The following is a 54605-nucleotide window of genomic DNA, read 5'->3' as shown; positions in this document are numbered from 1 at the left end:
TCGCCCACGCCCAGGAAGAGCACCTGGGGGTGGTCGATCCCCAGGGCGATCACGCGCTGGAGGAAGCCCGGGAGGTCGCGGGTCGCGAGCTTCTGGGGGATGGCGCCCATCGAGCCGGTGACGTCGAGGGCGAAGACGATGCCGAGGGACTCGGGGTGCTCGGGGGAGTCCCGGCTCTCTCGCAGGGTGATGCCCTGCGGATCCATCAGCGGGTGGCAGGCGCGCTGCTGGAAGACCTCCTGGGCGGGCTTCGCCTGGCGGGTGAGGGTGAGGGCCCGGTGGGCCTCGTAGCTGTAGGCGCCGTAGCCCATCGCCGCGCTACCGGCCCCGCTCGCTGCTCTCGGCCCAGGGCTTCAGGGCGCCGGCGATGGCGCCCGCGCGGGCCTTCGAGGTGCCGGCCGCCACGAGGCGCGCCTGGAGCTCGGAGAGATCGGAGACAGTGCCCTCGCCGAGGGCGACCAGGCCGGCGGCGGCCCCGCAGGTGTCGTCGGGGCTCTCGAGCACGATCGTGCGGTCGCCCAGGTAGCGCCGCCAGAAGTCGGCGATGCGCGAGCCCCGGCTCCGGTCGGGGATGAGGAAGAAGGGCTCGTAGGTCTTCTTCAGATCCTCCACCACCGCCTCGAGGGGCTGGTCCTGGATGCTGGTGCCGAGGAAGCGCTCGACCACCGCGGCGGAGAGGGTCTCGCTGGTGGGCTCGTCGCCGGTGATGAAGAAGTAGCCCTTCTTCTGACGCCGCTCCCAGCAGTCCATCGCCGTGTGGTGGGCGGCGAAGTGCATGGCGAGCTCGTAGAGCTCGTTGCCGCCTCCCTTGAGGGAGCAGCGGGTGAGCCACTGGTCCATCAGCTCGGCGGTCGTCTCGAACTGCCCCACCTGCAGCGGGCGGCCGTCCCCCTGCAGGTCGGTGAAAGCCATGAAGAGGACCTGGGGGTCGGCCACCCGGCAGTCCTCGAGGAGCTTCATGAAGCCCGGCAGCTGCTCGCAGGCGATGCTGACCGGGATCTGGGCCATCGAGCCGCTGATGTCGAGGGCGAAGACGATGCCCAGGGAGTCGGGGTGCGCCTCGCTGTCCCGCGACTCGCGGAAGCGGACGCCCTTGGGGTCCATCGCGGGGTGCATGACGGTCTGGGTGAAGACGGCGTCGGCCGAGAGCCCCTGGCGGGAGCGGGTGAGCGCCTGGTGCGCGTCATAGCTATAGGAGCCGTAGCCCATCGTGGTTCTCCTCTTCTAGGCTTCGAGGCCGGGCCAGCCCGGCATCGGGAAGGGTACGTAGCGGGGTGGGCCGAAGGCCTGGCGGGCGGCCGCGTCGATGGCCTCGAGGAGCGCCCAGCCCTCGCCTCGGCCCTCGCCGGTGGCCCAGCGCTCCAGCAGATCGTCGAGGGGGGGCGGCGCCGGCGTGTCGCCGAGGGTCCAGCGGATGCAGCGGGCGGCCATGGTGAGATCGGTCGCCGGGCGGGCCTCGCCGCCCGCCCAGGCAGCCTCCGGGTAGAGCTCGCGTCGCGCGGCGGTGAAGGCCGGCAGCGGCTCGCCCGCGCGGACCGAGCGCGACCAGCCGACGAGGCGCACGCCATGATCCCGGGCATGGATCAGCAGGTGCTCGGGCAGCACCCCGCCGTGGACCTGGTCGGACTGGTGCAGCCAGGCGAGCAGCTCGACGATCCGCTTCCAGAGCCAGACCGCCGCCTCGGGCGCGACGCCCCGGGGGTAGGCCTGCCGGACGTCCTCGAGGGTGTGGATGAAGCCGGGGGCGTGCCGGAAGACCGACACCGGGACGCTGCCCTCGGTGCCGTGGAGTCCCAGGCGAGCCTCTCCGTGCGCGACCGGCTGGGGCAGGAGGCGGGTGAAGTGGTCGCGGCCCTGGCGGGTGGAGCGCTGGAGGGCCTCGAGGATCGACCAGGCCTGCGCGAGCCGCTCGCGGTGCTCCGGATCCCGCAGCACCGCCACCACCACCTGCTCGGTGAGCCGGTGATCCCGGCGGCCGAGGTGGACGTCGGAGCACTCCCCCCTCGCCAGCCTCCCGAGGAGCACGTAGCGCCGGCCGCCGATCCAGAGCCGGGGGCGGTCCGGATCCGGCAGATCCTCGTCGCGGGTCTCGACCAGGCGCAGCCTGCCGTACTCCGGGATCAGCTCGGTCGCGCAGTACTCGCAGTGCACGATGCCGGTCGCGGCCCGGGCCGGCAGGGGCGCCCCGCAGCGGGGGCAGAGCTCTTCGACGAAGGTCGGCATGGTCCGCGCTCGTCCTCGCTCCTCTCTAGCTCGCCTCTTCGGCCGTGGCCTCGAGGCCGGCCTCGTGGGAGAGCCGATCGGCGCAGTCGGGGCAGCAGCCGTGGCTAAACTTCGCCTGACTGTGCCGGGCGAGGTAGCTCTCGACCTTCTGCCAGTAGCCGGCGTCGTCGCGGATCTTCTTGCAGTAGAGACAGATGGGGAGCAGCCCGGAGAGGGCCTCGAGGTCGGCGTGGGCCACCTTCAGCTCTCCGCGCAGCCGCTCCTGCTCGAGCTCCGCGCTCTTGCGGGGTGTGACGTCGAGCATCACGCCACGCCAGATCTCCTGGCCCTCGTGGGTCTCGTCGCTGGGCATCGAGGTCAGGTGGAGCCACTTCGTCTCGCCGGAGCGGGCGAGGATCCGGAACTCGGAGTCGAAGCGCGTCCGGCTCTCGTTGGCCTCCTTGTCCTCGGCGAGCAGCCGCTCGAGGTCCTCCGGGTGCACCGCGCCCCAGAGCTTCATCGCGTCCTCCATGGCCTCCGGGGCGCTCCAGCCGAAGAGGTCCTCGACCTGCGCGCTCACGTAGATGAACTTGCTGCTGCCGTCCGGCCAGCGCACGTACTCGTAGAGCGCGCAGGGCAGGGTCGCGATCAGACGGTCGAGGCTCTTCTCGTTCATCCTCTCCTCAGGCGTCAGGCTCGGGAGTCGACCTTCTCCAGCGCCGCGGGCAGGGCGTCGGCGAGGCGCTGGTACTGGGCCCGGTGGTTGTAGAGGTGCGCCGAGATGCGCACCAGCCGGCCGAGCGGCGCGGGGAAGGGGACGATGGGCACCTCGATCCGGTGGTCCGCGAGGAGGACCTCCTGGAGGGGGTCGAGGTCGAGGTGGGGGCGCGCCTCGGGCCGGGGCCGGTCCGGGAGGGGGAGGGCGGCCAGGGTGCCGATCATCGCGTCGGGGGCGGTCCGCTCGATCTCGAGGGCCTCGCAGAGGAGATCGCGCGCCTCGAGGCAGAGGGCGCGGTTCCGCGCCCGGATCGCCGGCCAGCCCCCCTCGACCGTGGCCTCGAGGAAGCGCAGGGCCTCGGCGGCGCTGAGCCAGGCGGTGGGATCGTCGGTGCCCACCCAGTCGAACTCGGGGTGGAAGCGGTCGAGGCCCGCCGCCTCGAGGCTGGCGCCGTGGGAGATCACCACCGGGCGCACCTCGCGCCGGCGATCCTCGCGGACCCAGAGGAAGGCCGCGCCCTTGGGGGCGCAGCACCACTTGTGCCAGTTGCCGGTGTAGTAGCTCGCCCCCAGGGCGGGCAGGTCGAGCTCGACCATCCCCGGGCCGTGCGCGCCGTCGACCAGCACGGCGATCCCGCGCCGCTCGAGCTCGGGGACGATCGCCTCGATGGGCAGCACCAGGCCGGTGGGGCTGGTGATGTGGTCGATCAGGAGCAGGCGGCTGCGATCGCTCACCGCGTCGAGGACGCGCTCGACGACCTCGGCCGGATCCTTCAGGGGGAAGGGCAGCTCGATCACCTTCACCGTCGCCCCCGCCCGCCCGGCGACGAAGCGCAGGGCGTTGGCGCAGGCGTTGTAGGCGTGGCTCGTGGTGAGCAGCTCGTCGCCGGCCTGGAGCTCGAGGCTGCGCAGCACGGCGTTCACCCCGGTGGTGGCGTTGTTCACGAAGACCAGGTCCGCGGGGCTCGCCCCGACGAAGGCGGCCAGCCGGGCGCGAGCCTCGTCCAGCCGGGGCTGCAGCCGGCGCACCATGAAGCTCATCGGCTGCCGCTCGAGCTCCTCGCGCAGGGCCTGCTGGTGGTCGAGCACGGCCCGGGGGCAGGCTCCGAAGGAGCCGTGGTTGAGGAAGTCGAGGCCCTCCTCGAGGACGAAGCGCTGACTCCAGGCGCTACTCACTGGCGCGCTCCAGGCGGCAGCCCTCGGTGGCGGAGATCCACCGGGCGCGGCCGCTCCAGAGGCCGAGGGCGGCCGCCGAGACGACCTTGTGCTTCTCGTCCACCCGGAAGGTGGCGACCGGCGGGCTGGCCTTGGTCCAGGCCTGGCAGTACTCGGCCGTCTGGTTCATCACGAAGCGGCAGGAGCAGACCTCCTTCGCGGTGTAGGCGGTGATCAGCTCGAGGTCGTTGTTGGCGTAGGGCCGCGGGTGGTCGTCACCGCAGGCGGCGGCGCCCGAGGTGAGGGCGGCGAGGCCGAGGAGGAGAAGCAGGCGCTTCATGGCGTCTCCCTCCCCACGGCGAGGGCCAGCTCGAAGAAGGTGTTGCGCTCGAAGCTGCCGTCCCGGTCGTCGGCCACCCGGACGATCACCATGTCCAGCGAGGGGATGATCACGATCTGCTGACCCCAGTGGCCGTTGGCCATGAAGGCGTCCTCGGGCAGGGCGGGGTAGGGCGTGCTCACCTCCTGCGCCGGCACCGGCTGGTTGAGCCACCACTGCCAGCCCTGCACGTCGGTCTCGCCGGTCTCCCGGGGATCGTTCTCGAAGGGACGGGAGACGGTGGTCGAGCTGTCCATCCAGCCGACGGGCAGCAGGCGGGCGCCCTCCCAGCAGCCGTCGTCGAGGGCGAAGAGGCCGAAGCGGGCCAGGTCGCGGGCGGTGGCGTAGAGGTAGCTGGAGCCGATGGGGACGCCCCGGGCGTCGCGCTCGAGCACCGCCGTCCGCATCCCGAGGCGCTCGTAGAGCAGGGCGTGGGGCCACTCGCGGCCGTGGAGGGGCTCGAAGGCCGAAGCGAGCACGCCCGCGAGGAGCGTCGTGTCCCCCGAGGAGTAGGTGTAGGTCTCGCCGGGGGGGTGCCGCAGCGGGTGGGAGGTGATGAAGCGCACCACGTCCTCCCGGCCCTCGCCGTAGAGCATGGCGAGGACCGAGGACTGCTGGTTCGACTCGTTCTCGTAGGTCTCCTTCCAGTCGATGCCGCTGGCGAACTCGAGGAGATCCTGCACGGTGACGTCGCAGAGCTCCTCGAGGGCCGGCTCGACGTGGATGCAGATCGAGTCGTTGAGGTTCAGGAGGCCGCTGCCCACGGCGATGCCCGTCAGCGCGCTCATGGTGGACTTGGTGACCGACCAGGCCAGGTGGGGCATCTGGTAGGTCCAGCCCCGGGCGTAGTGCTCGTAGACGATCTCGCCGCCCTGGACGATCAGCACCGCGTCGGTGCGGGGGCCGAGGCGCTCGGCGTCCTCGCCCTGGAGGGTGAAGGCGTAGTCCTCGAGCGCGGCGATCTCGGCGGCGCGCGAGCTCTCGACCAGGCCGGCCCGCGAGGACCAGACGTCGGTGGGGTAGAAGGCGCGGCTCGGGCAGCTCTGGGCGCGCGCCTCCCCGGCGCCGAGGAGCGCGAGCACCGAGAGGAGGAGGGCGACGCGAGGGGCGCGGCTCATGGCTTCCCCCAGGGGAGGGTGAGGGTGACGACCGCCCCCAGCGCCAGGGTGTGGACCGCGGTGATGGCCACCAGATCGTTCGCCCGCTGGGTGTTGAAGCCCGAGAGAGCGGTGAGGGCGAAGCCGAGCACCTGCACCCCCAGGGCCAGCCAGAAGGCGGGCGACCAGCCGATCTCCCGGTCGGAGAAGAAGAGGCCCACCCCGTAGGAGGCGAAGGTCACGGCCAGCGGCGGGAGCGCCAGGTAGAGGAGGGCGGCGGGGAGGGCCGCGGCCAGGAGGTTGCCGGGTCCCCGGCCGATGGCGCCGCTGATGATCGCGGTGGTCGGCAGGCTCAGGGAGCCGGCGATCAGGCCCGCCACCAGCTCGTGGGCCCAGGGTCGCTTCACGCGGGCGCTCGCGGCGGCGGGCGCCTCGGGGGCCGGCGCGGCCACGGCGGTGGCGGCCTCGGGCGCGGGCGGCTCCTCGGTCGCGGCCTCCGGCGCGGCGGCCGGGGGCGTCTCCTCCGGCGCCGCCTCGGGCGCCGGCGCGGGGCTGGCCTCCGGCTCGGCCGGCGCGCCGGCCTCCTCGCTCTGGTAGGTCGCCGGGCCGAGGCGGAGGGCCTCGCCGAGGAGGGTGGGGGTGGCGGCCCGTCCGGCGCGCGGCAGGAGCAGCGCCGCGAGCAGTCCGGTGGCCAGCAGCCAGCGGGGAGGAGAGGTCTTCCAGGGCATGGCCAAGAAAGTAGTACGAAAGAGAGGCTGCGGGAGAGGCCCGCGGAAGGGCCCTTACGTCTCCCCGGCCGCGGGTGCCCGCCGTCTCCCGGGGCGGCGCGCCGGGTGCTAGTTTGAAGGCGTTCGAAAAGGGGCGGCAACGCGAGAGGAGCGAGGGTGACGATGCGAGCCAGAACGTTGATCCTGTGGTGCCTGGTGGCGGCCCTGCCGGGCGCCACCGCCTGCGCGGGCTGCGAGCGCGACGCCGGGGTCGAGTGCACCCACAGCGGTGACTGCGCGGCCGACCAGACCTGCATGGACAACCTCTGCGTCTCCCTCGGCGGCGACGACGGCGGGAACTGGTGGGAGAACGACGGCGGCACCGACGGCGGCACCGACGGCGGCGCGACCGACGGCGGCGGCGGCGACGGGGGCGGCAACAACGGCGAGCTCTGCGGCAACGGCTTCGACGACAACGGCGACGGCGTGATCGACGAGGGCTGCCCCTGCACGGTCGGCGCGGCCCAGACCTGCTGGCCGGGGACGGCCGAGCGCCGGGGGAAGGGGGCCTGCCGCGACGGCGCTCAGGTCTGCCAGACCTTCGGCGATCTCGACGCCTGGGGCACCTGCGAGGGCGCGGTGCTCCCCGCCACCGAGGTCGCCGGCAACGGCATCGACGAGGACTGCGACGGCGCCGACGGCCTCGTGGTCTGCACCGGCGAGGTCGAGATCTGCGCCAACGGCGCGGACGACGAGTGCGATGGCCTCACCGACTGTCAGGACCCCGACTGCCGCACCTCCTGCTCCGTCTGCGACGCGACCGAGAGCGGCTGCAACGACGGGGACGACAGCGACTGCGATGGCCTGCGCGACTGCGACGATCCGGACTGCATCCTCGACCTGACCTGCCTCAACGGTGGCTGCACGCCGCAGTTCTTCGTGGAGATCGATCCCTTCACCTGCGGGGACGGGGTCGACAACGACTGCGACGGCAAGACCGACTGCGGCGACCAGGACTGCAAGAACCCCGGCAGCTGCGGCTGCACCCAGTACGAGGCGGCCTGCGGCGACAACGAGGACAACGACTGCGACGGGCACACCGACTGCGCCGACGCCGAGTGCGAGGCCTGCGCGCCCGGCGCCACCCGCTGGTGCGACGAGCCCTCCCAGTGTCACTGGGGCACCCAGGAGTGCGACGCCAACGGCCGCTGGGGGACCTGCTACGAGACCAACAGCGCGCCGAGCGGCTGTGATCCCGATGGGCTCTACAGCCTCGACTGCTGCCTCGCGGCGGGGCAGTGCTGCGAGAACTACCCCACCGACCAGCAGTCGCGGGGCAACTGTACGGGCGTCGTCACCCAGGCGTGCCAGTAGGTCTCTTCAGGTCGTCCCTCCTCGTCGTCCTCTTCGGGCTGGGGGCCTGCCGCGGCGCCGGCCCCTCTGCTCCGGGACCCCCGGGCTTCGGCCCGGGCCTCTCCCTGCCCGCCCCCTCCCTCGCCGACGGCGCGGACGACTGCCTGGACGTCGCCGGGCTGCGGGTCTGCTGGCCCGCGGAGGGAAGGCCGCCCCGCCTCCTGCCGCGAGCGGTGCCTCCCCTCGACGTCCCCGGAGGCTGGCGCTGCTGGGGAGCGGGTGAGGCCCGCCGCTGTCGGCCGCGCGCGGTGGGCGCCGGTCCCTGGAGATGCCAGGCAGGAGGGGGCTGTCGCCGCGTTCACCCTCGCCGCCCGGACGACGGGGAGTGGGAGTGCACCGAGACCGCGGGGGTGGTGATCTGCCGCCACCACGGCGAGAGCGCCGGGGTGATCGCCGGCCCCCCCGACCCCGCCTGGCGCTGCGGAGGAGACCCGCGGATCTGCGTGGACCTCTCGCCCGATCTCCCGCCCGGCCACGAGGCCGGCGACCTCGTCTGCCGCTTCACCCTCGCGCCGGGGGAGCCCCGGGCCTGCGTGTCCCCGGGTCCGGAGGGCGCGCCGCGCGTGGGCCAGGCCTGCGCCGCCCAGACCGAGTGCCCGGAGGCCACCGCCTGCCTCTCGGGCCACTGCCTGCCGCCCCGGGCGCCGGCGCCCACCTGCTGGACCTCCCGCGACTGCGGCGGCGGCGCCTGCCGCCTGGGCCAGTGCGAGGAGGGGGCCCCGTGAGCGTCGGGCGCGCGATCGCGATCGGCCTCGTCCTCCTGCTGGGCGCCTGCGCCGATCCGGCGAGCAAGAAGCCCTGCGCCCTGATCTGGGTGAAGGGAGAGCCGGGCGCGGGCCTCGAGCTCGGCGCGCTGCGCTGGGCGCCGGCCGGGGCGATGAGGGCGATCCCCGGCGCGCCTCCCGGTCAGCGCCTCCTCCAGGTGCTGCCCGAGGGGCAGGGGCGCCGGGTGCGCCTCGAGCTGCCCGGGGCCTGCCCGGTCGAGCTGGAGGCGCCCGGCTGCGGCAAGCTCCTGCCGGTCGAGCTCCAGGGTCGCCATGGCGCGGGGGGAGCGCGGCGCGTGCTCGGCGCGCTGCGGGGGGAGGTCCACCTCCCCGACCGCTGCCCCGAGGCCGGAGAGGGGCGCCTCGAGTGGCGCGTCGCCGCCGGGGAGGAGCGCGTCCATCCGACGCAGGAGGAGGGCCGGCGCGTCCCCGTCGCCCTCGTCGAGCCGCTGCCCCCGCCCGCCCCCGAGGGTGGCGTCGTGCCGCGCTCGCCCGCGCAGGCGGTCGGGCTGGAGCTGCGGGGGCGCTTCCTGGCCGGCAAGGCGAGCTACGAGCGCTCGCTGCGGATCGACGCCTGGCCCCGGGCGACGGGCTTCCCCGCGGTGGCCCTCGGGCAGTCGGTGGCGCTCGCGGAGGCCGACCTCGCGCCGGCGCGGATCCCGGCCGGAGGAGAGGAGGCCCTCTCGCCCGCCGCGCCCGCCACCGGGGGGCGCGCCACCTTCCGGCCCACGGTGCCGGGGCGCTACTTCCTGCGCCGCCCGGACGGGAGCGAGCTGCAGCTCTCGGCCCGCCGCCACGATCGCACCCGGATGGACTGCGGGCGCGCCGACTGCCACCCGGCCGAGGCGCGCGCGTTCGCCCGCGGGGCCATGAGCACCATCGGCCGGCGGGGCCTCGAGGGGGAGCTCGGCCCCGACTTCGATCCGCGCTGCGCGATCGCCTGCCACGGGACCTCCGAGCCCGGCCTCCCGGATGGCGGCGCGCTCCACGTCGCGCGCGAGCTCGGCTTCGCCCTGCCCGAGCGGGGCGCGCCCGGCACCTGGGAGAGCCTCCCCCGGGATCTGCGGCGGGTGGCGGGGATCGGCTGCACCCCCTGTCATGGGCCGGGCAGCCTGCCGGACCACCGCTCGAGCTGGGTGATCCTGCGCTCGTCGGTCTGCGCCACCTGCCACGACGCGCCGCCCCGCTACGGGCTGGTCGAGCGGTGGCGGCAGGGCGCCATGAGCCGCGCCGACCTTCGGCCCGAGACCCGGCGGGGGCCCTGCGCCCGCTGCCACACCACCGGCGGCTTCCTGGAGTCGATCGGCGATCTCTCCCGCCCGGTGGTCCCGGAGGGCGAGGCCCAGCCCGGCCCGGCGGGGATCGCCTGCGCGGCCTGTCACGCCCCCCACCGGGAGGACGCCGGCCCCTTCGGCCTGCGCCAGCCCCCGATCCCGCCCCACCTGCGGATCGAGGCGCCGCCGGAGGAGGTCCGGGTCTGCCTGCCCTGCCACGCCGCGCCCCCGGACGAGGGGGCTCCCCGGAGCAGCGTGGCCGACCTCTATTATGGAGGCAGCGAGGAGAACCCCCACCGGGAGGTCCCCGGAGCCTGCCTCGGCTGCCACCCCCTCAAGGATTTCAAAGTTAATTCAAAGGTTTGCGTCGAATGTCACGAGGAGGGGCTCCCGCCCGACCCGAGCGCCACCCTCCGGAGGGAGGCCCTGCGCCTCCTGGGACAGCCGGCGCCCCCGGGCGGGGAGCACCTCCCCTGGCGCCTCCCGGCCGATCCGGACCGGGCGCGGGCCCAGCACCTGGCCGGGCTGGTGGCGGCGGATCGGGCCGCGGGCGTCCACGGGCCGGCCCGGGCGCGGGCCCTCCTGGGAGAGGCGGCGACGATCCTCGATCCCGATCCTTGACAGGGAGGGGGGCATCCGCCTAATTTCCGCCTCCTTGCGCCGTCGGGGAATGAAGCCCTCGGGCTCATCCGGCGGGGTGAAACCACGTTTTCAGCAGTATCTTTCGTTAGGAGCATCGAGATGTACGCCGTGATTGCCACCGGTGGAAAGCAGTATCGCGTCCAGAAGGGCGACGTGGTGCGGGTCGAGAAGATCGACGCCGAGCCAGGCGCGACCCTCGACTTCGACGTGCTGATGATCGGCGGGAGCGAGCCCAAGGTGGGCACTCCGCTGGTCGACGGCGCCAAGGTCACGGCGAAGGTCGTGCGCGAGGCGAAGCACAAGAGGGTCATCTCCTTCAAGAAGTGGAAGAACGGTTGGTCCAAGATCCGGGGCCACCGTCAGCTCTTCACCGAACTCGAGATCACCGGAATCGAGGCCTGACCCATGGCTCACAAAAAAGGACAGGGTTCCTCCCGGAACGGTCGCGACTCCAAGCCCAAGTTCCTCGGCGTGAAGAAGTACGGCGGCGAGGAGGTCCGGGCGGGCAACATCATCGTGCGTCAGCGCGGCACCCGGATTCACCCCGGCAAGAACGTCGGGATGGGTCGGGATCACACGCTCTTCGCTCTCATCGACGGCCACGTGGCCTTCGAGCGCAAGGGTCGGGACCGGAAGCAGGTCTCGGTCCAGCCGCTCGCCGAGGCGTAAGCTGCGATCGGGCCGATCGGATCCTCCGGTCGGCCCTCACGCTAGCCACGAGCCTGCGTCATGAAGTTCGTCGACGAGGTTCGCCTGCAGGTGAAGGCAGGAGACGGCGGCCGCGGCTGCCTCTCCTTCCGTCGGGAGAAGTTCGAGCCCAAGGGTGGGCCGAACGGCGGTAACGGCGGCCGGGGCGGAGACGTCATCCTGGTCGTCGACGAGGGGCTCTCGACGCTCCTCGACTACCGCTTCAACCCGCTGCAGCGCGCAGAGCGCGGCCACCACGGCATGGGCAAGGACATGCACGGGCGCGCCGGTGAGGACCGCGTGCTGCGCGTGCCGCCGGGCACGCAGGTCTTCGACGAGGAGACCGACGAGCTCCTCGGCGATCTCACCGAGGTCGGCGATCGCCTCGTCGTCGCCCGGGGCGGTGACGGAGGCCGGGGCAACAAGGCCTTCACCACCTCGGTGAACCGGGCCCCCCGCCGGATCGAGCCTGGCTGGCCGGGCGAGGAGCGGCGCCTGCGTCTGCAGCTGAAGCTGATGGCGGACGTGGGCCTGCTGGGCTTCCCGAACGCCGGCAAGTCCACCTTCATCCGGCGGGTGAGCCGGGCGCGGCCGAAGGTCGCCGACTATCCCTTCACGACCCTCGTCCCCAACCTCGGCCTGGTCGAGCACAAGGGTGAGACCTTCGTGCTCGCCGACATCCCTGGCCTCGTCGAGGGCGCGGCGGAGGGGAGGGGCCTCGGGCATCGCTTCCTCAAGCACGTCGAGCGCTGCCGGGTGATGCTGCACCTCGTCGACGGGATGCCTACCGAGGAGGGCCGCGATCCGGTCGCGGACTACCGGGCCCTGCGCGGCGAGCTCGAGCGCTACAGCGCGGAGCTGGCGGCGCGCCCCGAGATCCTCGCGGTGAGCAAGGCCGACCTGCCGGACGCGCAGGCGGCGGCTCAGCTGCTCGAGGAGGAGATCGGGCGCAAGGTGATCCTGCTCTCCTCGCCGACGGGGGAAGGCGTCGAGGCGGTGCTCGATGCTGCGCTGGAGGCGATCGCCCAGGCCCTGGAGACCGAGCGAGAGCAGAGAGAGGCCGGGTACGGCGACGACGACGACGGAGACGGGGACGAAGAGTGAGCCGGCGGAAGAAGCTGCACGCGGACGGAACCCCCGTGCCCCGCCGGACCGCGGTCTCCCGCCCGAAGGTGCCCGAAGAGGAGCTCGAGAAGCTCGAGGCCCTCACCGACACCCTCCCCGAGGCCCTGCAGCAGTTCCGCGCGCTGGGGATCATCGGCGCCGAGCGCCGCTACCGGATCGAGGAGGCGCTGCGCCACCGCACCCGCACCCTCCTGCCGCTCCTTCAGGGCATCCACGATCCGCACAACCAGGCGGCGGTGATCCGGAGCAGCGAGGCCCTGGGCATCCAGGAGATCCACGTCGTCGACTCGGTGAAGGCGCCCTTTCGGCCCTCGCCCCGGGTGACCCAGTCGACCCACCGCTGGACCGAGGTGCACGTCCACCCCGAGCCCGAGGTCGCCGTCGAGCGCCTGCGCGCGCGCGGCTTCTCCGTGCTGGCCACCGCCCTGCGCGACGACGCGCTCCCCCTGCACGAGGTCGACTTCAAGCGCCCGACGGCCGTGCTCCTGGGCAACGAGTCCACCGGCCTCTCCGAGGAGCTGGTCGACGCCGCCGACGGCGCGGTGATGATCCCCATCTACGGCCTGGCCCAGAGCTACAACGTCTCGGTGGCGGCGGCCCTCACGCTCGCCGCCGCGGTGGAGCAGCGCCGACGGGCCTGGGGCAGCCCCGGCGACCTCGACGAGGCCAGCAAGGCGCTCCTGCGCCTGCGCTACTATCGTTCGGCCGCCGGCCGGCGGGTGCCGCCCAGCCTGGCCGTACGCCTGGACGAGCTTGAATCATCCCTGCTGGCTGCCGTCGATACCGACTGAACGCAGCCCCTCCATACGCACCGGCAGCGCACAGGAGCCGCCCATGTTCACCGCCAGCACCACCACCGCCCTCCTCAACCTCGTGGCGGCTCAGGTCTTCGCCGCCTCGGCCGTGAGCGTGACCCTGCCCTCGCCCGTGATCCTCGTCACGGCCCAGCACGCGCCGGTGGTCCTGGCCCAGGCCGCCGCCGAGCCCGAGGCGCCCGCCGCGGCGAAGCCGGCGAAGAAGCCGGCTCCGAAGAAGCCGGCCCCGGTCACCGCGCCTGGGCCCCAGGCCGCGCCGGACGCCGCCGAGCCCGCGATGGCGCTCACCGCGAAGGTGCAGGCCTTCTACGAGGAGACCGCCGACTTCACGGCCAGCTTCGAGCAGCGCTACACCTACAAGATCCTCGGCCGGACCTCGAAGAGCAGCGGGACGGTCTCCTTCAAGAAGCCGGGCCTGATGCGCTGGGACTACCTGAAGCCCCGGCCCAAGGCCTTCATCGTCGACGGGGAGACCCTCTGGATGTACTCCCCCGAGGATCACAGCGTCATCAAGCGCCCGAACTTCGAGCCCGACTCGCTCTCGAGCTCGATCACCTTCCTCTGGGGCAAGGGCAAGCTCGCCGACGAGTTCGACATCACCCTGGCGGCCGAGAACACGCTGAAGCTGGTGCCGAAGACGGCGCAGCCGGGCTTCGCCTCCCTGCGCTTCGTGGTCGACCCGAAGACCGGGCAGGTCCTCGAGTCCACGGTGTTCGACGCCCAGGGCAACACCAACCACATCATCTTCTCCAAGGCGAAGCTGAACACCGGCCTCGACGCGAAGCAGTTCGAGTTCACCCCCCCGAAGGGCGTGAGCGTGCAGGTGCTCGGCGACGACGGCCTGCAGTAGGCCTTCAGAGGGCGTCGCGAACCCGATCGCCCTCCAGCTCCCCCGCCTCGATGGCGGCGAGCGTGGAGCGGACGAGGTGGATGAAGCCCACGTTGCCCAGGGTGAAGGCGACGGTCCCCCAGACCTCGTCCTGGGGGAGGGCGCGCCGGATGGCGTGCGCACCGAGGCCCCGGGCGTGCAGGCGGGCGATCTCGCCCACGAGCTCCTCAAGGAAGCCCAGCTTGCGCCGGAGGCGCTCGGGGCCGCCGGTCTCCACCGGCCGGTGGGCGCAGAGCAGGCCCTCGAAGTCGAGGGTGGCGGCGCGCCGCAGGGAGCGGATCTGATCGGCGATCCGCTCGTCGGCGCGGAAGTACTTGATGCGATCGGCCAGGTAGAGGTCGCCCGAGAAGAGCAGACCCCGCTCCCGATCGAGGAAGATGGTCAGGTCCTTGCTGTGGCCGGGCGTGTGGATCGGCTCGAGGCGCACGCCCTCGCCCTCCACCACCTCCGGCAGGGGCGCGACCTCGAGGGGGGCCGCCCTCCCCCAGACGAGCTCCTGGTAGGGGAGGATCCGGAAGCCGCCGCGCAGCTTCTCGGCGCAGAGGGGGTGGCCGAGGACCGGCGCGCCGGTCGCTCCCTGGATCGCCGCGGCGTTGCCCGAGTGGTCCTCGTGGTGGTGGGTGAGGAGCAGGCGGGAGAAGGGCCTCTCGGTGGCGAGCCCAACGACCTCCGGCTGCATCCGGCTCTGGCCGCTGTCGATGAGCAGATCCCCGACCCGGTAGAAGCGCACGGTCATGAAGGGCTGCCCGAGGTGGGAGTAGCCCAGCTCGTAGGCCTCGACGTCGCCGTGCCGGTGGCGCCGGACGATCCGCACGGCCCGCTACCTCTCTCCGATCACGGCCGAGTAGTCGTGAGCCAGGGGGCGCACCTCGGCGCAGGGCCGGCAGAGGGCCGAGGCGAGGCCGGTGTTGCGGCGGGTGCGGCCCGCGACCGCCTTGAAGACCGGGCCGCTCTTCTCCTCGTCGCAGAGCAGGCCGTCGTTCAGGCTGCCGTCGGGCAGGTGGTAGGGCTCGTCGAGGGCGAGGAGGCACTCGCCGAGGCATTCCCGGCGCGTGTTGCGGGTGTTGAAGAACCAGATCCGCGCGCAGGGCCGGGTGAAGCCGAGGGCCTCGAGGCAGGCGATGGCCTCCTCGTCGGTGCCGGTCATCGAGCGCAGCCCGCACTCGCGCACCGGCTCGGTGAGGTCCGGGTAGCGCATGTAGACCGAGAGGTCCTGCAGCGACGAGCAGAGCCCGCAGGCGTCGTGGTGGGTGACCAGCGCGGTGCCGGCCAGGCCCAGGGGCAGCGAGCGCACGCGGTAGGTGCCCGGCTGCCCGATCTCCGGCAGCACCGCGCAGACCAGGTCGCCCAGCGAAGCGGGCGCCGTCCCGGCGGCGTAGGGGTCCTGCTCGGGCACCGCCGGGGCGTCGAGGAGGGTGGTCGCCGCCAGCGCGTCGATCGTCACCCCGTCGGGCGTGCCGGCGGTGAAGAGGGCGGCCTGGCAGGCGCAGGCCGCGCTGCACAGCTCCGGGCCCAGGTCGGTGTTCGCCGCCGGGCGGCCGAAGAGCGGGGTGCCGCAGCTCTCTCCTGGCGGAGGATCCTCTGGACAGCCCGTAAGCGAGAGGAGGAGCGTGGTGCGCATGGGCCTCACGGGAGAGGGGGCCTCTAGAGGCCGAGGAAGGTGATGGCGCCGCCGCAGAGCGCGATCGTCCCGCCGGCGAGGGCGTGATCCCAGCGGGCGAGGCTGGGCAGCGCGAAGCGGCGCAGGCCCAGGAAGAGCGCGGCGACCGAGGCCATCATCGTCAGCAGGGTCACGAGGCCGAAGACCAGGGCGACCCAGAGCACCAGCGAGGGGCTCTGCCGGGCGGCCGGGTACATGAAGAGGGGGATGAGCGCCTCGCAGGGGCCGAGGACGAAGACCACGAAGATCGCCCAGGGGGCGAGGCTCCCGCCCGCCCTCGCGTCGTGGACGTGGGCGTGCTCGCGGTGGTGGTCGTGCTCGTGGGCGTGGGCGACGCCTTCGTGGTGGTGGAGGTGGCTGTGCCGCCGGCGCTGGCCGGCGCGGCGGAGGCCCCAGGCGAGATAGACGAGGCCCACGGCCAGGAGCGCCCACCCCGCGAGGTCGCCGCGCTCCCCCTCCAGGCGGACCAGGGCGCCGAGCTCGGCGCCGAAGACGAGGCCGACGACCCCGAGCAGGACCGAGGAGAGGATGTGGCCCACCCCGCAGCCGAAGGTGACGGCCAGGGTGCGGCGCAAGGTCCAGCCCCTCGCCCGCCCCATCATCGTGAAGACCAGGTAGTGATCCGGTCCGAGGACGGTGTGGAGGAAGGCGATCGAGGCGGCCGTGGCGAGGAGGAGTTGGCTCTCGGACATGGAGGCGTGGATCAGTGGGAGCGAGGGTCGAGGCGGTCGCGCAGGCCGTCTCCGAGGAAGTTGAAGCCCAGCACGGTGATCACCACCGCGATGCCCGGTGCGGTGGCCAGGTGCGGGGCCACGAGGAGGTACTGAGCGCCCGCCTCGAGCAGGGCGCCCCAGGAGGGGGTCCCCGGCGGGACCCCCAGGCCGAGGAAGGAGAGGGCGACCTCGGCCAGGATCACGCCGGGCAGCCCGAAGGTGGCCTGGACGATGATCGGCCCGGCGATGTTCGGGACCAGGTGCTTGAGGAAGATGCGGGGGGTGCGCGCGCCGAGGGCCCGCGCCGCCAGGACGAACTCCCGCTCCCGCAGGGCGAGGACCTGCGCCCGGGCCAGGCGGGCGTAGCCCACCCACCCGGTGAGGGCGAGGGCCAGCACCAGGTGCTCGATGGCGGGCCCCAGCACGGCGGTGATGAAGATCGCCAGGAGGATGCCGGGGAAGGCCAGGAGGATGTCGACGATGCGCATCAGCACCTCGTCGACCCAGCCGCCGAAGTAGCCGGCGTAGAGCCCGGCCAGCACGCCGAGCAGGACCGAGATCAGGGTCGTGAAGAGCGCGACGTAGAGCGACACCCTCGCCCCGTGGAGCACGTGGGTGAGCACGTCGACGCCGTTGTCGCCGGTGCCCAGCGGGTGGGTCCCGGTGGGGCCGGTGAGCTCGGCGGGCAGGTCCATCGCCTCGGGAGAGAAGGGCGAGAGCCAGGGGGCGAGCAGGGCGGCCACGCAGACGATGGCCACCAGCAGCCCGCCGGCGTAGGCGCCGGGGTAGCGTCGGGCGCCGCGCGTGAAGACCTGCCAGCGGCTCACCGCGCCGTCCCTCCGACCCGCACCCGCGGATCCACCAGGCCGTAGGCCAGGTCGGTGAGCAGGTTCACCCCCACGTAGAGGGTGGTGAAGAGGAGCACGCAGGCTCGCACCGTGTTGTAGTCGCGCTGCTGGATGGCGGTCAGCAGGAGGGTGCCCATCCCCGGCCAGTTGAAGATCTTCTCGGTGACGATCGCGCCGGCCAGGAGGGTGCCGAACTGCAGGCCCACGATGGTGATCACCGGGATGAGGGCGTTGCGGACGATGTGTCGCCAGACCACCGTGCGCTCGGAGAGGCCCTTGGCGCGCGCGGTGGTCACGAAGTCCTCGCGATCCACGTCGAGGACCGAGGCCCGGGTCATCCGGGAGAGCATGGCCATCATCGCCAGGCCGAGGGTGAGGGCGGGAAGCACGATGGTCGTCGGCCCGGGCTCGCCGAGGGCGGGCAGCCAGTCGAGTTGGACGACGAAGACCAGGATCAGCAGGGGACCGAACCAGGCCCGGGGCAGGCTCACGCCGGTCAGCGAGAAGAGCATCGCCGCGTGGTCGCCGGCCTTCCCCCGCTTGCGGGCGCTGTAGACCCCCAGGGGGATGGCCAGGAGCACCGCGAAGAGCACGGAGACGACGGCCAGGAGGATCGTCCGGGGCATCTTCTCGGCGATCCGTGGCAGCACCTTGGTCTGGAAGGGGGGCAGGGAGGTGCGCAGCTCACCGCTGGTGAGGTCCCGGACGAAGATCCAGACCTGCTCCGGGGCGCTCCGATCCAGCCCGATGGCGGCGCGCAGGGCCTCCCGGTCGACCTGCTCGGCCTGCTCTCCCAGCATCACCTCGATCGGGTCCCCCGGGATGAAGTTCAGGAAGAGGGTGACGATCAGGGTCACGCCGGCCAGGGAGACCAGGGTCGAGGCGAGGCGGCCGAGGAAGAAGCGGCTCAAGGCAGCGACACTCCAGCCAGGGGAGTGAAGAAGCCGAAGGGAGAGAGCTCGAAGCCCTCGGTGCGGCGATGCACGATGGCGAGCTGATCCTCGTGCCAGAGGGAGACGTAGGGCAGATCGCGGGCGAGGTGCTCCTGCACCTCGGCGTAGAGCGCGGCGCGGCGCTCTCGGTCGAGCTCCCGGGCGGCCTCGTCGATCAGGCGGTCCACCTCCGGGTTGCGGTAGGCGCCGCGGTTGCCACCGGTCCACTCGTTCTCCTCCGAGGGGATCGAGTCCTGGTGGAAGACCCACTGGTAGAGGTGAGGCTCGATCACCGGCGTCCACTTCAGGGTGATGATCTCGAAGCGGCCCCGCTTCACGTCTCCGTAGAAGGTGCCCCACTCGTAGGCCTGCAGATCGACGCCGATCCCCACGGCCTCCAGCTGGGCGGCGAGCACCAGGGCCACCGACTTGCGGAAGCGGTCGGTGGAGGTCTTGTAGGAGATCCGGAAGCGCACCTCGGGGCCGTCGTCGTCGGGGTCCGGCAGGCCGGCGGCGTCGAGGAGGGCCCGGGCCTTCGCGGGATCGTAGGCCGGCGCCGCGGAGGCCCGGTGGGCCCAGTGCCCGGCCGGCAGCATCGAGTCGGCGAGCTTCGCGGCGCCCTTGAACTTGAAGCGCACCAGCGCCTCCCGGTCGATGGCGTGGGCGATGGCGCGCCGCACCTCGGGCCGGGCCAGCAGGGGGTGGTCGAGGTTGAAGGCGAGGTAGGCGTAGCCCGGCCCGGGCCGCTGCTCTACCTCGAGGAGCTCCGAGCGGGCCATGCGCGGCAGGAGGATCGGCGAGACCCCACCCGGCAGGAGATCGATCTCGCCGTGGAGGGCGGCGAGGACCCGGGTGGTCTCGTCCCGCACGACCGTGAAGACCAGCCGCTCCACCCCCGGCCGCCCGGCGTGGTGATCCTCGTAGGCCTCGAGGACGATGGTCTCCTCGTCCGGCCGGCCCGCGAAGCGAAAGGGTCCGGCCCCGATGGGGTGCTCCCGGGCGCCCGGGCCCTCCCCGCTCGCAGGCCGGGGCACGATGCCCATGGTCAGATCCAGGAGGATGGGCGCGAAGGGCTCCGCCAGCTCGATCTCCACCGTCCGCGCATCGATGGCCTCCACCCTGGCGATGGCCTGGTACTTCGGGCCCAGGGGCGAGCCGGCCTCCGGATCCTTCAGCGAGCCGTAGGTGTAGACCACGTCGGCGGCCTCGAGGGGGCGGCCGTCGTGGAAGCGCAGGCCCTCGCGCAGGACGAAGCGGTAGCGTTTCTCACCGATCCGCTCGAAGGACTCGGCCAAGTCCGGGGCGATGCTGCCGTCGTCGGCGATGCGGACCAGCCCCGGGGCGATGAGGCTGGCGATCCGCTGGGCGGTGGCCGAGAGGGTGTAGCGCCGATCCAGGGTCTCGGGGGCCGCGTCCACCACCACCCGGAGGGTGTCCGCGGGCGGGGCCGGCGCCCGGCAGGCGGGGACCAGCAGCGAGAGGGAATAGAGCAGCAACCATGGAGGTCGGCATTTTGCGGGCCGCGGATCCACCGTGGTACCTTACCCCCACTTCGAACACCGCCCGAACCGAAAAAGTCCCGATTTGAAGGCGGTTGAGTGATCCAGGGACGCAAAGAAGGCCGGGGTTCCAGGCGAGTGCGGCGCAGCAGCGGAAGGACGATGAGACGGACGATCCTCTCCCCCCTGGTGGGTGTGATGGCCGCCTTCCTCCTGCTGCCTGCGCTGGCCGAGCCGGTGGGCTCCGACGGCCCCCGCCGGCGCCTCGACGCCCAGGAGCAGGTCGCCGCCCGCCAGGAGCTCGCCCGGGTCATCGGCAAGGCGATCCACGACTCGGGCTTCGACGACGCCCGGGTCGGCATCCACGTTCGCTCGGTCAGCGATGGCACGACCCTCTACGCCCGGGCCGCCGACACCCTCCTCAACCCGGCCTCCAACATGAAGGTGGTCACGGCGGCGGCGGCCCTCGAGCTGCTCGGCCCCGAGTTCCGCTTCGAGACCGAGCTCTACGGCCTTCAGGCGATCGGCTCCGACGGGGTGCTCAAGGGCAACCTCTACGTGAAGGGGGAGGGGGACCCCACCTTCGTCTCCGAGCGGATGTTCCGCCTGGTGGAGGATCTCTGGCAGCTGGGGCTTCGCCGCATCACCGGCGACATCATCATCGATGACACCTACTTCGACACCGTGCGGGAGGGGCCGGGGTGGGAGCAGGAGAGCTCGGATCGGGCCTACATCGCCCCCACCGGCGCGGTCTCGCTGAACTACAACGCCGTCGCCATCCATGTGCGCGCCGGGACCAAGGTCGGAGAGACGGCCGTCGTCGCGGTGGATCCCGCCTCGGACTACTTCGTGATCGACAACCGGGTCACCACCTCCGCCGAGCGCACCCGGCGCCGGCACATCCCTTCCTCCATCGGCGAGGGTACCCGGCAGCGGATCATGGTGCGGGGGCGCCACCCTCTCGACGGTGCCCCTGGGGTCTACTACCGGCGCATCGACAACCCGCCGGTCTACTTCGGCCACACCCTCAAGGAGTACGCCAAGCGGCGAGGCATCAAGTTCGCCCGGGGCCGGGTCAAGCTGGGGACCGTACCCGCCAACGCCGAGCTCCTCCACCGCTCGCTGAGTCAGCCCCTGGGCCGGATCGTCTCGACGATGAACAAGGTCTCCCAGAACCACATCGCCGAGCAGCTCCTCAAGACCGTGGGCGCCGAGGCCATCGGTCCCCCCGGGAGCTGGCCCCGCGGTGTGCAGGCCGTCGAGGCCTTCCTCGAGAAGGAGGTCGGCATCCCGCGCGGGGCCTACGTGATGAAGAACGGCTCGGGGCTCAACGACACCAACCGCTTCTCTCCCCGGCAGATGACCGCGATCCTCGCCCACACGGCGAACCACTTCCAGGTGGCGCCCGAGTTCGTGGCCTCCCTGGCGGTGGCGGGCCGGGACGGCACGACCCAGTATCGCCTCGACGACACCGACACCGCCGGACGGGTGCGCGCCAAGACCGGCACCCTGGAGAACGTCTCGGCCCTCTGCGGCTATGCCCGCACCCTCTCCGGGGAGACCGTGGCCTTCTCCATCCTCGTGAACGATCACCCGGGTCGCTACTCGACCATCATCGAGGGCGTGGACACCATCGCCGCGGCGGTGGCCACCTACGGTGGGCAGCCGCGCCCCACCACCAGCAACCTGGCGCTCGGCAACGGCCCCCAGGAGGACGATCAGGCGATCCAGGATCGCCTCCAGACCTACTCCAGCCTGGGCAGGGCGAGGGACCCGCGCAACGTGCGCTTCCTGCGCTCGGCGCTGCGCACGGAGAAGGACCCCCTGATCCGGGCGGTGGTCGCCGAGGCGATCTTCCTCTCGGATCCGGACGTCGGACGCCGGATCCTCCTGGACACCTTCGCGCCGACGACCGAGCTCCTCGGCAGGCTGCGCTCCCTGACCTACTCCCAGGATCGAGCGGGCACGCCGGTCCTCACCTCGGTGGCGGACGTGGCGGCCGAGGGCGACGAGACGGCGCTCGACCGCCTGCTCTCGGCGGCCTACGCCGGGCGCGAGGACGTCGGGCTGGTGGCCGAGCTGGCGGTGACCCTGGCCGAGGTCGCCCGGACCGCCCCCGAGGAGATCCTCTCGGCGCTGCTGCGCACCGAGGCTCCGCAAGGAAACACCGTGGTGCGGATCCTGGCCGAGGGCATCCGGGCCGCCGGCCCCGGGAAGCACCCGCTGAACAAGGTGGTCAAGGAGCGGGCCGCGGCCGAGGTCGATCCCGAGGCGCGCGTGCGCCTGGAGGCGATCCGGACCGAGGTCGACCTGGCCCGGCAGCTCGCCACGGAGCCGAAGGCCCCCGAGGCGAGGGGCGCGGGCCCCCAGGCGCTGCCGGCACCCTCCCCTGGCGCAGCTGCCCTGGGCGCGGCGGTGCGAGCGACGAGCGGCGGATGAGTCAGGCCGCGGGTCTCCTCCTCCTCGCCACCACCCTGGTGGCCGTGCCGGCCGAGTTCCCCGCACCCGAGGCGCTGGAGCCGAACGTCCGGTTCTGGGAGTCCGTCTACTCGAGGTACCGGAGCGACCAGGTCGTGATCCACGACACCCGGCACCTGGACGTCGTCTACCACGTCTTCGACCTGGGCCCCTTCTGGCTCTTCCCGGACACCGGCACGAGCGAGGAGCGCCTGGCGCGGCGGGCTGGCCGCAAGGCGAAGATCGAGGAGGAGCTCGCCCGGGTCGGCGCGGCGCTGGGAGAGATCGAGGCAGCCCGGCGCCGCGGGGCCCGGCCGGAGGGCTTCGCTCGTGAGCTCCACGATCGGCTGGAGGAGGCCGGTCGGCTCGAGATGATCGCCGGTGCCGCCGGCCGTCTACGCTGGCAGTACGGGCTGGCCGATCGCTTCCAGGGAGGCATCGCCCGCTTCGAGGCCTGGGAGGAGCTGGTGACGGCGGAGTTCGCTGCCGCGGGCCTGCCCCGGGAGCTCACCGCGCTGCCCTTCGTCGAGTCGCTCTTCGATCCGGGCGCGCGCTCGCACGTCGGCGCGGCGGGCATCCTCCAGCTGATGCCGGCCACGGCCCGGGAGCTGGGCCTGCGTCGGGGGCCGGGCTACGACGAGCGGCGTGATCCGATCCTGGCGGCCCGGGCGGCCGCCAGGATGCTCCGGCGCAACTACGAGCGCCTGGGCAACTGGCCGCTGGCCCTGACCGGCTACAATCACGGCCCCAACGGCGTGGCCCGGGGTGTGAGGCAGGTGGGCTCGAGCGATCTGATCGATCTCATCGCTCGCTACAGCTCGCCGAGCTGGGGCTTCGCCAGCGAGAACTTCTACGCCGAGTTCCTCGCGGCGCGCAGGGTCCTCGATGCTCGCGCCGAGCACTTCGGTGACTGGGTGGCGAGCCCTCCGGTGCGCCTCCATCCCCTGGAGCTCCCGCGCAGCGCGACCCTCGATCAGCTCTACCGGGGGCCTTGCCTCGAGCAGGGTGAGCAGGAGACCTTCGCCCGCCTCAACCCCGCCCTCGACGAGGCGGCCCTGGCCGGGAGGATCTCGCTGCCGCAGGGTCTGCGGGTCTACCTGCCCCGGGATCCGGCGCCGCGCTCCGCCTCGGCCTGCCTCGCGAAGAGGGTCCTTGCCTCGCCGAAGCTGGAGCCTCCCGAGCCCGAGCCGGCGGCCGAAGCCGAGCTCGAGCCCGAGGTCGAGCCGGAGCCGGAGCCGGAGCCGGAGGTCGAGCTCGAGGCTCCTCCGGAGCCCGAGCCGGGACCGACGCCCTCCCTCGCGGAGGATCCCCCGGAGGAGCCCGCCGTGGAGCCCGCCGACCGGTCAGAGGACGAAGGTGACCGGGAGTCCGAGGACGAGGCAGAAACCAGAGAAGAAGGGGGAGCAGGCCCGGACGGCCCCACTCCCCCTTCGTCGGATCCGGAAGCCTCGGCGGGCTAGCTGATCGTCCAGGAGCTGCCCGAGGTGAGCAGGTCGTGGAGGTCGGCCTTCTTGCCGTCCGGCTTGGCGTCGGCGATCTGCTTGTGCAGCATGTCCTCGTAGGTCGGCCGCTCGACGGCGCGGAAGATACCCACCGGCGTGGGCAGGACGCCGTCGAGACCCATGCGCGAGAGCATGAAGGCGTAGGAGGGATCGGGCGACTTCGGGTCGTGCTTGAGGATGGCGTCGATGCCGACGTCCTCGACCCGCACGGCCTTGGGCTGACCCAGCTCGTCCAGGACGATGCCCTTCTCGTTCTTCTCACCGAAGAGCAGGGGCTTCCCCTCCTCGAGGTAGAGCACGTTCTCGGCCTTCACCGAGCGCTCGGTCATGTGGTTGTAGGCGCCGTCGTTGAAGATCAGGCAGTTCTGGTAGATCTCCATGAAGGAGGTGCCCTTGTGGAGGGCGGCCGCCTTGAGGATCTCCGAGACGTGCTTCGCGTCCCGATCCACCACTCGCGCGATGAAGGTGCCCTCGGCTCCGAGGGCGACGCTCACCGGGTTGAAGGGGTGGTCGATGGAGCCGAGCGGAGAGGACTTGGTCTTCTTGCCCGTCTCGGAAGTCGGCGAGTACTGCCCCTTGGTCAGGCCGTAGATCCGGTTGTTGAAGAGCAGGATGTTGATGTCCGGGTTGCGACGCAGGGTGTGGATGAAGTGGTTGCCGCCGATGGAGAGGGCGTCACCGTCACCCGTGGCGACCCACACCGAGAGCTCGGGGCGGGTGGCCTTCACGCCCATCGCGATGGCCGGAGCGCGGCCGTGGATGGTGTGGAAGCCGTAGGTGGCCATGTAGTAGGGGAAGCGCGAGCTGCACCCGATGCCCGAGACGAAGACGTAGTCCTCCTTCTTGTAGGGCAGCTCGGGAAGGGTCCGCTGCACGGCTGCGAGGATGGCGAAGTCGCCGCAGCCCGGGCACCAGCGCACGTCGATGCCAGCGTCGAAGTCCTTCTTGGTCAGCTTCACGGGAGTGTCGGTCGTTGCTGTGGAAGTCATGTCGGTTACCCCAGGAGCTCGTTGGCCTTGGCCATGATGTCGGCGGTCTTGAGCGGAAGGCCCCGGGCGATGCCCAGGGAGACCAGGTTGTCGGCGAGGAACTCGAGGCGCAGGAGCTTGTCGAGCTGCCCGAAGTTGATCTCGGGGACGAGCACCTTGTCGAACTTCTTGAGCGTCTCACCCACCTTCGCGTGCATGGGGAAGAGGTGCCGCAGGTGCATCTGCGAGACCGACTTGCCCTCCTTGCGCAGCCGCTCGACGGTGGTGGCGATGACCCCGAAGGTTGAGCCCCAGCCGAGGATGAGGAGCTTGCCGCTATCGTCCCCGTTGATCTCGGGGGCCTCGATGTCCTTGGCGATCCGGCGGATCTTCTCGGCGCGGTAGCCGATCATCTTGTGGTGGTTGTCCGGATCGTAGGAGACACCGCCGGTGACGTCCTGCTTCTCCAGACCACCGATGCGGTGCTCGAGGCCGGGCGTGCCCGGGATGGCCCAGGGCCGCGCCAGGGTCTTCTCGTCCCGGGAGTAGGGCTGGAAGGTCGCCGGATCGTCGGCGAACTTCACGTTGATCTCGGGGAGCTCCTCGAGGGTGGGGACCCGGAAGGGCTCGGAGCCGTTGGCGAGGTAGCCGTCGGTGAGGAGGATGACCGGCGTCATGTACTTCACGGCGATCCGGGCGGCCTCGACCGCGGCGTGGAAGCACTCCGCCGGGCTGCGGGCCGCCAGGACGGGGACCGGCGCCTCACCGTTGCGGCCGTAGATCGACTGCATCAGGTCGGCCTGCTCGGTCTTGGTGGGCAGGCCGGTGGAGGGGCCGCCCCGCTGCACGTTGACGATGACCATCGGCAGCTCGGCGATGACGCCCAGGCCGATGGCCTCGGTCTTGAGGGCCAGGCCCGGACCGGAGGTGGTGGTCAGGGCGAGGTGACCCGCGAAGGAGGCGCCGACCATCGAGCAGGCGGCGGCGATCTCGTCCTCGGCCTGGAAGGTCACCACGTCGTGGTGCTTCAGGTAGGAGAGCTCGTGGAGGATCTCCGAGGCCGGGGTGATGGGGTAGCTGCCCAGGAAGAGGGGGATGCCGGCGCGCTCGGAGGCGGCGACCATCCCGAGGGCCACGGCGCGGTTGCCGTTCAGGGCGGTGTAGGTGCCCGGCTCGATGTTCTTGCGCGAGCCGACCTCGTAGCGCCCCTGGAAGATCTCGGCGGTCTCGCCGTAGGCGTGGCCGGCCTTGAGGGCGAGCGCGTTGGCCTCGGCGAACTTCTCCTTGCCCTTGCCCTTGAACTTGTCGGCGATCCAGTCGAGCGTCGGCTGGAGGTCCCGGCTGTACATCCAATAGAGGACGCCGAGGGTGTAGAAGTTCTTGCAGCGATCGATCTGCTTGGGGGTCAGCTCAGTCTCGGAGAGCGCCTGGGCGGTCAGCGCGGTGATGTCGATCTCGATCACCCGGTAGCCCGAGAGCGAGCCGTCGTTGACCGGGTTCTCCTCGTAGCCCGCGATCTTCAGACCGCGATCGGTGAAGGCGCCGGAGTTGACGAGCAAGGTGCCGCCGCTCTTCACGTCGTGCAGATAGCGCTTGAGCGCCGCGGGGTTCATGCAGACCAGGACGTCGAGCTCATCGCCCGGCGTGTAGACCTCCTTGCTGGAGAAGGCGACCTGGAATCCGGAGACACCGGCCACGGTGCCGGCCGGCGCGCGGATCTCGGCGGGGTAGTCCGGCAGCGTCGAGAGGTCGTTGCCGGCCATCGCGCTGGTGTTCGTGAACTGGGTGCCGGTGAGCTGCATGCCGTCACCCGAGTCGCCCGCGAATCGGATGATGACCTGATCGAGCTCGGTGGTGGCGGTCTCGGTGTTCTTCGCCTCTGGTGTTGCCATCGACTTGCCTCGCCCGCGTTCTGGAGCACGGGGGGTAGAGGGGGAGAGGTTGGGGAGCGAACGCCGACCGACCGAGAAAACGTCCTCGAAACGAGGCCGATCCGGGGGCCGAACGGGGCGGAGCATGGCACGACGCGACGCGTTGCGCCACCGGGGAAAAAGGGGTTTTTCCCGGATTTTTCGCGGTCCGGGATCAGCCCTCGAGGAGGGCCTCCAGCACCGCCTGCGCGTGCCCCTTCACCTTCACCTTGGGCCAGGCCCGCAGCACCTTCCCCTGCGGCCCGACCAGCACCGTCGAGCGCAGAATCCCCTCGAAGGAGCGGCCGTAGAGCTTCTTCTCCCCCCAGGCGCCGTACTTCTCGGCGACCACGTGGTCCGGGTCCGAGAGGAGGACGTGGGTCAGCCCCTCCTTCTCCCGGAAGCGGGCCAGGCGCTCGGGGGCGTCCGGAGAGATCCCCAGGACCACCGCGCCGGCCTTCTCGAAGGCCTTCAGCGAGGCCGAGAAGTCCCGGGACTCGGTCGTGCAACCCGGGGTCATGGCCTTCGGGTAGAAGTAGATCACCACCGCCTTGCCGCGGTGGTCCTTCAGCGCGTGCTGCTCGCCGTCATCGCCCTTCAGGCTGAAGGCGGGGGCGCGCTTGCCCACGAGGTCCATGAGGGTAGCCATGGCCGGAGACTAGAACGTTTCGCTTCCCTTGACAGGACCCCGACCCAGGACCATCGTTTTGGAGAATCGTTATCCATCGGGAAAGAGGTGGGCCAAGATGCTGAATTCAGAGCAGATCCAGGAGCGAGTGGACGCCTTCGTCGTCGCCTGCCGCCAGAACGGCTACTCGGTCACCCCGCAGCGGCTGGCCCTCTACCGGGAGCTCGTCTCCACCGATCAGCACCCCTCCCCGGAGATCCTCTTCGAGAAGGTCCGGGCCCAGATGCCCACCCTCTCCCTGGCGACGGTCTACAAGGCCGTGGACACCTTCCGGGCCCTGGGAGTCATCGCCGACGTCAGCCCCCTCCACGATCGGATGCGCCTCGACGGCAACACCGAGCCGCACCACCACCTCATCTGTGTGGACTGCAAGCGGGTGGTCGACCTCTCCAGTGGCCTCCTCGACCAGCTGAAGGTCCCGGCCGAGCAGGCGAGCGGCTTCGAGGTCTTCACCCACTCCGTGCAGTTCACCGGGCGCTGCCCGGACTGCGGCAGCGCGGGCTAGCCGGTCCGCGACGGCCGGCTCCCGGGCCTCCCCCTGGATCGGGGGAGGTCTACCTCCATTCCCTAATCAAGAACGATTCTCCATAAGGAGAGTCATCCCGCAAACCCGAGAAGACCCCCAGCAGGGCAGGAGACGTGAAGATGGCAGAGCTGAAGGGAACCAAGACCCACGAGAACCTCAAGGAGGCCTTCGCCGGCGAGTCGCAGGCGAACCGCCGCTACCTCTACTTCGCCAAGCAGGCGGACGTGGAGGGCTACCCGGACGTGGCGGGCCTCTTCCGGGACACCGCCGAGGGTGAGACCGGGCACGCCCACGGCCACCTCGAGTACCTGGCCCAGGTCGGCGATCCGGCCACCGGTGAGCCCATCGGCGACACCGAGGCCAACCTGAAGTCGGCGATCGCCGGCGAGACCTACGAGTACACCGAGATGTACCCGGGCTTCGCCAAGACCGCGCGCGACGAGGGCTTCGAGGAGATCGCCGAGTGGTTCGAGACCCTGGCCAAGGCCGAGAAGTCGCACGCCGGCCGCTTCGAGAAGGGTCTCTCCGAACTTGATTAGTCGGGGGAGCGTCAGCTCCCCCGAACCCCCAGCTCGAGACGGGGGTGGATAGCTCCACTCCCTTCGCCGGCTGGGCGCCGCCTCCGGTCGCTCCGAATCGAGCGCGCCGGAGGCAAGGGCCGCCGGCGAGGGATCGCGGCGGCCCTTCGTGTTATCCCCCTCGAGTTCGCTCCCTCGAACCGCTCCCACTCTCACAGGAGACGTTCGCCATGCGAGGCTTCGACCCCAAGCACCCCGACTTCTTCGATCGAGACGACCTCGACCGGGAGATGGATCGGATCAACGACATCTGTCACGGCTGTCGTCTCTGCTTCAACCTCTGCCCCTCCTTCCCGGCGCTCTTCGACGCCATGGACGAGAACGAGTACGAGCACGCCTCGGAGCTCACGGCGGCCGAGCGGTGGCGGGTGGTGGACCTCTGCTACAACTGCAAGCTCTGCTTCCCGAAGTGCCCCTACATCCCGCCCCACGAGTACGAGCTGGACTTCCCGGCGCTGATGCTCCGGGCCAAGGCCGTCCGGGCCAAGCACGAGGGGCTCACCACCCAGGATCGCTTCCTGGGGAACCCCGGCCTGGTGGGGAAGATCGGGGGCATCGCGCCGAAGCTCACCAACGCCGTGAACACTCCGGGCAGCCTGCCCCGGAAGATGCTCGAGCTGACGATGGGCATCGCCGCGGAGCGCAAGCTGCCCCCCATCGCCGAGGAGACCTTCTCGGCCTGGTTCGCGCGGCGCGGCCCGAGCCGCCCCCGGGAGGACGCCCCCCCGCAGGGGACCGTGGCCCTCTTCCACACCTGCTCGGTGGAGCAGCACTGGCCGGGCACCGGCAAGGCGCTGGTCGAGGTGCTCGAGCACAACGGCTTCGAGGTGGTGATCCCCGATCAGAAGTGCTGCGGGATGCCCGCCCTGGACGGCGGTGACATCGAGACCGCCCGGGCCTGGGGCCTGACGAACCTGGAGGCCCTCCACGCCGCCGTCGAGGCCGGGCAGGAGATCGTCGTCCCGGGGCCGAGCTGCTCCCTGATGATCCGCAAGGACTACCCCGAGCTCCTCGGCGACGATCGGGCGAAGGTGGTGGCCGAGCACACCCACGACGCCGGCGAGTTCCTCTGGAAGCTGCACAAGGAGGAGCGCCTGGTCGAGGAGTTCGTCTGGCGGCCCGAGAGCGTGGCCTACCACCAGCCCTGCCACCTCAAGGTCCAGAACATCGGGGTGCCGGCCCAGCGGCTGATGAAGCTGCTCGGCGCCAAGGTGACCATCGTGGACCTCTGCTCCGGCATGGACGGCACCTGGGGCATGAAGAAGGAGTACTACGAGCTCTCGTCGAAGCAGGCGAAGAAGCTGGTGGGCCGGATCGAGAGCGCGGGCGCCGAGCTCACGGCCTCCGACTGCTCGATGGCGGCCCTCCAGGTGGAGGACGCCGGCGCCCCGCGCCCCCTCCACCCGATCGAGATCCTCCACCGGGCCTACGGGCTCGCGCGGGAAGAATGAGAAAGGAGTGAAGCGATGAAGCCGATCACCACCGAGACGATCCTGCCCCTCGGGGCCTATCTCCAGGTGCGCGAGCAGATGCGCCGGGACATCATCGAGCACAAGAAGAACCGCCGGATCGAGGTCGGGCCGCAGGTCACCTTCGTCTTCGAGGATCGCAAGACCACCCTCTTCCAGGTGCAGGAGATCCTGCGCTGCGAGGAGATCACCGACCCCGAGGCCATCGCCAGCGAGCTGGCGATCTACAACGGCATCCTCCCGGACGACGGGCAGCTCTCGGCCACCGTGATGATCGCCTTCTCCTCCACCGCGGACATCCGGGCCGAACGCAAGAAGCTGGTGGGCATGATGGAGAACGTGAGGCTCCGCTTCGGAGATCACGCCCTGCCGGCCCGCTTCGAGGAGGGGCGCGAGACCGAGGAGCGCATCTCCGCCGTGCAGTACATCTCCTTCGAGTTCGACGCCGCGGCCATCGAGGCCTTCGGCGCCGCCGACGAGGTGGTGCTGGCCATCGAGCACCCCGGCTACGAGCACCAGACCGTCCTCTGGCAGGGGATGAAGGACTCCCTGCTCGGCGATCTGAGCTAGGGGCCTACTTCCGCGCCTTCTTGGCCGCCTTCTTCTTGGTGGCCTTCTTCGCGGTCGCGGGCTTCTTCGGAGCCGTCGCGGTCCTGGCGGGCTTCTTCGACGCCTTCTTCCCGGCCGGCTTGACGCCGTTTCGGGCGGAGGACGTGACCCGGGCCGCGGCGGGGTAGGTCAGCTCCATCCCCTCCCGGGCGGCGATCGCGCCGGGGAAGACCCGGCGGGCCGCCCGCTCGATGCCGGCGACCTCCCGGTCGGTCCGCTCGGGGAGGTGGTGGAAGATGATGAACTGCTTGACCTTCGCGGCCTTCGCGATGTCGACGCCGGCGCGCCAGGTCGAGTGGCCCCAGCCGATGTGACCGGCGTACTCGGTGTCGGTGTAGGTCGAGTCGTAGATGAGCGCGTCGGCGCCGCGGCAGAGCTCGATCAGCGGCCGATCGAGCGCCGGGTCGTGCTCGATGTCGGTGGCGTAGACCACCGCCCGACCGTGGTGATCGATGCGGAAGGCCAGCGCGTCGTTGGGGTGGTGCAGCCGACAGGTCGTGACCCTGGCGTCGCCCACCATCACCTCGCTGCCCGGGATCAGCTCGTGAGAGCGCAAGGTGGAGCGGGCCTCCTGCTCCATCGTCACCGGGAAGTAGGGACCGCGCATCTGTCCCTTGAGGATCTGCAGGACGTCCTGGTCGTCCTTGGTCTCCCCGTAGAGGTTGATCTCGTTCCCCGGCACGAAGAGCGGGCCGAAGAAGGGGAACCCCATGATGTGGTCCCAGTGATAGTGGGTGAAGAAGACGTGGGCCGTGATCGGCATGTCCCGCAGGAGCCGGTTGCCCAGCTCCCGGATGCCGCTGCCGGCATCGAAGATCAGCAGGTGCTCGCCCGCCCGGACCTCGATGCAGGAGGTGTTGCCACCGTAGCGGGGGGTCTCCGGCCCCGGCGAGGGAAGGGATCCGCGCGTTCCCCAGAAACGCACGGTCAGTTCGCCGCCATCCCGATACATGGAAACCCGCCTTTCCACCGGGAGGCACCGCTGTGGCACCGATCCCGGAGTTCCTCACTATCCACTGGAGAGGCTCGCTAACCGCCTGAAACGAGCCCCGGTTTTCCGAATCTAGCCCTGCCGGGAAGGGCCGATCAAGAAAAAGGCCCTCGCCTCCACGCATCGGTCGGCCACGGGGCTGGCTCCAAGAGTCGAGGCCAGTCGAGTGCTCCGCCGATCCGGCAGCCAAGCGCTAAACCTAGGAAACCTCTGGGAAAAAGTGTGTGACCGGGATCACGTTCAATTTTTTGTGAGAATCGTCATTTTTCCTATTGGCAAATCATTCTCTGTTAGGTTAGCTTCTCGATCGTAGGGCGAGGACAACGACTCCAAGGAGGCTCCCAATGTCCAAGTCGATTCTCGAAGACCCCGAGTACCTTCGCTACGTCCGTGAGATTCAGCGGCACGACCTGCTGACCCCCGAGGAGGAGCGCGAGCTCGCCCGGAAGGCCCGGGCCGGCGACCGCAGCGCCGAGGAGCGGCTGGTCACGGCCAACCTGCGCTTCGTCGTCAAGGTGGCCCTCCAGTACCGGGGCTACGGGCTGCGCGCCCTGGACCTGATCCAGGAGGGCAACCTCGGCCTCATGCAGGCGGTCGAGAAGTTCGATCCCGAGCGGGGCTTCCGCCTGGTGACCTACGCCGTCCACTGGATCCGGGCCTACATCCGGGCCTACATCCTCAAGCAGTGGTCGATGGTCCGGGTGGGCACCACCCACGCCGAGCGGCGCCTCTTCTACCGCCTGCCCAAGGCGAAGCGGGAGCTGGGTGAACTGGCGAACGGCGACCCGAACGAGGTCCTCGCCATCCTGGCCAACCAGCTCAACGCCACCGAGGAGCAGGTCCGCTCCGCCGAGCAGCGGGTCTACGGCCGCGACATGTCCCTGGCCACGCCTCTGGCGGCCACCGAGGGGGATCGCACCCTCGAGGACGTGCTGCCCGACCTCGGCCCCGATCAGGACGAGGTGGTGACCGCCCAGGTGGAGCAGGATGCCCTTCGTGGCGCCATCGACAAGGCGCTGGCCGATCTCGGCGAGCGGGAGCAGTACATCATCCGCCGCCGCTTCCTCGCCGACGAGAAGGTCACCCTCCAGGAGATCGGTGACGAGCTCGGCCTCTCCCGGGAGCGGGTGCGGCAGCTCGAGGCGCTGGCCAAGGAGCGGATCGGCAAGCTGCTCAAGCGGGACACGCCCGAGCTGGTGGCCGAGGCGCTCGCCTAAGTTTTTTGGTGTGATTCGACTTGCGCCGGGCTGTCACCTTCGTGGGGTGACAGCCCGGTCGCGTTTTGGGGTTCGCGGATCGAGGTTGCAGGTACCTCCTTGCGGTGCCACCCTGGTTGATCGATGGACGAGCATCGACTCTTCAGCCTGGACGAGGCGAACGCGACGATCCCGCACCTCTCGGCCGCCTTCGAGCGGCTGGAGCGGCTGCGCGAGAAGATCACCGAGGCCTACCGGCAGATGACCGCGGGCGGCCTGCGGGTCGAGGACGAGGACGAGATCCACGCCCTCGATCCCTCCGAGCTCGGCCCCGAGCTCCGGTCGGTGGCCGCGCGCTTCAAGCAGATGGTGCGCGAGGTCGAGCGCACGGTGGGCGCCATCCACGCCATGGGCTGCGAGATCAAGGATCTGCGGATGGGGTTGGTGGACTTCTACTCCGTCATCGACGGAGAGCCGGTCTACCTCTGCTGGCAGTATGGAGAGGACGAGGTCGCCTTCTACCACTCCCTCCAGGGGGGCTTCGCTGGACGTCAGCCCCTCCCGGGCCGCCAGAGCACCGGGATCGTCTACAACTAGGTTCCTCCTCATGGTCGAGATCCTCGCTCGCACGCCGCTGCCCACCCGCCACGGGCTCTTCGAGTGCATCGCCTTTCGCCGCGGCCCCCGGCCGGGGAGCCTCAAGGCGCCCGAGCCCGAGGATCCCTGCGAGGTGAACCTGGCGATGGTGGTCGGCGATCCGGAGGGCGCCGAGGAGCTGCTCTGCCGGGTGCACTCGGCCTGCTTCACCGGGGAGGTCCTCCACTCCCTGAAGTGCGACTGCCGCTCCCAGCTCGACGCGGCCCTGGCCGCGGTCGCGGGTGAGGGCCGGGGGATGGTGATCTACCTGCGGCAGGAGGGCCGGGGGATCGGCCTGGTCGACAAGCTGCGGGCCTACGCCCTGCAGGAGGACGAGGGCCTGGACACGGTGGACGCGAACCGCGCCCTCGGCCTGCCCGACGACACCCGGCGCTACGACTCCGCGGCCGAGCTGCTCGGGCACCTCGGCGTGAAATCGATCCGCCTGCTCACCAACAACCCCTCCAAGGTCGAGGGGTTGAGCGCGGCGGGCGTGAAGGTCGTGCGGCGCGAGGCGCTGGTCGTGCCGCAGTCGGAGGAGGCGCGCGCCTACCTCGACACCAAGGTCGCCCGCATGGGCCACCTTCCGGACTAGTAGGGGGGAGCTATGCTCCCCCCTACCACCCCCCAGCTCTGGCCCGGGGTCTCGGGGACCGCTGCGCTGCGGCGGCTGCGCGCCGCCTTCGCGCGCTTCTGCCGCGGGTGGGGCGGGCGTGGACCGCTCGCCTAGAGCGAGAAGATCTTGCCGGGATTGAGGATCCCGGCCGGATCGAAGGTGTCCTTGAGGCGGCGCTGCAGCGCGATGAGCGCGGGGCTCTGCTCGAGGGGCAGGTAGTCCCGCTTCGTCAGGCCGATCCCGTGCTCGCCAGTGATGGTTCCGCCGAGGCCGACGGCCAGCTCGAAGAGGGCCACGACGGCGCGATCCACCGCCTCGCCCTTGCCCGGATCATCCCAGAGCAGGTTGGCGTGGAGGTTGCCGTCGCCGGCGTGGCCGTAGACCGCGCAGGCGAGGCCCTCGCGCGCGGCGATGGCGTGGATGCCCTCGATGCAGGCCGGGATCGCGGCGAGGGGGACGGCGATGTCCTCGGCGATCTTGTGGGCGTGAGCCTCGCGCAGGGAGGGGGAGAGGATCCGGCGGGCGCCCCAGAGCTCGTTCTTCTGGGAGAGGCTGCGCGCCACCAGCACCTCGTGGGCGCCGGCCTCGCTGGCGAGCTCGGCCACGACGCCGAGCTCCTCGAAGACGGCCTCGCCGTGGCCGTCGAGCTCGAGGAGGAGGGCGGCCGCGTCTCCCTCGGGGAAGGGGAAGGCGGTCTTGCCCCGGACGGCGTCGATAGCGGCCGCGTCCATCAGCTCGAGTGCGCGCGGGACGTGCCCGGCCCGCTGGATCGCCAGCACGCCGCGGGCGGCGGCGTGCACGTCGGGGAAGAAGCAGAGCGCGGTCTCGACCCGGGTGGGCAGGGGCCGCAGCCGCAGGGTCACCTCGGTGATCACCGCCAGGGTTCCCTCGCTGCCCACCAGGAGGCCGGTGAGGTCGTAGCCCGCCACGCCCTTCAGGGTCTGGCGGCCGACGCGCAGGATCGTGCCGTCGGCCAGCACCGCCTCGACCCCCAGCACGTGATCTCGGGTGACGCCGTACTTGCCCGCCCGGGGACCGCCGGCGTTGGTGGCGACGTTGCCGCCGAGGTGGCAGCTCTCCAGCGAGTTGGGGTCCGGGGGGTAGAAGAGGCGCTCGGCCTCCACCGCGGCGTGCAGCTCCCCGAGGATCATCCCCGGCCGCACCCGCACCGTGAGGGAGGCCGGGTCGAGGGCGATGATGCCCTTCATCCTCTCCAGGGAGAGGACCAGCCCGCCGGCCAGCGGGATGGCGCCGCCGGCCCTTCCGGTGCCTCCCCCCCGCGGAGTCACCGGCACCCTCGCGGCGCTGGCGGCCGCGAGGATCAGGGAGACCTCCTCGGTGGTGGTGGGGCGGGCGAGGAGATCGGGGAGGTGGGGCGCGGCCCCGGACTCGTCGCCGCCATAGGTCTCGAGGAGCTCGGGGTCGTCGCGGAGCACGCCCTCGGGCAGCCTCGGGCCGAGCGCGTCCCGGAGCTTCTGCAGGGAAGCCGGCGAGGGCCGCGGCAGCGGCGCGTTCATCTGCGAGACCGTCGCCACGTTCTAGTGGGTGCCCCAGCGGCCGGCGCCGCCGAGGCGATCGGCGACGTTCCGGGCGCCATCGGAGGCCATGGCCATGATCGTCATCTGCGGGTTCACCACCAGGGAGGAGGGGAAGATGGACCCGTCGGAGACGAAGAGCCCGTCGAGGTCCCAGTGCTCCAGGCCCGGGTCGATGACGCCCCGCTCGGGCCCGACGCTCATCCGGCAGGTGCCCAGGGGGTGGAAGGCCGAGAGCTCGAAGTGCTTGGCCCGGATGTCGCTCGCCTTCAGGCGCTCGATCTCCCTGGCGTCCTCGAGCTCGTCGACCCCCGCCACCGGGGTGAAGACCTTCCGGGCGCCGGCGGCGAAGAAGACCTCGGCCAGGATCTGGGTGCCGCGCTTGAGCCGCTCCACGTCCTGCTGGTTGGCCGAGTACTGGATGCGAAGGCTGCCGCCGGGCCCCGGCCGCACCTTGCCGGTGCCGCTGTCCTCGATGAGGAAGCCGAAGAAGGCGAGGTGCGCGTACTGCTCCATGATCTCGGTGAAGCGGCTCCCCACCTGGGCCAGGGCCATTGCGCCGTAGTCTGGAGGGACGCTGGCGCCCTCGAAGAGCAGGCCCTCGTCGTGGAAGTGATCGATGGTGTGCGCCTGAGGGACGCCCTCCCAGAGGCGGATCTCCTCGTCGAAGAGGGCACCGCACTTGGCGGCGGGGTGGATCGTGAGGTTGTTGCCCAGCGCGCCGGAGGCGCCGGCGAGGCCGTTCTTCATCAGCAGCACCGGCGTGGCGAGGCTGCCGCAGGCCAGGACCACCGCCGAGGCCTTCACGGTGAGGGCGCCGCCCGAGGCCGTGCGGGCCACCACCCCGGTGGCGCGCCGGCCCTCCCGCAGGATCGTCTCCACCCGGGCGCCGGTGAAGAGGCGGACGCCGCGCTCGAGGGCGCGGGGCACGAAGGAGAGGTCCATCGACTGCTTGGCGCCGGTCGGGCAGCCGAAGCAGCAGACCCCCGAGCCCTCGCAGCCCTCGGCGTTGCGCATCAACGGGTGGTGCGAGTAGCCCAGGGCCTCGCAGCCCCGGGCGATGACCTCCGCCACCTTTCCCTTCACCGCGTCGGCAACGGGCTGCACCTTCAGGAAGCGCTCCAGCTCGTCGTAGTGGGGGGCCAGGTGCTCGGGGGTGAGGTGGGAGAGGTGGTGCTCCTCGCGCCAGCTCTCGAGCACGTGCCCGGGCACGCGGTAGCAGGTGCCCGAGTTGATGGTGCTGGTGCCGCCCACCGTCCGGCCGATGGGGACCGGGATGCCCGGCACGCCCAGGGCGACGGTCATGCCGCCGTCGCGGTACATCAGCTGGGACATCTGGAAGGGGCGGCGGGTGAAGTCCTGGCGCCGGTAGTGCTCGCCCTCCTCGAGGAGGACCACGGCGACTCCCGCCTCGGCGAGGCGGCTGGCCATCACCGCGCCGCCGGGGCCCGAGCCCACCACCACGACCTCGGCGTCGATCACCTCCCCGGCGTGCTCCTCGGCCGCGGCCATCTGCTCGGCGTAGCAGCGGGGCAGGGGGACGGGGGCCGATGGGGGCTCGGGGACGTAGCCGACCCGGGCGCACATCTCGGGGCTGGCGTAGTGGGCCACCTTGATCGGGGTCAGGACGGCGCGGAGGATGCCCCGGCGGATGAAGCTGCGCGAGGCCGACCAGCGCTCGACGAAGGCCTGGGCCCGCTCGGGGGTCAGGCGCGTCAGCGGACGGAGGGTCGAGAGCAGGCTGCCCAGCTGCACCACGAGGATCAAGAGCCGGTAGCCGAGCCGCCCCACCGCGGGGGTGCCGGCGAAGAAGCGCTCGACCCGCTCGGCGACCTCCTCGTCCGGCGCGGGAAGGTGCTCGCCCGCGGGCATCGCCGCGCGGGCCAGCGCCGTCAGGACCCGGCGGGTGCCGCGCCCGAGGGTCGGCGTGTTCTGGGGGGTCGGGGCGAGGACCTCGCCCGGGGCATCGGTGGTCGCCATTCGCGAGCGAGTCTACTCCCGGCGGCGGCGAGAACCGAAGGGATTCCGGGCACCTGCGCTGACACCGGTGTCAGGCCTGGACGGCCTCCGGGTCGGCGAGCAGCTCCCGCTTCGCCTCGTCCTCGCGCGCGGCGACCTCCAGCTCGAAGCCCACCAGGCCCGGCGAGTCGCGCAGGGTGGTGAAGGTCTCCTCGGGGATCGTCTGGAAGACCTCGACCACCGCCGGGTCGAACTGGGTGCCGCCGCAGCGGACGATCTCCTCCACCGCCAGCGCGTGGGTGCGGCCCGCGCGGTAGGGGCGGTCGGAGACGATGGCGTCGTAGGTGTCCGCCACCGAGAAGATGCGGGCCCCCAGGGGGATCTCGAAGCCCCGCATCCCCCGGGGATAGCCCGTCCCGTCGAACTTCTCCTGGTGGGAGAGGATGATCTCGGCGGCGACCTGGAGGTAGGGGATGTCCTTGACGATGTCGTAGCCCACGTCGGGATGCTTGCGCATCTCGACCCACTCGTCGGGGGTGAGCTTGCCGGGCTTCAGGAGGATCTGATCGGGCACGCCGATCTTGCCGATGTCGTGGAGGAGCGCGCCGCGGGCGATGTCCATCAGGAGGGTGCCGCGGATGCCCATCCGGGCGGCGATGGCCGCGGTGAAGCGCATCACCCGCTGAGAGTGCCGGCCGGTGTCACGCTCCCGCGCGTCGAGGGAGCCGGCGAGGGCCTCGAGGGTCGCCTGGTAGGCGTGGTCGAGGTTGCGCAGGGCCTCGGAGAGCTGCTCGGCCTTCAGGGCCACCTCGGCCTCGAGGCCGAGCCGGTAGCGGTGATCGTCGATGAGGCGGCCGCGCCGGTGGAGGGCGCGCCGCACCGAGGCGTAGAGCTCGGCAGCGCGGAAGGGCTTGGAGACGAAGTCGTAGGCCCCGCGCCGGAGGCACTCCACCGCCATCTCGGTCTCGGCGAAGCCGCTGACGGCGATCACCGCGGTGTTGGGGCGGTCGGCCAGGATCTGATCGATGAGCCAGACTCCGTCGTGGCCGGGCATCTTCAGGTCGGTGATGACCAGCTCGAAGCCCATCTCGAGGAAGCGCTTCTGGCCGGCCTCGGCGTCCACCGCCGTCTCGCAGTAGTACCCCTCGGGCTCCAGGAGATCGACGAGGACCTCGCGGATGGCCGGGTCGTCGTCGACGACCAGGATCCGCTCTACTGCACCGGTGACGTCAGGCTCGCTCATGTCGGTTCGCGCAAGACCCCCCCGGTCGGTTTCATTCTAGTCCAGGGTGTCCCTCTGTCGCCAAAACGTCGATCCGGTCCCGCCGCAGGCGGACCCAGGCGGCCCGCGGGTTGCCCACCACCTGGGGCGAGGGCTTGTGGACGGTGACCTCCACCCAGCGCAGGGTGGGGTGCTCCTCGAGGAGGGCGTCGGCGATGGCGCCGGCCAGCCGCTCGATGAGGCGGAAGCTGGTCTCGGTCACGATCCGGCCGGCCGTCTCGGCCAGGCCGTTGTAGTCGAGGGTGTCCTCGAGCTCGTCCGAGTGCGCCGCGCGGTCGACCCGCCGGCCGACCTGCAGGTCCACCCCGAAGGGGCGCGCCCGCGTCCGCTCGCCGCGGTAGTAGCCGTGGTGGCCGTCGAAGGTCAGGCCCTCGAGGCCGATGACGCCGGCCTCGGTGCGGACCCCCTCGGGAGGGGTGGGGGAGGAGGCGGAGAGGGGGGGCGGGGTGCTGGTCTTGGTGCTCATCCGAAGATCTCCACGGCCGAACCGGTCATGGCGAGGGGGGCGTCCTTCGAGAGGAAGAGGATCGTGCGGGCGACCTCGGCGGGGCTCATGTCGGGCTGGAGGCCCGGGACGCCCTGCTTCAGCATGTCGGTGTCGACCGAGCCCGGACAGACGGCCGCCACGAGGATGCCGTGCTCGCGCACCTCCTCGGCGGCCGACTTGGTCAGGCCGATGAGGCCCCACTTCGAGGCGCAGTAGGCCGAGAGGCCCGCGGTGCCGAGGGTGCCGCTGATCGAGGAGACGTTCACGATTCGCCCGGCGCCGCGGGAGATCATCCCGGGCAGGACCGCGCGCATGTAGAGGAACGCGCCGCGCAGGTTGGTCTCGAGGACCGCGTCCCAGGCCTCGAGGGAGTGACCGGCCACCGGGCTGCGGTGGACGACCCCGGCGTTGTTCACCAGGAGGTCGACCGGGCCGAGGTGCTCCTCCAGCTCGGTGACGATCCGCTCTACCGCGGCCGCGTCGCCGACGTCCCCGGCCCGGCTCGCGAGCTCCCCGCCGGGGTGGGCCTCGCGCAGGGCGCGCTCGGCGCCGGCGAGGCGCTCGGGGTCGCGGGCGATCAGGCCGACCCGGGCGCCCTCGCCGAGCAGGGCGTCGGCGACCGCCCGGCCGATGCCCCGGCTGGCGCCGGTCACGAGGGCGACCTTGCCCGCGAGGCTCATCGGGCGCTCTCCCGCCCGGCGGTCTCCACCGCGTCGAGGAAGAGGCGCAGGTCGGGGTGGGTCGATCCGTCCCCGGCGTAGTCGCCACGATAGGAGGCGGTGCGCACCCGGCTGCCGGGCTCCCGGGCCCCCCGGGTGGCCACGCACATCGGCCAGCCGTCGATCACGCAGGCCGCCGCCGACGCGCCGAGGACGCTCTCGAGGGCCGCGGCGATCTCGGCGGTGAGGGTCTCCTGGAGGACGAGGCGGGCGCCCAGCCCGCGTACGAGGCGGGCCAGCTCGCCGAAGCCCGCCAGGTGGGTGGTCGGGCGGAAGGCCAGGTGGGCCCGGCCGGGGTAGGGCAGGAGGTGGTGGGGGCAGCAGGAGGTGAAGGTGATGCCGGTGAAGATCACCAGCTCCTGGCCGCCGCTCTCATCGACGGGGGGGAGGCCGCCGAGGAGCTCGGCGGGCCCGGCGCCCTGTCCCACCAGCAGCTCCTCGGACCAGGCGCGCGCCACCCGCTCGGGGGTGCCGGCGAGCTCGCCCTGATCCGGATCGAGGCCGGCCGCGCGGAGGAAGTCGGCGATCGCCGCGGCCATGGCCTCCTGCTTCACTGCGAATCCGGCCCCCGGTAGATGACCGAGCAGTTGTCCACCTCCCAGAGGCGGATCTGGGTCAGGCCCGGGAGGGGCCCCTCGAGGAGCTCCCAGAACCACTTCGCGATCAGCTCGGCGGTGGGGTTCTCGAGGAAGTCGTTGAGGCTCTGGTGATCGACCACGTCCACGATCTTCTCCCGGACGATGCGGTCGATCTCGACGAAGTCGAGGATCATCCCCGAGTGGGGATCGGGCTGACCCCGCACCTCGACCTCGAAGCGGTAGTTGTGACCGTGGACGCGGTTGCACGGCCCATCGTAGTTGGGCAGACGATGGGCCGCGCAGAAGCGGAACTCGACGTTGAGATCCATGGTGTGTCTTCCGCTCGCTCGCTTCCGCTAGTACCGGTAGTGGTCCGGCTTGTAGGGGCCCTCGACCGCGATGCCGAGGTAGTCGGCCTGCTTCTGCGAGAGCTGGGTCAGCTTCACGCCGATCTTGTCGAGGTGCAGGCGGGCGACCTTCTCGTCGAGGTCCTTCGGCAGGGTGTAGACCTTCTTCTCCGCGTAGCGATCGGACTCCTTCCAGAGGGAGATCTGGGCGATCACCTGGTTGGAGAAGGAGTTCGACATCACGAAGGAGGGGTGGCCGGTGGCGCAGCCGAGGTTCAGCAGGCGGCCGCGGGCCAGCAGGATGAGCTTGCGCCCGTCCTCGAAGACGCAGTGGTCGACCTGGGGCTTGATCTCCTCGAGGGTGGTGTTCTCCTCGAGCCAGCGCACGTCGATCTCGCTGTCGAAGTGGCCGATGTTGCCGACGATGGCCTCGTTCTTCATCACCGAGAGGTGCTCGCCGCGGATGACGTCGCAGCAGCCGGTGGTGGTCACGAAGATGTCGCCCACCGGGGCGGCGTCCTCCATGGTGGTGACCTCGTAGCCCTCCATCGCCGCCTGCAGGGCGCAGATGGGGTCGATCTCGGTGACCAGCACCCGGGCGCCCAGGCCGCGCAGGCTCTGGGCGCAGCCCTTGCCCACGTCACCGTAGCCGGCGACCACGGCGACCTTGCCGGCGATCATGACGTCGGTGGCCCGCTTGATGCCGTCCATCAGGGACTCGCGGCAGCCGTAGAGGTTGTCGAACTTCGACTTGGTGACCGAGTCGTTCACGTTGATGGCGGGGCAGCCGAGGGTGCCCTTCTTGGCCATCTCGTAGAGGCGGTGCACGCCGGTGGTGGTCTCCTCGGAGAGGCCCTTGATCTGCGCGAGCAGCTCGGGGTGCTTCTCGTGGACCACGATGGTCAGGTCGCCGCCGTCGTCGAGGAGCAGGTTGGGGCCGGCGCCGTCCTTGAAGCTGGCGAGCTGCATCTCGATGTACTCCCAGTACTCCTCCTCGGTCTCGCCCTTCTTGGCGAAGACCGGGACGCCGGTGGCGGCGATGGCCGCCGCGGCGTGATCCTGGGTGCTGTAGATGTTGCAGCTGGTCCAGGTGACCTCTGCGCCGAGCTCGACGAGGGTCTCGATGAGGACCGCGGTCTGGATGGTCATGTGGAGGCAGCCGGCGATCCGGGCGCCCTCGAGCGGCTTCTGGCCCTTGTACTCCTCCCGCAGGGCCATCAGGCCGGGCATCTCGGTCTCGGCGATGGCGATCTCCTTGCGGCCGAAGTCCGCGAGGCCGATGTCGGCGACGAGGTAGGGGGGGATCTGGGTCTCGGTCTTCATGGCGGGCTGGCTCATTTCAAAAACACTCTCGAAGGAAGGAAACGTCTGTTTTCGCGGGTCGCTCTTCACACCACAGCCCCGCGAAGGGCTTCGTAAGCGCCTTGGATTACCTGGCCCATCCGGCCCGGTCAACGGCGAGCCCTCAAAATGGGCCGGGGAGGGCGGCGCTGCCAGCCGGGCCGCCCAAAATGGCCCCTTGCCCCTCACCGGGGGCGGTTACACTGTGGGGTGCGATGATCGGAGACGACCCCATCCCTGGTGACCCCCAGGATCCCGAACACGAGGGTGATCTGGCGGTCGAGGAGCGCCGGCAGACGAAGAAGCCCCGGCGCTTCAAGGTCCTGCTGCACAACGACGACTACACCACCATGGAGTTCGTGGTGGATCTGCTGATGAAGCACTTCTCCAAGACCAACGCCGAGGCGACCTTCATCATGCTGATGGTGCATCGTAAGGGCGTCGGCGTCGCCGGGGTCTACACTCGGGATGTTGCGGAGACGAAGGTGGCGGAGGCCACCCGGCAGGCCCGGGACGAGGGTCACCCCCTGCTCATCACCATGGAGGCCGAATGAAGCTGAAAGCCGAGCTGGAAGCGGCGCTCCAGATCGCGATGGGCGAGGCCTCGCGGCGCCAGCACGAGTATGCGGGGCTCGAGCACCTGCTCTTCGCCCTCTGCCACGATCCGGACACCGTCGAGGTGCTCGCCCACTGTGGGGCCGACCTCGAGCAGCTCAAGGAGCAGCTCGACACCTACCTCGACGAGCTCGAGCCGGGAAAGCCGAAGGGAGGCCTGCTGGAGACCGAGCCCACCCTGGGCTTCCAGCGGGTGGTGCAGCGCGCGGTCTTCCACGTGCAGCACTCCGGCAAGGAGGAGGTCGCCGGCCCCAACGTCCTGGTGGCGATGTTCTCGGAGCCCGACTCCCCGGCGGTGAGCTTCCTCGAGGAGATGGGCGTGAGCCGCCTCGCGGTCGTCAGCTACATCTCCCACGGGGGCGGACAGAGCGAGTCGCTGGTGCCCACCGGCGACCCCACCGAGGGGGAGGCCGGCAGCGCACCCAAGAAGGACCCGCTCGAGGCCTACTGCACCCACCTCAACGCGCTCGCCGCCGCGGGCAAGATCGATCCCCTCATCGGCCGCCAGCTCGAGGTCGATCGCATCGTCCACGTCCTGGCCCGGCGCCGGAAGAACAACCCCATCCTGGTGGGCGACTCGGGGGTCGGGAAGACGGCCATCGTCGAGGGCCTGGCCCGCAAGATCGAGGGAGGCGAGGTGCCCGACGCCCTGGCCGGCGCGCAGATCTACGCCCTCGACATGGGGGCCGCCCTGGCCGGCACCAAGTACCGGGGCGACTTCGAGGCGAGGATCAAGGCGGTCCTCGGCGCCCTGAAGGAGCACGAGAACGCCATCCTCTTCATCGACGAGATCCACACGGTGATCGGCGCCGGCTCGGCCTCCGGCTCGGCCATGGACGCCTCGAACCTGCTCAAGCCGGTCCTGCAGAGCGGCGACCTGCGCTGCATCGGCTCCACGACCTACGAGGAGTACCGGGGTCACTTCGAGAAGGACCGCGCCCTCTCCCGGCGCTTCCAGAAGATCGAGGTGAAGGAGCCCAGCGAGGACGAGGCGCTGCAGATCCTCGAGGGCCTCGAGGATCGCTACGCCGAGTTCCACGGCATCACCTACGGCGAGGCCACCCTCGAGCAGGCCGTGAAGCTCGCCAAGCGCTTCCTCAAGGATCGGCACCTCCCCGACTCGGCCATCGACGTCATCGACGAGGCCGGCGCGGCGGTGAAGCTGGACCCGGAGCTCGAGGCGGTGAGCGTGGCCGAGGTCGAGAAGATCGTCGCCTCGATGGCGCAGGTGCCCACCAAGAGCGTGGGCAAGAGCGAGCGGGCGCAGCTCGCCAACCTCGCCGCCGATCTGAAGACCCGGGTCTTCGGTCAGGACGAGGCCATCGACCGGCTGGTGGCGGCCATCAAGCTCTCCCGGGCCGGCCTGCGCGACCCCGAGAAGCCGGTGGGCTCCTTCCTCTTCACCGGCCCCACCGGCGTGGGCAAGACCGAGGTCGCACGGCAGATCGCCCGCACGCTGGGCCTCGAGCTGATCCGCTTCGACATGTCCGAGTACATGGAGAGCCACACGGTCTCCCGCCTCATCGGCGCCCCTCCGGGCTACGTGGGCTTCGACCAGGGCGGCCTGCTCACCGAGTCGGTGAACAAGAACCCCCACGCGGTGGTGCTCCTCGACGAGATCGAGAAGGCCCACCCGGACATCTTCAACGTCCTGCTGCAGGTCATGGACCACGGGACGCTGACCGACAACAACGGGCGCAAGGCCGACTTCCGCCACGTCATCCTGATCATGACCTCGAACGTCGGCGCGCGAGAGCTCGACCGCAACGTGGTCGGCTTCGGGGATCGCAGCACCGAGGGCGAGGACGACCGGGCCTTCAAGCGCTTCTTCTCTCCCGAGTTCCGCAACCGCCTCGACGCCCGCCTGCGCTTCGGCGCCCTCTCGCCCGAGGTCATGGGGCTGATCGTCGACAAGTTCGTCACCGAGCTCGAGCTGCAGCTCGAGGAGCGCAAGGTGGCGGTCGCCCTGACCGACGCCGCCCGCACCTACCTGGCCGAGGCCGGCTACGATCCGAAGATGGGCGCCCGCCCGCTCGCCCGGGTGATCGAGGACGAGGTGAAGACCCCCCTGGGCGACGAGATCCTCTTCGGCCGCCTGACCAAGGGCGGCAAGGTCACCATCGACCTGAAGGACGGCGAGATCGTCCTCCTGCTCGACGGCCAGTAGGCCGCCAGGCGGTTACCAGCTGCCGCTGTTGGGCATCGAGCTCCAGGGCTCGACGGGCTCGAGGGCCGCGCCCGCCTGGAGCAGCTCGACGCTGATGCCGTCGGGGGAGCGGACGAAGGCCATCCGGCCGTCCCGGGGCGGCCGGGCGATCGTGACGCCGTGGTCGGCCAGGCGCTGGCAGGCGGCGTGGATGTCCTCGACCTCGTAGGCGAGGTGGCCGAAGTTGCGGCCGCCCGCGTAGTCCTCGGGATCCCAGTTGAAGGTCAGCTCGAGCAACGGGGCGCCCCCCTCGCCCTCGCCGGGCGCCGTGAGGAAGACCAGGGTGAAGCGGCCCTGCTCGTGCTCGGAGCGGCGGACCTCCCGCAGGCCGAGGGCGTCGCAGTAGAAGGCGAGGCTCGCCTCGAGATCGGTGACCCGGACCATGGTGTGCAGGTAGCGCATGGGGTTCGTCCCTTCGTGCTTCGAAGCTGGTAGAATCTGTGCATCATGGCGGAACGTCCCCGGACGATGAAGGTGCAGACGGTGAGGGAGGCCTTCGCCTACCCCTACGTCCTCGCGGTGGCCATCGTGGAGGGCGCGGACCCGGACGGCTTCACCCGGATCACCCGGGAGAAGATCACCGTCGGCCGGGACGAGTCCTGCGAGCTGATCCTCGAGGATCCCGCGGTCAGCGGGTTCCACTGTGCGATCCACGTCCGGGGCACCGTCTTCGAGGTGGTCGACCTCGACAGCCGCAACGGGACCCGGCTCAACGGCAAGCCCCTGATGCCCAACGTCCGGCAGCGCCTCAAGCACATGGACGAGATCGCCATCGGCGACACCCGGATGATCTTCACGGCCAACCGGATCACCGGCGGCTGAGCCCGGCCCCCCGGATCTCGCGACAGGTCTGTCAGGGCCACTGACCCGGCTGTCATGGGTCCCTGACCGGCGCGTCCCTGCGACTCCTGTTGTTTCGGTAGCTTGAGGAGCCTCGCGATCTGGCACGAAGCCTGCTCTCCCCACCGCACCGGCAACCACCGGGCCCCGGCGAGCGGCGCCCGGTCACGAAAGAAAAAGGGTCGGGAGGAGACGACGATGAAGCGGAAGAAGGGTCGCAGTGGGTGGCTGAACATCGGGGGTCTGGTGGCGGTGCTCGGCGCGGCCGCCGGCTGCGCCATGAGCGGCATGGGGGGCAGCGACTTCGGCGCGACCCAGGGCGGGGTGCAGGATCTGGCCCTGGCCCGGGAGTACGTCGCCGCGGGCACGGTCCCGCCGCCGGAGGCCTTCCCGGTGGAGGGGATCTTCTCGGAGCACGACCTGCCGCTCCAGGGGACCCCCTGCCAGACCCTCCTCTGCCTGCGCACCGCCCTGGGCCTGGCGCCCACCGCCGCCGGGGAGTCCGCCGCCTGGCTGCAGGTCGGGATGTCCTCGACGATCGATCCCGAGACCTGGGAGCGCCCGGCGCAGACCCTGATCTTCACCGTCGACGTCTCCGGCTCCATGGGCTGGGACTACAAGGAGGTCGGCGAGTACCCGAGCCCGGGCGCCCTCTCCCGCCTGCTGATGAAGGAGATCGTCTCCCGCCTCGACGCGAACGATCGCGTCGCCATCGTCACCTACGGGAGCACCTCGCGCCTGCGCCTCTCCCCCACCGAGGCCACCTCCGGCGCGGTGACGCGGGAGATCGACGCGCTCTCCTCCGGGGGCTCCACCAACATGGAGGCCGGCCTGGAGCGGGCCATCGCGGTCGCCCGGGACCTGCAGGGCGCCAGCAACGTGCGGATCATGCTCTTCACCGACGTGCGCCCCAACGTGGGCGCGACCGAGGCCAGCGAGTTCGAGGGGCTGGTGGCCGAGGCCGCCGCGCTCGGGGCGGGCACCACCGTCTTCGGGCTGGGGGCGGGCCTCGGGCCCGAGACCTTCGAGGCCATGAGCCACCTGCGGGGCGGCAACGCCTTCGCCCTCTTCGATCAGGAGGATCTCACCGACCTGATGGAGGAGAGCTGGCCCTGGATGCTGACCCCCATCGCCTACGACCTCGAGCTCTCCCTCGGGGCCTCCCAGGGCTTCCAGGTCACCGAGGCCTACGGCTTCCCGGCGCCGGAAGTGGGTGCTGCCACGGCGCCCCAGCTGAACGCGGCCAGCGTCTTCCTCTCCCGCAAGCGCGGCGCGATGCTGGTGCAGCTGCAGCCCCTCACCTCCGCGGCCACCCACGTCCTCACCGGCCTCGAGATCGCCGGGCAGCTTCGCTACGAGACCCCCGAGGGTCACCGGGTCGAGCAGCCCGTCCTCCAGCGGGTCACCGGGGAGGAGCCCCGCGATGCGGCCGGCCACTACTTCGAGCAGGCCTCGGTCGGGAAGACCGTCGCCCTGGCCCTCCTCTGCGAGGGGATGCAGGAGGCCACCCGGCAGTACGCCGCGGACCCGGCCGCCGCGATCGCGGTGCTGCAGGCCGCCCTCGACCGCTACCGGGCGGACATCGAGGTCTACGAGGACGCCTCCCTGCAGGCCGAGGTCGAGTTCGCCAGCGCGCTGCTCACCCTCCTGGAGGAGGGGGCGCCGCAGACCGACCTCTACGGACGGTAGCGGGCCCGGTCACCCGGGGGAGAGGCCGTGCACGTACACGTGGACGTGGACGTGGACGGTCTCCCGGGCTACACAGCCACCCCATGAGTGACACCATCGAAAAGGGTCTCGTCGTCGGCATCGTCTACAGCCTCACCGGAGAAGACGGTGACCTCATCGACGAGAGCGGTGACGAGGAGTTCTTCTACCTCCACGGAGCCGAGAACATCGTGCCCGGTCTGGAGGACGCCCTGGACGGCAAGGCGGTCGGCGACGAGCTGACCGTCGACGTCGAGCCCGAGGACGGCTACGGCGAGCGGGAGGGCCCCGGCCCTCAGCGCGTCGAGCGCGACGCCTTCCCCGACGACGCCGAGCTCGAGATCGGGATGCCCTTCCTGGCCGAGAACGACGAGGGCGAGGTGATGGAGCTTTGGATCACCGGGCTCGAGGAGGACGGGGTCTTCATCGACCACAACCATCCCCTCGCCGGCAAGAAGCTCCACTTCGAGGTGACGGTGAAGAGCCTCCGGCCGGCGACCGAGGAGGAGCTCGAGCACGGGCACCCCCACGGCCCCGACGGCCACCACCACCACTGACCCAGAGCCACCGAGGAGCACTTCGGGGATGCGTGTTCTCCTGGCCGACAAGCTGGCTGCCTTCGTGGCGCCGCAGCTGCAGGATCTCGGGGCCGAGGTCTTCACCGAGCCCGCCCTCTCGGGCGAGGCCCTGACCGCCCGGCTGGCCGAGCTCGATCCGCACGTGCTGGTGGTGCGCTCGACGAAGGTGCAGGCGCCGGACTTCTCGGCGGCCAACGCCCTGGGCCTGCTCATCCGGGCCGGCGCCGGGGTGAACACCATCGACCTCGAGGCCGCCTCGGCCACCGGGGTCTACGTGACCAACTGCCCCGGCAAGAACGCCGCGGCGGTGGCCGAGCTGGCCATCGGGCACCTCCTGAACCTCGACCGCCGGATCGCCGACAACGTGGCGGCCCTGCGGGAGGGGCGCTGGGACAAGAAGACCTTCGGCGCCGGCCGCGGGCTGCACGGGCGCAAGCTCGCCATCCTGGGCCTCGGCCAGATCGGTGAGGCCACCGCGCGCATCGCCCGGGCGATGGGCATGGAGGTGGTGGCCTGGTCGCGCTCCCTCACCCCCGAGCGGGCGGCGGCGCTCGGCGTCGGCTACGCCGAGACCCCCGAGCTCGCCGCCGAGGGCGCCGACGCGATCAGCGTCCACCTCGCGGCCACCCCCGAGACCCGCGGCCGGATCGGGGAGAGCGTCTTCGCCGTGATGCGGCGGGGCGGCTACGTGATCAACACCGCCCGCGCCGAGGTCATCGACCACGCCGCGCTCGAGGCGGCGATGGCCGACCGGGAGCTGCGCGCCGGCCTCGACGTCTTCCCCGGGGAGCCCTCGGGGAAGGAGGGCAGCTTCGAGGATCCCCTCGGCCGGCACGAGCGGGTCTACGGCACCCACCACATCGGGGCGAGCACCGACGAGGCCGAGGAGGCCGTCGGCGCCGAGGTCGTCCGGATCGTCGCGGCCTTCAAGCGGCGCGAGCCCATCCCCAACTGCGTGAACCTGGCCCGGGAGACCTCGGCGACCCACACCCTGGTGGTGCGCCACGTCGACGCGGTCGGGGTGCTCGCCGGGGTGCTCGGCATCCTCTCGCGCGCCGGGCACAACGTGGGGGAGATGCAGAACATCCTCTTCTCCGGCGGCGCGGCCGCCGTGGCGCGGATCGCCGTCGTGGGCGAGCCCTCGGAGGAGACCCTCGAGGAGATCCGGGCCAACGAGCGGGTCTTCGCCGCGGGCGTCTCCGCGCACTAGTCCGGGGTCCAGATCATTGCCGGGACGTTTTCGCTCCCCTAAGATGATCGCTTGAGTTTTCAGCGTCGCCCCTTTTGTCGGCGGCGCCAGGAGGGACGAGATGCACCTGAAGAGCCTTCTTCCGGCGATGGCCTGTGTGACGCTGCTGCTGCCCCTGGGCTGCGGCTCGGCCGAGGGGGACGCCTTCCCCGACGGCTACGATCCGGCGCTGGCCGACTTCTCGGACGAGTACGGCAAGCCGCTCCTCGATCCCGAGCCCAACGCCGGCAAGGCGGACAGCCTCGACGGCCCCACGACCATCCGCCAGGCCAACGTCCCGGCCTCCTCGGCCGTCTGGGAGGTCCGGCGCGACTGGGAGGACATCGAGGGTGAGGCCGGCATGGCCTGGTCGGCCAACAGCGGCCTCAACTGGGACCAGAAGTTCTCCGCCTGGGTGAGCTCGATGCAGAAGACGGGCGCCCACGAGAGCTACTACCAGACCTTCGAGCTGACCACGCCCTGGGGCAAGGTCATGCCCGCCCCGGCCCTCGAGTGCGCCGAGACCTCGATCTTCCTGCGGGCGACCTTCGCCTCCTGGTACAACCTGCCCTTCTTCATGGCCGGCGGCTCGCCGCCGAACCGGCTGGTCTTCGGGCACTTCGGCGCCCTGAAGTCGGACGGCAGCAACTTCGGGCCCTCCTACAAGTCCAAGTACAAGGACTACAGCGACCGCGGCGCCGCGGCCGTGAGCGACTGGCCCAGCGACCGCTACCTGCGCACCAAGCGCCTCGGTGGCTCCCAGGACGACGACCAGCCCTTCCTCGGCGAGGACGCCCACGCCGGCGCCTACTTCGACGAGATCTTCCTCAACAAGCGCACCGGCCACTTCATGCTGCTGCTGCTCTCCTACTTCGGCAGCGTCAACCTCGCCTCGACCACCAACACCTACAACCTGGTGCCGGAGGCCATCCGGCCGGGCGACACCCTCCTCGAGCGCTGGCAGCGCCGGGGCATCGGCCACACCCTCGTGGTGAAGCGGGCCGACCGCATCGAGGGCGACCGGATCGAGGCCGAGCTGATCTCCGGCTCCATGCCGCGGCGGCAGGGCAAGTGGGACGACGCGGCCGCCTCCAAGCGCTACTTCACCAACCAGTACATGGGCGGCAGCGACATGAGCAGCGACGGCGTGACCTACGCCCAGCTCGGCGGCGGCCTCAAGCGCTGGCGGGTGGCCCGGCAGCGCAACGGCAGCTGGACCAACGTCGTGATGCGGGGCGACGCGCCCTACTTCATCGCCGAGGGCGACTTCGAGCGCCTCGGTCAGCGGGTGGAGGAGTTCGAGACCCTGCTGGGCGAGGTGCCGCCCGAGCAGAAGCGCGACGCGCTCCTGCGCATCGTCGAGGACATGCGCAACCACCTGCGCAAGTACCCCGCCTCCTGCTCCGCGCGGATCCGCCGGGAGGAGGCCTTCACCGAGCTCTACGACCTGATGCAGAGCAAGTTCCGGATGAACGCCGCCGAGGTCGACGAGAGCTACCGCATCCTCGAGGACTACGCCTTCGCCGAGCTGGTCTACGAGAGCAGCAAGACCTGCTGCTGGAACAGCACCACCGGCGCGATGCACGAGATCGTCATGCTCTACAACGAGCAGCAGCAGGCCGACGCGCGGGTCGCCGGTCAGTGCGTCGAGCCGACGGTCTTCAAGGAGCGCGACGGTGACTACCTCCTCTTCGCCGAGTACGCGGCCAGCATCGGCCGCGGCGACGAGTGGGTCGCCTGGAGCGAGGACGAGCCCTGCGCCCAGCGCGGCACCCAGGAGGGCCTCGAGGCCACCCACCAGGCCACCGCCTGGTGCAGCCTGCCGCAGTCCGGCGGCGGCGGGGGCGGCGGCGCCTGCGCCGATACCTTCGACGGCAACGCCAGCCGCCTCGACGCGGCCGACGTCTCCTCCGGCACCTTCGGCGACCTCCAGATCTGCGGCGGCACCTCCGACTGGTTCGTGGTCAGCACCACCGGCACCGTCACCGCCTCGATCGCCTTCACCCACGCTCAGGGCGATCTGGATCTGAAGCTCTACGACGCCAACGGCAGCAGCCTCGACTCCTCGACCTCCACCGGCAACTCCGAGACCGTCTCCGGCTCGGACGCCTCGGGGAAGGTCTACGTCGAGGTCTTCGGCTACAACGGCGCCGAGAACGGCTACTCGCTGACCATCAGCCTCTAGAGCCCGGCGCCAGAGGGTCTTCAGGCCCGGTGAAAGGGTCCGTGCCGGGAGAGCCACTCGCTCTCCTCGCGCAGGGCAGCGGCTTCCTCCTGCACGAAGCGCCCCACCGCCTCGTGCAGGGCCGGGTGCCGCAGCAGGTGGGCCGAGCGCGTCTCCCGGGGCATCAGCCCCCGGCGGATCTTGTGCTCACCCTGCGCGCCGGCCTCGAAGCGCGAGAGCCCGTGGGTCAGGCAGTGCTCGAGCGGCGTGTAGTAGCAGAGCTCGAAGTGCAGGTGATCGTAGTGGTGCAGCGAGCCCCAGTAGCGCCCGTAGAGGGTGCGCCCCTTCTCGAAGAGGAGCGCGGCGGCGACCGGCTCGTCACCGGCGTGGGCCAGCGCCACCTTCACCCGCCCCTCCGGCAGCCCGGGGAGGCGGTCGAAGAAGGCGCGGGTGAGGTAGGGCGAGCCCCACTTGCGGGCGCCGGTGTCCTGGTAGCAGCGCCAGAGCACCTCCCACTCCCGCGCGCCGAGGGCGGCGGCGGGCCGGAGCGAGATCGTCAGGCCGTGCTCCTGGGCCTTACGCCGCTCGCGGCGGATCTGCTTGCGCGCGCTCGAGCGCAGCGAGCCCAGGAAGTCCTCGAAGCACTGCCAGCCCCCTTCGTTCTGCCAGTGGTACTGGAGCGAGGTGCGGGGCAGGTAGCCTCGCTTCGCCAGCGCCGCGCGCTCGGCCTCCTCGCAGAAGAGGACGTGCACGGAGGAGGCGCCCTCACCTTCCGCCAGGCGCGTCAGCCCGCGGGCGAGCGCCGCGCGCAGCTCCTGGGCGTCCTCCTCGGGGTGGACGAGGAGGCGGCCGCCGCTCACTGGCGTGAAGGGCACCGCGCAGACCAGCTTGGGGTAGTAGGGCAGGCCCGCCCTCCCGGCGGCCTCGGCCCAGGCCCAGTCGAAGATGTACTCGCCGTAGCTGTGGGTCTTCAGGTAGCAGGGCGCGGCGCCGACGAGCCGCCCGCCGCGATGCAGGAGCAGGTGGCGCGGGAGCCAGCCCGTCCCCTCGCCGACGCTCCCGCTCTCCTCCAGGGCCAGGAGGAAGGCGTGCTCGCTGAAGGGATCGTCGGGCGGGACCAGGGCGTCCCAGTCCGGTGCGGGCACCTCGGAGAGGCCGGCGTCTACCGAGAGCTCGAGGGTGGGATCGGGCTGCACCCCCTGGAGTCTGGCCCGTCGCCCGGGCCCCCGCCACAGGCCCCGGCCGGGACAGAAATTCCTATTTCTGTTCCAGCTCGCGCAGGAGCTTCAGGAGGTGGGTGCCCGCCTCGTGGGCGCTCGCGCCGAAGGCGATGATCCCGTCCTCGTGGCCCCCCATCGCCAGCACCCGGGCGCCGGGGTGCGCGCGCAGCTGCACCACCACCTCCCGCGCCATCTCGGGGGTGCCGTAGCCTGCGTCCGGATGGGTGGTGGGCAGGCGCAGCTTCGCCGCCGCCCGCCAGAGGGCGGGGGCGTGGCCGTGGAAGATGAAGCGCACGTCGCGGCCCCGGTCGTAGAGGGCGCCGTGGGTCATCGACTCGGAGGAGGGGCGGGTCAGGCCGCGGCTCACCACCCGGTTGCGGCTCAGGTCCCAGGACTCGACCACGCAGAGGTCCTGGAGGGAGAGCGACTCGCGCCCCCCGGTCTGGGTGCCGGTGACGAGGAAGGGGCGGGCGTCGCCCCGGGCCGGTAGCCGCACGCTCACGTTGCCGAAGCCGGCGCCCTCGTAGCGGCCGGGATCCTGGCCGATGACGGCGGCCTCGAAGAGGCGCTGGCGCCAGTGGAGGAGGGGGCGGGCGTAGGGCTCGACGAGGGTGGCGTCGAGGGCCTCCTGCCGGTGCTCGGCCTCGAAGAGGACCACGCCCTCGCTGGGGCGAGCGTGGAGCGAGGTGGAAGGGGGCCGGGCCATGGGGGGAGGGCTTCGTACAGTCAGCCGCGCTAAGTCAAGGTGAAGGCGCTGCAGGGGCGTTGACCACCACGGGGCGGTGCTGGCATGGGTGCAGCGATGAAGTCGTCCGAGAAGCAGATGGGGCGCCCCGGCTCGGGCCGGGGCCTGGTCGAACGTGCCGGCGAGGGCGCCGGCGGTGGCGGTCGTGGACCCGGCGGCGGAGGCCGCGGGCCCGGCGGTGGCGGTCGTGGACCCGGCGGCGGAGGCCGCGGGCCCGGCGGAGGCGGCCGTGGACCCGGCGGCGGAGGCCGCGGGCCCGGCGGTGGCAGCCGGGGCCGGGGGCGCGACGCGCCGCCCAACCGCCGGCAGCGGATGGTCGGGTACCTCACCGACCTCCTCAAGGACATCGATCGTCCGATGGTGAAAGGCGACTTCAAGGGCCAGCACAAGCCCCTGCAGGAGCTCGAGCGCCTGCTCGGGGAGATGCAGCTGAAGTCCCTCGCCGATCTGGGCGACGAGCTGCGGGGCAAGGCCCTGACCCTGCTCCTGCGCGTGGGTCGTCAGCACAAGGAGCAGGACGACGCGGAGAAGGAGGCCGATCGCAAGGGCGTGCACGCCCGCCTCGCCCGGGTCTGGATGGCCCTGGACGATCAGAAGCGAGCGGCGGCCTGCCTGGCCGCGGCGGGCAAAGAGAAGGCGGCCGCCGCGGTCCTCAAGGAGAGCGGTGACTGGGAAGGACGGGTCGAGCTCTACGAGGCCGTGGGCCAGTGGGGCAAAGCGGCCCAGACCCTCGAGGGGCACGGCATGCTCGCCGAGGCCGCCGAGGCCTTCGGCAAGGCGAAGGACCTGAAGAACCAGCTGCGGGTCCTCGCCGCGCTCGGCGATCAGGAGGCGATGGTCGGGATCCTCGGCCAGCTGCCGAAGGAGGAGGCGCGCCAGCTGGCGATCCGCTACCAGACCCTCGACGCCTGGGCGCAGGTGCTCACCGAGCGGAAGGACTGGCCCGAGCTGGCCGAGCTCTACCTGGCCAACGGCAGGCCGGACATCGCGGCCCGCGCCTTCGAGGAGGCCGGAAACTTCCGGGAGGCCTACCGCACCTACGCCGAGGCGGGTATCGCCGACGGCATGGAGCGCTGCCTGGCGAAGGTGATCGAGGAGCGCGTGGAGAAGCACGACTTCCTGGGCGCCGCGCAGGCCTACGCCAGCGCGGGCAAGCTCGACAAGGCCGCCGCGATCTGCGCCGACAAGCACCCCGAGAAGGCCCACCGCTGGTTCGTCGAGGGCGGCTACATCGACAGGGCGCTGGAGCTCGCCCGCCACGAGGCGCGGCGGGCCGAGGGGCACGACGACTACGATCTGCGCGCCACCTGGCTGGGCCGGGCCGGCGATCACATCGCCTCGGCGACCCTCTGGGAGGCCATGGGCAAGACCCGCAAGGCCCTGACCCACT

Annotated in this window: 54 protein-coding genes (2 of these 54 cut by a window edge); 25 read left to right on the top strand and 29 right to left on the bottom strand. The window is 71.3% G+C overall.

Annotated features, from left to right (window positions below):
* The 8 genes in view from P1V51_09395 to P1V51_09360 are tightly spaced (at most 25 nt apart) and all read right to left on the bottom strand, a layout consistent with a single transcriptional unit that may run on beyond the window.
* Positions 1-311, bottom strand: partial view of a VWA domain-containing protein gene (locus P1V51_09395; GenBank protein ID MDF1563247.1) — the 5' portion only. Its footprint begins 673 nt before the window's first position; 311 of the gene's 984 nt are visible here — the first part of the coding sequence; its start codon is at positions 309-311; its stop codon lies off the left edge, out of view.
* A 7-nt stretch (positions 312-318) separates the two neighbouring features.
* Positions 319-1209 (bottom strand): VWA domain-containing protein, encoded by an 891-nt coding sequence (locus tag P1V51_09390; GenBank protein ID MDF1563246.1) that lies wholly within the window; start codon positions 1207-1209, stop codon positions 319-321.
* A gap of 15 nt (positions 1210-1224) precedes the next feature.
* Positions 1225-2223 carry a hypothetical protein gene (locus tag P1V51_09385; GenBank protein ID MDF1563245.1) on the bottom strand — a complete coding sequence of 333 codons (999 nt, stop codon included), beginning with the start codon at positions 2221-2223 and terminating at the stop codon, positions 1225-1227.
* A 25-nt stretch (positions 2224-2248) separates the two neighbouring features.
* Positions 2249-2878, bottom strand: a complete 630-nt coding sequence (locus P1V51_09380) for a PAS domain-containing protein (GenBank protein MDF1563244.1) — start codon at positions 2876-2878, stop codon at positions 2249-2251.
* Positions 2879-2892: 14 nt separating this feature from the next.
* On the bottom strand, positions 2893-4095 hold the full coding sequence (locus tag P1V51_09375) for an aminotransferase class V-fold PLP-dependent enzyme (protein ID MDF1563243.1): 1203 nt from the start codon (positions 4093-4095) through the stop codon (positions 2893-2895).
* The gene (locus P1V51_09370; protein ID MDF1563242.1) at positions 4088-4414 is read right to left on the bottom strand and encodes an amidase; all 327 of its coding nucleotides are present in this window, start codon (positions 4412-4414) and stop codon (positions 4088-4090) included. The genes P1V51_09375 and P1V51_09370 overlap by 8 nt, the downstream gene beginning before the upstream one ends.
* Positions 4411-5571: a serine hydrolase gene (locus P1V51_09365; protein ID MDF1563241.1), complete on the bottom strand. Its 1161-nt coding sequence runs from the start codon at positions 5569-5571 to the stop codon at positions 4411-4413. The genes P1V51_09370 and P1V51_09365 overlap by 4 nt, the downstream gene beginning before the upstream one ends.
* On the bottom strand, positions 5568-6278 hold the full coding sequence (locus P1V51_09360; GenBank protein MDF1563240.1) for a hypothetical protein: 711 nt from the start codon (positions 6276-6278) through the stop codon (positions 5568-5570). The genes P1V51_09365 and P1V51_09360 overlap by 4 nt, the downstream gene beginning before the upstream one ends.
* Before the next feature lie 162 nt (positions 6279-6440).
* On the opposite strand from P1V51_09360, the gene P1V51_09355 reads away from it, so the two are divergent.
* The 8 genes from P1V51_09355 to P1V51_09320 all read left to right on the top strand — a co-directional run bounded on the left by P1V51_09355 (position 6441) and on the right by P1V51_09320 (position 13827).
* Entirely contained in the window at positions 6441-7631 is a 1191-nt protein-coding gene (locus P1V51_09355; GenBank protein MDF1563239.1) for a hypothetical protein, read from the top strand.
* Positions 7622-8395, top strand: a complete 774-nt coding sequence (locus P1V51_09350; GenBank protein ID MDF1563238.1) for a hypothetical protein — start codon at positions 7622-7624, stop codon at positions 8393-8395. Before P1V51_09355 ends, P1V51_09350 begins: the two co-directional genes overlap by 10 nt.
* The gene (locus P1V51_09345; GenBank protein MDF1563237.1) at positions 8392-10329 is read left to right on the top strand and encodes a hypothetical protein; all 1938 of its coding nucleotides are present in this window, start codon (positions 8392-8394) and stop codon (positions 10327-10329) included. Before P1V51_09350 ends, P1V51_09345 begins: the two co-directional genes overlap by 4 nt.
* 120 nt (positions 10330-10449) lie before the next feature.
* Entirely contained in the window at positions 10450-10752 is a 303-nt protein-coding gene (rplU, locus tag P1V51_09340; GenBank protein MDF1563236.1) for a 50S ribosomal protein L21, read from the top strand.
* A 3-nt stretch (positions 10753-10755) separates the two neighbouring features.
* The gene (gene rpmA, locus P1V51_09335; protein MDF1563235.1) at positions 10756-11019 is read left to right on the top strand and encodes a 50S ribosomal protein L27; all 264 of its coding nucleotides are present in this window, start codon (positions 10756-10758) and stop codon (positions 11017-11019) included.
* 60 nt (positions 11020-11079) lie between these two features.
* Positions 11080-12141, top strand: a complete 1062-nt coding sequence (obgE, locus tag P1V51_09330) for a GTPase ObgE (protein MDF1563234.1) — start codon at positions 11080-11082, stop codon at positions 12139-12141.
* Positions 12138-12953: an RNA methyltransferase gene (locus P1V51_09325; protein MDF1563233.1), complete on the top strand. Its 816-nt coding sequence runs from the start codon at positions 12138-12140 to the stop codon at positions 12951-12953. Before obgE ends, P1V51_09325 begins: the two co-directional genes overlap by 4 nt.
* 43 nt (positions 12954-12996) lie before the next feature.
* On the top strand, positions 12997-13827 hold the full coding sequence (locus P1V51_09320; protein ID MDF1563232.1) for an outer membrane lipoprotein carrier protein LolA: 831 nt from the start codon (positions 12997-12999) through the stop codon (positions 13825-13827).
* Positions 13828-13831: 4 nt separating this feature from the next.
* Here the strand turns inward: P1V51_09320 and P1V51_09315 are convergent, their stop codons facing one another.
* Genes P1V51_09315 through P1V51_09290 form a run of 6 tightly spaced genes read right to left on the bottom strand, consistent with a single transcriptional unit; the run spans position 13832 to position 19515 of the window.
* Complete coding sequence (locus P1V51_09315; GenBank protein ID MDF1563231.1) at positions 13832-14680, bottom strand: MBL fold metallo-hydrolase; 849 nt, start codon at positions 14678-14680, stop codon at positions 13832-13834.
* A gap of 6 nt (positions 14681-14686) precedes the next feature.
* On the bottom strand, positions 14687-15487 hold the full coding sequence (locus tag P1V51_09310; GenBank protein MDF1563230.1) for a hypothetical protein: 801 nt from the start codon (positions 15485-15487) through the stop codon (positions 14687-14689).
* Between the two features lie 23 nt (positions 15488-15510).
* Entirely contained in the window at positions 15511-16218 is a 708-nt protein-coding gene (locus tag P1V51_09305; GenBank protein MDF1563229.1) for a sulfite exporter TauE/SafE family protein, read from the bottom strand.
* 11 nt (positions 16219-16229) lie between these two features.
* A complete protein-coding gene (locus P1V51_09300; protein ID MDF1563228.1) occupies positions 16230-17066 on the bottom strand; it encodes an ABC transporter permease in 837 nt (278 codons plus the stop codon).
* Complete coding sequence (locus P1V51_09295) at positions 17063-17998, bottom strand: ABC transporter permease (protein ID MDF1563227.1); 936 nt, start codon at positions 17996-17998, stop codon at positions 17063-17065. The genes P1V51_09300 and P1V51_09295 overlap by 4 nt, the downstream gene beginning before the upstream one ends.
* The gene (locus tag P1V51_09290; protein MDF1563226.1) at positions 17995-19515 is read right to left on the bottom strand and encodes an ABC transporter substrate-binding protein; all 1521 of its coding nucleotides are present in this window, start codon (positions 19513-19515) and stop codon (positions 17995-17997) included. The genes P1V51_09295 and P1V51_09290 overlap by 4 nt, the downstream gene beginning before the upstream one ends.
* Before the next feature lie 165 nt (positions 19516-19680).
* Here P1V51_09290 and dacB point away from each other — a divergent pair, with 165 nt between their 5' ends.
* Entirely contained in the window at positions 19681-21957 is a 2277-nt protein-coding gene (dacB, locus tag P1V51_09285) for a D-alanyl-D-alanine carboxypeptidase/D-alanyl-D-alanine-endopeptidase (GenBank protein ID MDF1563225.1), read from the top strand.
* On the top strand, positions 21954-23435 hold the full coding sequence (locus tag P1V51_09280; protein ID MDF1563224.1) for a lytic transglycosylase domain-containing protein: 1482 nt from the start codon (positions 21954-21956) through the stop codon (positions 23433-23435). The genes dacB and P1V51_09280 overlap by 4 nt, the downstream gene beginning before the upstream one ends.
* Here P1V51_09280 and P1V51_09275 read toward each other — a convergent pair.
* The 3 genes from P1V51_09275 to bcp form a co-directional block, all read right to left on the bottom strand.
* Positions 23432-24466, bottom strand: a complete 1035-nt coding sequence (locus P1V51_09275) for a 2-oxoacid:ferredoxin oxidoreductase subunit beta (protein ID MDF1563223.1) — start codon at positions 24464-24466, stop codon at positions 23432-23434. The genes P1V51_09280 and P1V51_09275 overlap by 4 nt on opposite strands.
* Before the next feature lie 5 nt (positions 24467-24471).
* A complete protein-coding gene (locus P1V51_09270; protein ID MDF1563222.1) occupies positions 24472-26337 on the bottom strand; it encodes a 2-oxoacid:acceptor oxidoreductase subunit alpha in 1866 nt (621 codons plus the stop codon).
* 193 nt (positions 26338-26530) lie between these two features.
* Positions 26531-27004: a thioredoxin-dependent thiol peroxidase gene (gene bcp, locus P1V51_09265; GenBank protein ID MDF1563221.1), complete on the bottom strand. Its 474-nt coding sequence runs from the start codon at positions 27002-27004 to the stop codon at positions 26531-26533.
* Positions 27005-27101: 97 nt separating this feature from the next.
* Between bcp and P1V51_09260 the strand changes: the two genes are divergently transcribed.
* The 4 genes from P1V51_09260 to P1V51_09245 all read left to right on the top strand — a co-directional run bounded on the left by P1V51_09260 (position 27102) and on the right by P1V51_09245 (position 30186).
* Complete coding sequence (locus P1V51_09260; protein MDF1563220.1) at positions 27102-27548, top strand: transcriptional repressor; 447 nt, start codon at positions 27102-27104, stop codon at positions 27546-27548.
* Positions 27549-27688: 140 nt separating this feature from the next.
* Complete coding sequence (locus tag P1V51_09255; protein ID MDF1563219.1) at positions 27689-28108, top strand: rubrerythrin family protein; 420 nt, start codon at positions 27689-27691, stop codon at positions 28106-28108.
* Positions 28109-28317: 209 nt separating this feature from the next.
* Entirely contained in the window at positions 28318-29598 is a 1281-nt protein-coding gene (locus tag P1V51_09250) for a heterodisulfide reductase-related iron-sulfur binding cluster (GenBank protein ID MDF1563218.1), read from the top strand.
* A gap of 15 nt (positions 29599-29613) precedes the next feature.
* The gene (locus tag P1V51_09245; GenBank protein MDF1563217.1) at positions 29614-30186 is read left to right on the top strand and encodes a DUF3501 family protein; all 573 of its coding nucleotides are present in this window, start codon (positions 29614-29616) and stop codon (positions 30184-30186) included.
* Positions 30187-30190: 4 nt separating this feature from the next.
* Here P1V51_09245 and P1V51_09240 read toward each other — a convergent pair whose 3' ends face one another.
* Positions 30191-31150 (bottom strand): MBL fold metallo-hydrolase, encoded by a 960-nt coding sequence (locus tag P1V51_09240; GenBank protein MDF1563216.1) that lies wholly within the window; start codon positions 31148-31150, stop codon positions 30191-30193.
* Positions 31151-31560: 410 nt separating this feature from the next.
* On the opposite strand from P1V51_09240, the gene P1V51_09235 reads away from it, so the two are divergent.
* The 3 genes from P1V51_09235 to ribA all read left to right on the top strand — a co-directional run bounded on the left by P1V51_09235 (position 31561) and on the right by ribA (position 33643).
* A complete protein-coding gene (locus tag P1V51_09235; protein MDF1563215.1) occupies positions 31561-32433 on the top strand; it encodes an RNA polymerase factor sigma-32 in 873 nt (290 codons plus the stop codon).
* A 123-nt stretch (positions 32434-32556) separates the two neighbouring features.
* Positions 32557-33009, top strand: coding sequence for a DUF2203 domain-containing protein (locus tag P1V51_09230; protein ID MDF1563214.1), 453 nt, complete (start codon positions 32557-32559; stop codon positions 33007-33009).
* 10 nt (positions 33010-33019) lie between these two features.
* Positions 33020-33643 (top strand): GTP cyclohydrolase II, encoded by a 624-nt coding sequence (gene ribA, locus P1V51_09225; GenBank protein MDF1563213.1) that lies wholly within the window; start codon positions 33020-33022, stop codon positions 33641-33643.
* Positions 33644-33774: 131 nt separating this feature from the next.
* Here the strand turns inward: ribA and P1V51_09220 are convergent, their stop codons facing one another.
* The 8 genes from P1V51_09220 to ahcY all read right to left on the bottom strand — a co-directional run bounded on the left by P1V51_09220 (position 33775) and on the right by ahcY (position 41894).
* The gene (locus tag P1V51_09220; GenBank protein ID MDF1563212.1) at positions 33775-35181 is read right to left on the bottom strand and encodes an FAD-linked oxidase C-terminal domain-containing protein; all 1407 of its coding nucleotides are present in this window, start codon (positions 35179-35181) and stop codon (positions 33775-33777) included.
* A gap of 21 nt (positions 35182-35202) precedes the next feature.
* Positions 35203-37179 carry a GMC family oxidoreductase gene (locus tag P1V51_09215; GenBank protein ID MDF1563211.1) on the bottom strand — a complete coding sequence of 659 codons (1977 nt, stop codon included), beginning with the start codon at positions 37177-37179 and terminating at the stop codon, positions 35203-35205.
* A 70-nt stretch (positions 37180-37249) separates the two neighbouring features.
* Positions 37250-38401, bottom strand: a complete 1152-nt coding sequence (locus tag P1V51_09210) for a response regulator (GenBank protein ID MDF1563210.1) — start codon at positions 38399-38401, stop codon at positions 37250-37252.
* A 31-nt stretch (positions 38402-38432) separates the two neighbouring features.
* On the bottom strand, positions 38433-38906 hold the full coding sequence (gene folB, locus P1V51_09205) for a dihydroneopterin aldolase (GenBank protein MDF1563209.1): 474 nt from the start codon (positions 38904-38906) through the stop codon (positions 38433-38435).
* Positions 38903-39607 (bottom strand): SDR family NAD(P)-dependent oxidoreductase, encoded by a 705-nt coding sequence (locus tag P1V51_09200; GenBank protein ID MDF1563208.1) that lies wholly within the window; start codon positions 39605-39607, stop codon positions 38903-38905. Before P1V51_09200 ends, folB begins: the two co-directional genes overlap by 4 nt.
* Positions 39604-40185: a GTP cyclohydrolase I gene (locus P1V51_09195; GenBank protein MDF1563207.1), complete on the bottom strand. Its 582-nt coding sequence runs from the start codon at positions 40183-40185 to the stop codon at positions 39604-39606. Before P1V51_09195 ends, P1V51_09200 begins: the two co-directional genes overlap by 4 nt.
* 11 nt (positions 40186-40196) lie before the next feature.
* Positions 40197-40553 (bottom strand): 6-carboxytetrahydropterin synthase QueD, encoded by a 357-nt coding sequence (gene queD, locus P1V51_09190; protein ID MDF1563206.1) that lies wholly within the window; start codon positions 40551-40553, stop codon positions 40197-40199.
* A gap of 27 nt (positions 40554-40580) precedes the next feature.
* On the bottom strand, positions 40581-41894 hold the full coding sequence (ahcY, locus tag P1V51_09185) for an adenosylhomocysteinase (GenBank protein ID MDF1563205.1): 1314 nt from the start codon (positions 41892-41894) through the stop codon (positions 40581-40583).
* A 233-nt stretch (positions 41895-42127) separates the two neighbouring features.
* On the opposite strand from ahcY, the gene clpS reads away from it, so the two are divergent.
* Together clpS and clpA are read left to right on the top strand one after the other, a co-directional pair.
* On the top strand, positions 42128-42466 hold the full coding sequence (clpS, locus tag P1V51_09180) for an ATP-dependent Clp protease adapter ClpS (GenBank protein ID MDF1563204.1): 339 nt from the start codon (positions 42128-42130) through the stop codon (positions 42464-42466).
* Entirely contained in the window at positions 42463-44694 is a 2232-nt protein-coding gene (clpA, locus tag P1V51_09175; GenBank protein ID MDF1563203.1) for an ATP-dependent Clp protease ATP-binding subunit ClpA, read from the top strand. The genes clpS and clpA overlap by 4 nt, the downstream gene beginning before the upstream one ends.
* Positions 44695-44706: 12 nt before the next feature.
* Here the strand turns inward: clpA and P1V51_09170 are convergent, their stop codons facing one another.
* Complete coding sequence (locus tag P1V51_09170) at positions 44707-45135, bottom strand: VOC family protein (GenBank protein MDF1563202.1); 429 nt, start codon at positions 45133-45135, stop codon at positions 44707-44709.
* 45 nt (positions 45136-45180) lie between these two features.
* Between P1V51_09170 and P1V51_09165 the strand changes: the two genes are divergently transcribed.
* From P1V51_09165 to P1V51_09145, 5 genes are all read left to right on the top strand, one after another.
* Positions 45181-45555, top strand: coding sequence for an FHA domain-containing protein (locus P1V51_09165; protein MDF1563201.1), 375 nt, complete (start codon positions 45181-45183; stop codon positions 45553-45555).
* A 216-nt stretch (positions 45556-45771) separates the two neighbouring features.
* On the top strand, positions 45772-47262 hold the full coding sequence (locus P1V51_09160) for a VWA domain-containing protein (protein MDF1563200.1): 1491 nt from the start codon (positions 45772-45774) through the stop codon (positions 47260-47262).
* Between the two features lie 83 nt (positions 47263-47345).
* A complete protein-coding gene (locus P1V51_09155) occupies positions 47346-47837 on the top strand; it encodes a peptidylprolyl isomerase (protein MDF1563199.1) in 492 nt (163 codons plus the stop codon).
* Between the two features lie 28 nt (positions 47838-47865).
* Positions 47866-49068 carry an NAD(P)-dependent oxidoreductase gene (locus tag P1V51_09150; protein ID MDF1563198.1) on the top strand — a complete coding sequence of 401 codons (1203 nt, stop codon included), beginning with the start codon at positions 47866-47868 and terminating at the stop codon, positions 49066-49068.
* 100 nt (positions 49069-49168) lie between these two features.
* Entirely contained in the window at positions 49169-51271 is a 2103-nt protein-coding gene (locus tag P1V51_09145; protein ID MDF1563197.1) for a PPC domain-containing protein, read from the top strand.
* Positions 51272-51291: 20 nt separating this feature from the next.
* Here the strand turns inward: P1V51_09145 and P1V51_09140 are convergent, their stop codons facing one another.
* Together P1V51_09140 and P1V51_09135 are read right to left on the bottom strand one after the other, a co-directional pair.
* Positions 51292-52446 (bottom strand): GNAT family N-acetyltransferase, encoded by a 1155-nt coding sequence (locus tag P1V51_09140; GenBank protein ID MDF1563196.1) that lies wholly within the window; start codon positions 52444-52446, stop codon positions 51292-51294.
* 61 nt (positions 52447-52507) lie between these two features.
* Positions 52508-53176 carry a class II aldolase/adducin family protein gene (locus P1V51_09135; protein MDF1563195.1) on the bottom strand — a complete coding sequence of 223 codons (669 nt, stop codon included), beginning with the start codon at positions 53174-53176 and terminating at the stop codon, positions 52508-52510.
* A 351-nt stretch (positions 53177-53527) separates the two neighbouring features.
* On the opposite strand from P1V51_09135, the gene P1V51_09130 reads away from it, so the two are divergent.
* Positions 53528-54605, top strand: the 5' portion of a protein-coding gene (locus tag P1V51_09130) for a hypothetical protein (GenBank protein ID MDF1563194.1). Its footprint extends 473 nt past the window's final position; 1078 of the gene's 1551 nt are visible here — the first part of the coding sequence; it begins with the start codon at positions 53528-53530; its stop codon lies off the right edge, out of view.

The sequence above is a fragment of the Deltaproteobacteria bacterium genome (assembly GCA_029210625.1).
Classification (GTDB): Bacteria; Myxococcota; Myxococcia; order SLRQ01; family SLRQ01; genus JARGFU01.
Note: the sequence above shows the minus strand (reverse complement) of the source record. Positions and strands in the feature narration are given on the sequence as shown.

Excerpts from the sequence above, each read along its gene's own strand:
- P1V51_09390 (MDF1563246.1), bottom strand. The coding sequence starts at position 1,209 with ATGGGCTACGGCTCCTATAGCTATGACGCGCACCAGGCGCTCACCCGC.
- P1V51_09385 (MDF1563245.1), bottom strand. The coding sequence starts at position 2,223 with ATGCCGACCTTCGTCGAAGAGCTCTGCCCCCGCTGCGGGGCGCCCCTG.
- P1V51_09380 (MDF1563244.1), bottom strand. The coding sequence starts at position 2,878 with ATGAACGAGAAGAGCCTCGACCGTCTGATCGCGACCCTGCCCTGCGCG.
- P1V51_09370 (MDF1563242.1), bottom strand. The coding sequence starts at position 4,414 with ATGAAGCGCCTGCTTCTCCTCCTCGGCCTCGCCGCCCTCACCTCGGGC.
- P1V51_09365 (MDF1563241.1), bottom strand. The coding sequence starts at position 5,571 with ATGAGCCGCGCCCCTCGCGTCGCCCTCCTCCTCTCGGTGCTCGCGCTC.
- P1V51_09360 (MDF1563240.1), bottom strand. The coding sequence starts at position 6,278 with ATGCCCTGGAAGACCTCTCCTCCCCGCTGGCTGCTGGCCACCGGACTG.
- P1V51_09355 (MDF1563239.1), top strand. The coding sequence starts at position 6,441 with ATGCGAGCCAGAACGTTGATCCTGTGGTGCCTGGTGGCGGCCCTGCCG.
- rplU (MDF1563236.1), top strand. The coding sequence starts at position 10,450 with ATGTACGCCGTGATTGCCACCGGTGGAAAGCAGTATCGCGTCCAGAAG.
- rpmA (MDF1563235.1), top strand. The coding sequence starts at position 10,756 with ATGGCTCACAAAAAAGGACAGGGTTCCTCCCGGAACGGTCGCGACTCC.
- obgE (MDF1563234.1), top strand. The coding sequence starts at position 11,080 with ATGAAGTTCGTCGACGAGGTTCGCCTGCAGGTGAAGGCAGGAGACGGC.
- P1V51_09320 (MDF1563232.1), top strand. The coding sequence starts at position 12,997 with ATGTTCACCGCCAGCACCACCACCGCCCTCCTCAACCTCGTGGCGGCT.
- P1V51_09310 (MDF1563230.1), bottom strand. The coding sequence starts at position 15,487 with ATGCGCACCACGCTCCTCCTCTCGCTTACGGGCTGTCCAGAGGATCCT.
- P1V51_09305 (MDF1563229.1), bottom strand. The coding sequence starts at position 16,218 with ATGTCCGAGAGCCAACTCCTCCTCGCCACGGCCGCCTCGATCGCCTTC.
- dacB (MDF1563225.1), top strand. The coding sequence starts at position 19,681 with ATGAGACGGACGATCCTCTCCCCCCTGGTGGGTGTGATGGCCGCCTTC.
- P1V51_09280 (MDF1563224.1), top strand. The coding sequence starts at position 21,954 with ATGAGTCAGGCCGCGGGTCTCCTCCTCCTCGCCACCACCCTGGTGGCC.
- P1V51_09275 (MDF1563223.1), bottom strand. The coding sequence starts at position 24,466 with ATGACTTCCACAGCAACGACCGACACTCCCGTGAAGCTGACCAAGAAG.
- P1V51_09270 (MDF1563222.1), bottom strand. The coding sequence starts at position 26,337 with ATGGCAACACCAGAGGCGAAGAACACCGAGACCGCCACCACCGAGCTC.
- bcp (MDF1563221.1), bottom strand. The coding sequence starts at position 27,004 with ATGGCTACCCTCATGGACCTCGTGGGCAAGCGCGCCCCCGCCTTCAGC.
- P1V51_09260 (MDF1563220.1), top strand. The coding sequence starts at position 27,102 with ATGCTGAATTCAGAGCAGATCCAGGAGCGAGTGGACGCCTTCGTCGTC.
- P1V51_09255 (MDF1563219.1), top strand. The coding sequence starts at position 27,689 with ATGGCAGAGCTGAAGGGAACCAAGACCCACGAGAACCTCAAGGAGGCC.
- P1V51_09250 (MDF1563218.1), top strand. The coding sequence starts at position 28,318 with ATGCGAGGCTTCGACCCCAAGCACCCCGACTTCTTCGATCGAGACGAC.
- P1V51_09245 (MDF1563217.1), top strand. The coding sequence starts at position 29,614 with ATGAAGCCGATCACCACCGAGACGATCCTGCCCCTCGGGGCCTATCTC.
- P1V51_09235 (MDF1563215.1), top strand. The coding sequence starts at position 31,561 with ATGTCCAAGTCGATTCTCGAAGACCCCGAGTACCTTCGCTACGTCCGT.
- P1V51_09230 (MDF1563214.1), top strand. The coding sequence starts at position 32,557 with ATGGACGAGCATCGACTCTTCAGCCTGGACGAGGCGAACGCGACGATC.
- ribA (MDF1563213.1), top strand. The coding sequence starts at position 33,020 with ATGGTCGAGATCCTCGCTCGCACGCCGCTGCCCACCCGCCACGGGCTC.
- P1V51_09220 (MDF1563212.1), bottom strand. The coding sequence starts at position 35,181 with ATGAACGCGCCGCTGCCGCGGCCCTCGCCGGCTTCCCTGCAGAAGCTC.
- P1V51_09215 (MDF1563211.1), bottom strand. The coding sequence starts at position 37,179 with ATGGCGACCACCGATGCCCCGGGCGAGGTCCTCGCCCCGACCCCCCAG.
- P1V51_09210 (MDF1563210.1), bottom strand. The coding sequence starts at position 38,401 with ATGAGCGAGCCTGACGTCACCGGTGCAGTAGAGCGGATCCTGGTCGTC.
- folB (MDF1563209.1), bottom strand. The coding sequence starts at position 38,906 with ATGAGCACCAAGACCAGCACCCCGCCCCCCCTCTCCGCCTCCTCCCCC.
- P1V51_09200 (MDF1563208.1), bottom strand. The coding sequence starts at position 39,607 with ATGAGCCTCGCGGGCAAGGTCGCCCTCGTGACCGGCGCCAGCCGGGGC.
- P1V51_09195 (MDF1563207.1), bottom strand. The coding sequence starts at position 40,185 with ATGGCCGCGGCGATCGCCGACTTCCTCCGCGCGGCCGGCCTCGATCCG.
- queD (MDF1563206.1), bottom strand. The coding sequence starts at position 40,553 with ATGGATCTCAACGTCGAGTTCCGCTTCTGCGCGGCCCATCGTCTGCCC.
- ahcY (MDF1563205.1), bottom strand. The coding sequence starts at position 41,894 with ATGAAGACCGAGACCCAGATCCCCCCCTACCTCGTCGCCGACATCGGC.
- clpS (MDF1563204.1), top strand. The coding sequence starts at position 42,128 with ATGATCGGAGACGACCCCATCCCTGGTGACCCCCAGGATCCCGAACAC.
- clpA (MDF1563203.1), top strand. The coding sequence starts at position 42,463 with ATGAAGCTGAAAGCCGAGCTGGAAGCGGCGCTCCAGATCGCGATGGGC.
- P1V51_09170 (MDF1563202.1), bottom strand. The coding sequence starts at position 45,135 with ATGCGCTACCTGCACACCATGGTCCGGGTCACCGATCTCGAGGCGAGC.
- P1V51_09165 (MDF1563201.1), top strand. The coding sequence starts at position 45,181 with ATGGCGGAACGTCCCCGGACGATGAAGGTGCAGACGGTGAGGGAGGCC.
- P1V51_09160 (MDF1563200.1), top strand. The coding sequence starts at position 45,772 with ATGAAGCGGAAGAAGGGTCGCAGTGGGTGGCTGAACATCGGGGGTCTG.
- P1V51_09155 (MDF1563199.1), top strand. The coding sequence starts at position 47,346 with ATGAGTGACACCATCGAAAAGGGTCTCGTCGTCGGCATCGTCTACAGC.
- P1V51_09150 (MDF1563198.1), top strand. The coding sequence starts at position 47,866 with ATGCGTGTTCTCCTGGCCGACAAGCTGGCTGCCTTCGTGGCGCCGCAG.
- P1V51_09145 (MDF1563197.1), top strand. The coding sequence starts at position 49,169 with ATGCACCTGAAGAGCCTTCTTCCGGCGATGGCCTGTGTGACGCTGCTG.
- P1V51_09135 (MDF1563195.1), bottom strand. The coding sequence starts at position 53,176 with ATGGCCCGGCCCCCTTCCACCTCGCTCCACGCTCGCCCCAGCGAGGGC.